Below are 57,671 nucleotides of genomic sequence, written 5' to 3'. Positions count from 1 at the left end.
GCAATCCAAACAGCGTCAGAAACTAAGATTGCCTCAATTGATAAGAACGCTAAATTGTCAGACGATGAAAAAGCAGCAGCGAAATCTGAAGTAGCGAAAGCCGCCATCGCAGCTGTAAAAGCTATCAATGAAGCGAAAGATCAAGATGGTGTAGACGGTGCTCAAACTACAGGAGTTAAAGCAATTGAAGCAGTAACTCCAGTAGGCAAAGAGAAAGCACTAGAAGCCATCCAAACAGCGTCAGAAGCTAAGATTGCCTCAATTGATAAGAATGCTAAATTGTCAGATGATGAAAAAGCAGCAGCGAAAGCCGAAGTAGCGCAAGCCGCTATCGCAGCCGTTAACGCTATCAATGAAGCGAAAGATCAAGAAGGCGTAGATGCCGCTCAAACTACAGGAGTTAAAGCAATTGAAGCAGTAACTCCAGTAGGTAAAGAGAAAGCCCTAGAAGCCATCCAAACAGCGTCAGAAGCTAAGATTGCCTCAATTGATAAGAATGCTAAATTATCCGACGATAAAAAAGCCGCAGCGAAAGCCGAAGTAGCGCAAGCAGCTATCGCAGCCGTAAATGCTATTAATGAGGCGAAAGATCAAGAAGGCGTAGATGGCGCTCAAACTGCAGGAGTTAAAGCAATTGAAGCAGTAACTCCAGTAGGTAAAGAGAAAGCACTAGAAGCCATCCAAACAGCGTCAGAAGCTAAGATTGCCTCAATTGATAAGAATGCTAAATTGTCAGATGATGAAAAAGCAGCAGCGAAAGCCGAAGTAGCGAAAGCCGCTATCGCAGCCGTAAATGCTATTAATGAGGCGAAAGATCAAGAAGGCGTAGATGGCGCTCAAACTGCAGGAGTTAAAGCAATTGAAGCAGTAACTCCAGTAGGTAAAGAGAAAGCACTAGAAGCCATCCAAACAGCGTCAGAAGCTAAGATTGCCTCAATTGATAAGAACGCTAAATTATCCGACGATGAAAAAGCCGCAGCGAAAGCCGAAGTAGCGCAAGCAGCCCTCGCAGCCGTTAATGCTATCAATGAAGCGAAAGATCAAGATGGTGTAGATGCCGCTCAAACTGCAGGAGTTAAAGCAATTGAAGCAGTAACTCCAGTAGGTAAAGAGAAAGCACTAGAAGCCATCCAAACAGCGTCAGAAGCTAAGATTGCCTCAATTGATAAGAATGCTAAATTATCCGACGATGAAAAAGCCGCAGCGAAAGCCGAAGTAGCGCAAGCAGCTATCGCAGCCGTAAATGCTATCAATGAAGCGAAAGATCAAGATGGTGTAGATGCCGCTCAAACTACAGGAGTTAAAGCAATTGAAGCAGTAACTCCAGTAGGCAAAGAGAAAGCACTAGAAGCCATCCAAACAGCGTCAGAAACTAAGATTGCCTCAATTGATAAGAATGCTAAATTATCCGACGATGAAAAAGCCGCAGCGAAAGCCGAAGTAGCGCAAGCAGCTATCGCAGCCGTAAATGCTATCAATGAAGCGAAAGATCAAGATGGTGTAGATGCCGCTCAAACTACAGGAGTTAAAGCAATTGAAGCAGTAAATCCAGTAGGTACAAGCAGTACAAATAGCGCAGGAAACGGTATTACACCACCAACTGTAGAAGTCCCAGCTTATACAGAACCAGTAGGCACAAGTAGTACAGATGGTGAAGGTAATGTTATTATTCCACCAACAGCAGAAGTTCCAGCCTATACAGATCCAGTAGGCACAAGTAGCACGGATGGCTCAGGCAATGTCATTACTCCACCAACTGTAGAGATTCCAGCCTACACAGATCCAGTAGGAACAAGCAGTGCAGATGGCTCAGGCAATGTCATTACTCCACCAACTGTAGAGATTCCAGCCTACACAGATCCAGTAGGAACAAGCAGTGCAGATGGCTCAGGCAATGTCATTACGCCACCAACATTAGAAGTGCCAGCCTACACAGATCCAGTAGGTACCAGCAGTACAGATGGCGATGGTAACGTTATTACCCCACCAACTGTCGAAGTGCCAGCGTATACAGATCCAGTAGGCACCAGCAGTACAGATGGCGAAGGTAATGTCATTACGCCACCGACTGTCGAAGTTCCAGCTTACACAGATCCAGTAGGTACAAGTAATACAGATGGCGATGGTAACGTTATTACCCCACCGACTGTCGAAGTGCCAGCGTATACAGATCCAGTAGGCACAAGTAGTACGGATGGCGCAGGCAACGTTATTACACCACCAACAGCAGAAGTCCCAGCCTATACAGAACCAGTAGGCACAAGCAGTACAGCTGGTGACGGCAACGTAGTTACGCCACCAACAGCAGAAGTCCCAGCCTATACAGGTAGTGTGAATGGTATTTCAGAAGAAATGCCAGCTCAGCCACATAAGGACGGCAGTGCTAATGAAATGTCAGATGGAACTCCAGTATCTGAAACTACAATAAATAAAGATCGACAACTTCCAAATACTGGTACAGCAGACTCTACAGTAGCTATGGTAGCAGCTGCAGCAAGTGCAGTACTTGGACTTGGTCTTGCAGGCCGTCGTCGTAAAGAAGACGAAGAAGCATAATTTATATATGAGTTAATCTAATCTTTTAGTAAAATCTGTATTTGATTTTATAGCTTATATAGAATTCCTTAAAAAATCTCCTAGTAGTCCATTGATTACTAGGAGATTATTTGTTAATTATGGCATAGTAAAATGAAACGGGAATAGTACGAAATAAATTCTTAATTATTGATAGAAATTTAATTTTATAGTAGATTGAAATTACTATAGTATATAACTTCTGCTAAAGTATTTCTAGAAATTAATTTGATTTCCCTAATAAATTTGTTCATATCTTATTTCAACTCACTATAATTCCCCAATCAATTCGCCTATACTTTATTTCGATTTACTATACTTTTCTTCTATAATTAAAAATACAATTATTAATTTTTTCGAATAATATAGAAAAGGAGGGAAATCATGTTTGTTGCGAGAGATGCTAGGGGACAGTTGGTAAATGTGTTAGAGAATAAGCTTGAGAAGCAAGCATACACCTGCCCAGCTTGTGGAGGTCAGCTCCGTTTGCGTCAAGGATCAAGTGTCCGAACCCATTTTGCCCACAAATCCTTAAAAGACTGTGAGTATTCCTCTGAAAATGAAAGTCCAGAACATCTGGCAAATAAAGAATCCCTTTATCACTGGTTGAAAAAAGAGGCAGAGGTACAATTAGAATACCCGTTTCCAGAGCTTAAACAGATTGCGGATGTATTTGTAAATGGTAATCTAGCTTTAGAAGTCCAGTGTAGTCCCTTACCACAAAAACTTCTTAAGGAGCGTAGTGAGGGTTATCGTAGTCAAGGTTACCAAGTACTGTGGTTGCTGGGACAAAAACTTTGGCTCAAGGAGCGATTGACTCGTCTACAAGAAGGTTTTCTTTATTTCAGTCAAAATATGGGCTTTTATGTTTGGGAAATAGACAAGGAAAAACAGCTTTTAAGACTCAAATACCTGATTCACCAAGATCTCCGAGGTAAACTCCATTATCAGATTAAGGAATTTCCCTATGGACAAGATAGTCTACTGGAGATATTACGTCTCCCCTATAAGAAACAAAAAATATCTCATTTTACAGTTTTTCAAGATAAGGATATCTGTCGCTATATCCGACAACAACTGTATTATCAAAATCCCATTTGGATGAAAGAACAAGCAGAAGCCTATCAAAAGGGAGAGAATATCCTGACTTATGAGCTAAAAGCATGGTATCCCCAAATTAGACCACTAGTGGGCAAATTTTTCCAGATTGAACAAGACTTGAATAGCTATTATCAGCATTTTTACACCTATTATCAAGAAAATCCTCAAAATGATTGGCAAAAGCTTTATCCACCAGCCTTTTATCAGCAATATTTCTTGAAAAATATGGTAGAATAGAAAGGATGGAGGAATCTAATGGTATTACAAAGAAATGAAATAAATGAAAAAGATACATGGGATCTATCAACGATCTATCCAACTGATCAGGCTTGGGAAGAAGCCTTAAAAGATTTAACAGAACAATTGGAGACAGTAGCCCAGTATGAAGGCCATCTCCTAGATAGTGCGGATAGCCTACTCGAAATCACTGAATTTTCTCTTGAGATGGAACGCCAGATGGAGAAGCTTTACGTTTATGCTCATATGAAGAACGATCAGGACACGCGTGAAGCCAAGTACCAAGAGTACTATGCCAAGGCCATGACTCTCTATAGCCAGCTAGACCAAGCCTTTTCATTCTATGAGCCTGAATTTATGGAAATTAGCGAAAAGCAGTATGCTGACTTTTTAGAAGCTCAACCAAAATTGCAGGTTTATCAACACTATTTTGACAAGCTTTTACAAGGCAAGGATCACGTTCTTTCACAACGCGAAGAAGAATTATTGGCTGGCGCTGGAGAAATCTTTGGTTCGGCAAGTGAAACCTTCGCTATCTTGGACAATGCGGATATTGTTTTCCCTTATGTTCTTGACGATGATGGTAAGGAAGTGCAGCTCTCTCATGGAACTTACACACGTTTGATGGAGTCTAAAAATCGTGAGGTGCGCCGTGGTGCCTATCAAGCCCTTTATGCGACTTACGAACAATTCCAACATACTTATGCCAAAACCTTGCAAACCAATGTTAAGGTGCAAAACTACCGAGCAAAAGTTCGCAACTATAAGAGTGCTCGTCATGCAGCCCTAGCGGCGAATTTTGTTCCAGAGAGTGTTTATGACAATTTGGTAGCAGCAGTTCGCAAGCATTTGCCCCTCTTGCATCGTTACCTTGAGCTTCGTTCAAAGATTTTGGGGATTTCAGACCTCAAGATGTACGATGTCTACACACCGCTTTCATCTGTTGAATACAGTTTTACCTACCAAGAAGCCTTGAAAAAGGCAGAAGATGCCTTGGCAGTCTTGGGTGAGGATTACTTGAGCCGTGTTAAACGTGCCTTCAGTGAGCGTTGGATTGATGTTTACGAAAATCAAGGCAAGCGTTCAGGTGCCTATTCTGGTGGTTCTTACGATACCAATGCCTTTATGCTCCTCAACTGGCAGGACAATCTAGACAATCTTTTTACACTTGTTCATGAAACAGGACACAGTATGCATTCAAGCTATACGCGTGAAACTCAGCCTTATGTTTACGGAGATTATTCTATCTTCTTGGCTGAAATTGCCTCAACTACCAATGAAAATATCTTGACGGAGAAATTATTGGAAGAAGTGGAAGACGACGCAACGCGCTTTGCTATTCTCAATAACTTCCTAGATGGTTTCCGTGGAACAGTTTTCCGCCAAACTCAATTTGCCGAGTTTGAACACGCTATTCACCAAGCGGATCAAAATGGGGAAGTCTTGACAAGCGATTTCCTAAATAAACTCTACGCAAACTTGAACCAAGAGTATTATGGTTTGAGTAAGGAAGACAATCCTGAAATCCAATACGAGTGGGCCCGCATCCCACACTTCTACTATAACTATTATGTATATCAATATTCAACAGGCTTTGCGGCCGCCTCAGCCCTGGCTGAAAAAATTGTCCATGGTAGTCAAGAAGACCGTGAGCGCTATATCGACTACCTCAAGGCAGGTAAATCTGACTATCCACTTAATGTCATGAGAAAAGCTGGTGTTGATATGGAGAAGGAAGACTATCTCAACGATGCCTTTGCAGTCTTTGAACGTCGTTTGAATGAGTTTGAAGCCCTTGTTGAAAAATTGGGATTGGCATAAGATGGTTGAATCGTATAGTAAAAATGCTAACCATAACATGCGTCGTCCTGTTGTCAAAGAAGAAATTGTTGACTTGATGCGCCAGCGTCAAAAGCAAATCACAGGATCCCTGAAAGAATTGGAAGACTTTGCTCGTAAGGAAAATATTCCCATCATCCCCCATGAAACGGTAGCTTATTTCCGTTTTCTCATGGAAACTATGCAACCTAAAAATATTCTGGAAATTGGGACGGCTATCGGTTTTTCAGCTCTCTTGATGTCAGAACATGCGCCAGATGCCAAAATTACAACCATTGACCGCAATCCAGAAATGATTGGTTTTGCCAAGGAAAATTTTGCCCAGTTTGACAGTCGTAAGCAAATCACGCTTTTAGAAGGAGATGCGGTAGATGTCTTATCTACCTTGACAGAGTCTTATGATTTTGTCTTTATGGATTCTGCTAAGTCTAAATACATCGCCTTTCTGCCAGAGATCCTCAAACACTTGGAAGTTGGTGGAGTGGTTGTCTTGGATGATATTTTCCAAGGTGGTGATGTTGCCAAGGATATCATGGAAGTTCGTCGAGGTCAGCGAACCATTTACAGAGGACTTCAAAGACTGTTTGATGCAACCTTAGACAATCCAGGACTCACAGCAACATTAGTACCTCTGGGGGACGGAATTCTCATGCTTCGTAAAAATGTAGCAGATGTTCAACTGCCTGAAAGCGAATGATTTTCAGAAAAATTTAAGAAAATATAGTAAAATAGATAGGGTAACACTTATCTCAAAGGAGTAGACATGAAGAAAAAACTATTGGCAGGTGCCATTACACTATTATCAGTAGCAACTTTAGCAGCTTGTTCGAAAGGTTCAGAAGGAGCAGACCTTATCAGCATGAAAGGAGATGTTATCACTGAACATCAGTTTTATGAGCAAGTGAAAAGTAATCCTTCAGCCCAACAAGTCTTGTTGAACTTGACCATCCAAAAAGTATTTGAGAAACAATACGGTTCAGAAGTAGATGAAAAAGAAGTCAACGACACTATTGCAGAAGAAGAAAAACAATATGGTGAGAACTACCAACGTGTCTTGTCACAAGCAGGAATGACCCTTGAAACACGTAAAGCTCAAATTCGTACAAGTAAATTAGTTGAGTTGGCAGTTAAAAAAGCAGCAGAAGCTGAATTGACAGATGATGCTTATAAGAAGGCCTTTGACGAGTACACTCCAGATGTAACGGCTCAAATCATCCGTTTGGACAATGAAGACAAGGCCAAAGAAATTCTTGAAAAAGCCAAAGCTAGTGATGCAGACTTTGCTCAATTAGCCAAAGATAATTCAACAGATGAGAAAACGAAAGCGAATGGTGGAGAAATCACCTTTGATTCTGCTTCAACAGAAGTACCAGAACAAGTTAAAAAAGCTGCTTTTGCTTTAGATGTAAATGGTGTTTCTGATGTCATCACAGCCACTGGCACACAAGCCTACAGCAGCCAATATTACATTGTAAAAGTCACTAAGAAAACAGAAAAATCATCTAATATCGATAACTACAAAGAAAAATTAAAAACTGTTATCTTGACTCAAAAACAAAATGATTCAACATTTGTTCAAAGTATTATCGGAAAAGAATTGCAAGCAGCCAATATCAAGGTTAAAGACCAAGCCTTCCAAAATATCTTTACCCAATATATCGGTGGTGGAGATTCAAGCTCAAGCAGTTCATCAAAAGAATAAAACAGAAAAGGGCCAAGTGCTCTTTTTCTTATGACAAAAATGGTCTATCTGATGGATAAGAGTTTTTTTCTTTCGGAAAAAATGGTATAATAGCAATCAAAACTAGAAAACAAACGGAATTTGGGAAGCAATTGTGTTGTTCTCATTAGATTGGTGATACTATGAAGATTAGTAAGAGGCACCTATTAAACTATTCTATTCTAGTTCCTTACTTACTGTTATCTATTTTGGGCTTGATTGTGGTTTATTCGACAACCAGTGCTATTTTAATTCAAGAAGGCCAAAGTGCACTGCAATTGGTCCGAAGTCAGGGACTATTTTGGATATTTAGTTTGGTACTGATTGCCTTGATATATAAGTTGAAACTGAATTTTTTAAGAAACGAACGTCTTTTATTTATCGTTATGTTCGTTGAGCTGATTCTATTAGCTTTGGCTCGTTTGATTGGTATTCCGGTCAATGGAGCCTATGGCTGGATTTCAGTAGGACCTTTGACTATTCAGCCAGCCGAATATTTGAAAATTATTATTATTTGGTATTTAGCAAACAGATTTTCTAAACAACAAGAGGATATCGCTATTTATGACTTCCAAGTTTTGACACAAAATCAGTGGCTTCCTCGTGCTTTTAATGATTGGCGTTTTGTCCTCTTTGTACTGATTGGCAGCCTTGCTATTTTCCCAGATTTGGGGAATGCTACTATTCTAGCATTGGTAGCTTTGATTATGTATACAGTTAGTGGAATCGCTTATAGATGGTTTCTTGCTTTTTTTGGAATTTTAGTTGGAATTTCTGCCTTATCCTTATCACTTATTTCTTTTATAGGAGTTGATAAGTTTTCAAAAGTTCCAGTATTTGGATATGTAGCCAAGCGTTTCAGTGCTTATTTTAATCCCTTTGCTGATTTGGCAGGAGCAGGCCACCAACTTGCAAATTCCTACTTTGCCATGGTCAATGGTGGTTGGTTTGGTCTAGGTTTAGGAAATTCAATCGAAAAACGTGGCTATCTACCAGAAGCCCATACAGACTTTGTATTTTCAATTGTCATTGAAGAGTTTGGATTTGTGGGTGCCAGCTTGATTTTAGCACTTGTCTTTTTCCTCATTTTGCGAATTATCCTAGTAGGAATTCGTGCTAAGAATCCCTTTAATTCCATGATGGCGATTGGAGTTGGGGGGATGATGTTGGTACAGGTCTTTGTTAATATCGGTGGAATTTCTGGTATTATTCCTTCAACAGGGGTTACCTTCCCCTTCTTATCGCAAGGAGGGAACAGTCTCCTAGTCTTATCTGTAGCCATCGCCTTTGTCTTAAATATTGATGCAAGTGAAAAACGTGCCCAATTGTATGAGGAGTTAGAAGCTCACTCATCAAACTATATGTAGAGCTGATAGTGGAAAGGATTGCCTATGTCTCTTCAAAAATTAGAAAACTATAGTAATAAAGCTGTCGTGCAAGAAGAAGTATTGATTTTAACAGAATTGTTAGAAGATATTACTAAAAATATGCTTGCTCCAGAAACTTTTGAAAAAATCATGCAGTTGAAGGAATTATCAACTCAAGAAGATTATCAAGGCTTGAACCAATTGGTTACTAGCCTTACAAATGATGAAATGGCTTATATTTCACGCTATTTCTCTATCTTGCCTCTCTTGATTAATATTTCAGAAGACGTGGATTTGGCCTATGAAATCAACCATCAAAATAATATAGATCAAGATTATCTTGGTAAATTATCAGCAACGATTAAAATGGTTGCAGAAAAAGAAAATGCGGTTGAAATTTTAGAACATTTGAATGTTGTCCCTGTTTTGACAGCCCATCCAACACAAGTGCAACGTAAGAGTATGCTGGATTTGACTAACCATATCCACACCCTCTTGCGTAAGTACCGTGATGTGAAATTAGGCTTGATTAATAAGGAAAAATGGCATAATGATCTCCGTCGTTACATTGAGATTATCATGCAGACAGACATGATTCGTGAAAAGAAATTGAAAGTTACCAATGAAATCACGAATGTTATGGAATACTACAATAGTTCATTCCTGAAAGCTGTTCCTCATTTGACTGCTGAGTACAAGCGCCTGGCTAAAAAACATGGCTTGGAGTTGAAACATCCTAAACCAATTACCATGGGAATGTGGATTGGTGGAGACCGTGATGGGAATCCCTTTGTTACAGCAGATACCTTGAAACAATCTGCCATGACTCAGTGTGAAGTCATCATGAACTACTATGATGAAAAGATTTACCAGCTCTATCGTGAATTCTCCCTCTCAACTAGTATTGTCAATGTGAGCAAGCAAGTCAGAGAAATGGCTCGTCAGTCTAAGGATAACTCGATTTATCGTGAAAAAGAGCTATACCGCCGTGCCTTGTTTGATATTCAATCAAAAATCCAAGCAACAAAAACTTATCTCATTGAAGATAAGGAAGTTGGAGCTCGCTATGAAACAGCCAATGATTTTTATAAGGATTTAATTACCATCCGTGATTCCCTCTTGGAAAATAAGGGTGAAGCACTGATTTCTGGTGATTTTGTTGAGCTGATTCAGGCAGTTGAAATTTTTGGTTTCTATTTGGCATCTATTGACATGCGTCAAGATTCTAGTGTTCATGAAGCCTGTGTAGCTGAACTCTTGAAATCAGCAGGAATTCATTCGCATTATAGTGAACTAAGTGAAGAAGAAAAATGCCAGCTTCTTTTGAAAGAATTGGAGGAAGATCCACGTATTCTTTCTGCCACTCATGTTGAAAAATCAGAGTTACTTGAAAAAGAATTGGCCATCTTTAAAGCTGCTCGTAAGTTGAAAGATAAGTTGGGGGATGATGTTATTCGTCAGACTATCATTTCACATGCAACCAGTGTATCTGACATGCTGGAATTAGCTATCTTGCTAAAAGAAGTAGGCTTAGTGGATAAAGAAAGAGCTCGTGTCCAAATTGTTCCTCTCTTTGAAACAATCGAGGACTTGGACCACTCAGAAGAAACCATGAGAGAATACCTTTCTCTTGGTCTGGCTAAGAAATGGATTGCTTCACGTAATAATTATCAAGAAATCATGCTTGGTTATTCGGATAGTAATAAAGATGGTGGTTACTTATCATCATGTTGGACCCTTTACAAGGCTCAACAACAATTGACTGCTATTGGAGATGAATTTGGCGTTAAGGTAACCTTCTTCCATGGTCGTGGTGGGACTGTCGGTCGTGGTGGTGGACCAACCTATGAAGCTATCACCTCCCAACCGCTTAAGTCTATCAAGGATCGTATCCGTTTGACGGAGCAGGGGGAAGTAATTGGGAATAAATACGGTAACAAAGACGCAGCTTACTATAACCTTGAAATGCTAGTATCTGCAGCCATTAACCGTATGATTACTCAGAAGAAGAGTGATACCAATACATCCAATCGTTACGAAGCCATTATGGATCAAGTGGTGGACCGTAGTTACGATATTTACCGTGATTTGGTTTTTGGTAATGACCATTTCTATGATTATTTCTTTGAGTCAAGTCCAATTAAGGCTATTTCAAGCTTTAATATCGGTTCACGTCCAGCCGCTCGTAAGACAATCACTGAAATTGGTGGTTTGCGTGCCATTCCATGGGTGTTCTCATGGTCGCAAAGTCGTGTTATGTTCCCTGGCTGGTATGGAGTTGGTTCAAGCTTCAAAGAATTCATCGATAAAAATCCAGAGAATATCGCTATCCTACGAGATATGTACCAAAATTGGCCATTTTTCCAATCGCTTCTTTCAAATGTTGATATGGTCTTGTCAAAATCAAATATGAACATTGCTTTTGAATATGCCAAACTGTGTGAGGATGAAGAAGTAAAAGCAATCTATGAGACTATTTTAAATGAATGGCAAGTTACCAAGGAAGTTATCTTGGCTATCGAAGGTTACGATGAACTCTTGGCTGAAAATCCATATCTAAAAGCAAGTTTGGATTATCGTATGCCTTACTTTAATATTCTTAACTACATCCAGTTGGAGTTGATTAAACGTCAACGCCGAGGAGAATTATCAAGCGATCAAGAAAAATTAATCCATACAACCATCAACGGAATTGCGACAGGTCTTCGTAATTCAGGCTGATACCTATCAAACTTCCTCTTTTCTATAGGGGAAGTTTTTGGATATTTCAAAAAAATGCCAAAAGAGTCTTGACAAGTAATTGAAAAATGATATAATTTAACCATTCAGAAAAGTAATCATACAAACTTTTTAGAGAGTCTGTGGTAGCTGAAAACAGATAAGTGATGATGATGAAAATTGGGCTGGATGTTATTTAGAATTTGAAATCATAAAAATTCGGTGAGCACACCTTACAGTGCATCTCGTTATTGCGAGACAGAGCGATAGGGAAATTCCCTATAATTGAGGTGGTACCGCGCATCGACGTCCTCACACAAGTTTTTGTGTGAGGACTTTTTTGATGGAGGTTAGTATGGAAAGAAAACGATGGCGTCGCTTGTTTGTATAAGTGAAGTATTTTAAAGGAAATAAAAAGGAGAAATAGAATGAAAAATAAACGTTTAATTGGAATTATCGCTGCATTAGCAGTCTTAGTAGCAGGAAGCTTGATTTACTCTTCAATGAATAAACCAGAAGCTAAGAATGAAAAGAAAGTTGCCAAAGTTGGTGTCCTTCAGTTTGTGAGCCATCCATCTCTTGACTTGATTTATAAAGGGATTCAAGATGGACTTGCAGAAGAAGGTTATAAAGATGACCAGTTGAAGATTGACTTTATGAACTCAGAAGGTGACCAAAGTAAGGTTGCGACAATGAGTAAACAATTGGTTGCAAACGATAATGACTTGGTAGTTGGTATCGCAACACCAGCTGCTCAAGGTCTGGCTAGTGCAACAAAAGACCTACCTGTTATCATGGCTGCTATTACAGACCCAATCGGTGCGAACTTGGTTAAAGATTTGAAAAAACCAGGTGGCAATATTACAGGGGTATCTGACCACAATCCAGCTCAACAACAAGTTGAACTCATCAAGGCTCTGACACCAAATGTGAAAACTATCGGAGCTCTTTACTCAAGCAGCGAAGACAATTCAAAAACACAGGTAGAAGAATTTAAGGCTTATGCTGAAAAAGCAGGTTTGACAGTAGAAACATTTGCAGTTCCTTCAACAAATGAAATTGCTTCAACAGTTAACGTTATGACTAGCAAGGTTGATGCTATCTGGGTTCCAATTGATAACACTATTGCTTCAGCCTTCTCAACTGTTGTATCAAGCAACCAATCAGCTAAAAAACCAATATACCCAAGTGCAACTGCCATGGTAGAAGCAGGTGGTTTGGCATCCGTTGTAGTTGACCAACATGATCTTGGTGTGGCAACTGGCAAAATGATTGCTCAAGTTTTGAAAGGTGCAAAACCAGCTGATACACCAGTCAATGTCTTTTCAACTGGTAAATCAGTTATCAATAAAAAATTGGCACAAGAGTTAGGTATTACTATTCCTGAGTCTGTTCTCAAAGAAGCAGGACAAGTGATTGAATAATCTAAAATGGAGGAGTTGGGGACATCTCCTCCAATTTTTTACAATAGAAATCATATAGAAAAGGTTAAGAAACAGATGATATTATCTATTATTTCTCAAGGATTTGTCTGGGCTATTTTAGGTCTGGGAATCTTTATGACATTTAGGATTTTAAACTTTCCAGATATGACAACAGAAGGTTCCTTCCCTCTTGGGGGAGCTGTTGCTGTCACTTTGATAACGAAAGGTGTGAATCCTTTTTTAGCAACTCTTATTGCTGTTGGAGCAGGTTGTTTGGCTGGTATGGCAGCAGGACTTCTTTATACAAAAGGGAAGATCCCAACCTTACTCTCAGGGATTTTGGTGATGACTTCCTGTCACTCTATCATGCTCTTGATTATGGGACGCGCCAATTTAGGATTGCTTGGAACCAAGCAAATTCAAGATGCCTTGCCTTTTGATTCAGGTTTGAACCAACTCTTGACAGGTCTTATCTTTGTGAGTATTGTTATTGCTCTCATGCTCTTTTTCTTGGACACTAAACTCGGACAAGCTTACATTGCTACAGGTGACAATCCTGATATGGCTAGAAGTTTCGGGATTCATACTGGACGCATGGAGCTCATGGGCTTGGTCTTATCAAATGGTGTGATTGCCCTTGCAGGAGCTCTCATTGCCCAGCAAGAAGGGTATGCCGATGTATCTCGAGGAATCGGGGTTATCGTTGTGGGGCTTGCAAGTTTGATTATTGGAGAAGTTATCTTCAAGAGTTTGAGCTTGGCAGAACGTCTGGTTACCATCGTTGTAGGTTCTATCGCTTATCAATTCTTAGTGTGGGCAGTTATTGCGCTTGGCTTTAATACAAGTTACCTTCGTTTGTACAGCGCCGTGATTTTAGCAGTCTGCCTCATGATTCCAACATTTAAGCAAACCATCTTGAAAGGAGCCAAGTTAAGCAAATGACAGCCATTGTAGAATTAAAAAATGCAACCAAAGTCGTTAAAAATGGCTTTGATGAAGAAAAGATTATTTTAAATGATGTTTCCTTAGAAATTTTTGAACAGGATTTTATCACGATTTTAGGTGGAAATGGTGCTGGGAAATCAACCCTCTTTAACACTATTGCAGGAACTTTGTCATTAACCAGTGGAACTATTCGTATTTTGGGTGAAGATGTTACCAAGTTTTCACCAGAGAAGCGGGCTAAGTATCTGTCTCGAGTCTTCCAAGATCCCAAGATGGGGACAGCTCCTCGTATGACGGTGGCTGAAAATCTTTTGATTGCCAAGTTTCGTGGTGAAAAGCGTGGACTGTTTCCGAGACGTCTGGCTAGCTATAAGGATGAATTTCAGGCAACCATTGAAAAAGTAGGGAATGGTCTTGAGAAACACTTGAATACGCCAATTGAGTTCTTATCAGGTGGGCAAAGACAGGCTTTGAGTCTCTTGATGGCAACCTTGAAGCGTCCTGAATTACTCTTGTTAGACGAGCATACTGCAGCCCTTGATCCAAAGACCAGTGTGGCCTTGATGGAATTGACAGATGAATTTGTCAAGAAAGATCAGTTGACAGCTCTTATGATTACCCACCATATGGAAGATGCTCTTAAGTATGGCAATCGCTTGATTGTCATGAAAGAAGGACGGGTTATCCAAGATTTGAAACAAGAAGAAAAAGCAAAAATGAAAATCTCTGATTATTATCAACTCTTTGAATAAAGTAGGGAAAATGAGTGAAATGGTTTACTTTTTTTCTGAAATAAAGTATACTATATAAAGTAAACTATGATAACATGGAGGTATTGTGTATGGTTGACAAACAAGTCATTGAAGAAATCAAAAACAATGCCAACATTGTGGAAGTCATAGGAGATGTGATTTCTTTACAAAAGGCAGGACGGAACTATCTAGGGCTCTGTCCTTTTCATGGTGAAAAAACACCTTCTTTCAACGTTGTAGAGGACAAGCAGTTTTATCACTGTTTTGGTTGTGGTCGCTCGGGTGATGTCTTTAAGTTCATCGAGGAGTACCAAGGGGTTCCCTTTATGGAGGCTGTCCAAATCTTAGGTCAGCGTGTTGGGATAGAGGTGGAAAAACCGCTTTATAGTGAGCAGAGGCCAGCCTCGCCTCACCAAGCTCTTTATGATATGCACGAAGATGCTGCCAAATTTTATCATGCTATTCTCATGACAACAACCATGGGGGAGGAGGCCAGAAACTACCTTTATCAGCGTGGTTTGACAGATGAAGTGCTCAAACATTTTCGGATTGGTTTAGCACCTCCAGAACGAAACTATCTCTACCAGCGTTTGTCTGGTCAGTATCGTGAAGAGGATTTCCTAGATTCAGGGCTATTTTACCTCTCAGATGCTAATCAATTTGTAGACACCTTTCACAATCGCATCATGTTTCCCCTGACAAATGATCAGGGAAAGGTTATTGCCTTCTCAGGTCGTATCTGGCAGAAAACGGATTCACAAACTTCTAAGTATAAAAATAGCCGATCAACTGCAATTTTTAACAAAAGTTACGAATTATATCATATGGATAGGGCAAAAAAATCTTCTGGAAAAGCCAGTGAGATTTACCTGATGGAAGGATTCATGGATGTCATTGCAGCCTATCGGGCTGGAATCGAAAACGCTGTCGCATCTATGGGAACAGCCTTGAGTCGAGAGCATGTTGAGCATCTGAAAAGGTTAACCAAGAAGTTGGTTCTGGTATACGATGGCGATAAGGCTGGGCAAGCTGCGACATTGAAAGCACTGGATGAAATTGGTGATATACCTGTGCAAATTGTCAGCATGCCTGATAACTTGGATCCAGATGAGTATCTACAAAAAAATGGTCCAGAAGACTTGGCCTATCTATTAACGAAAACTCGTATTAGTCCGATTGAGTTTTACATTCACCAGTACAAACCTGAAAATAGTGAAAATTTGCAGGCTCAGATTGAGTTTATTGAAAAAATAGCTCCCTTGATTGTTCAAGAAAAATCTATTACTGCTCAAAACAGCTATATACATATTTTAGCTGACAGTCTGGCGTCCTTTGATTATGCCCAGATTGAGCAGATTGTTAATGAGAGTCGTCAGGCACAAAGGCAGAATCGCATGGAAGGTATTTCCAGACCGACGTCAATCACTATGCCTGTCACCAAGCAGTTATCAGCTATTATGAGAGCAGAAGCTCATCTACTTTATCGAATGATGGAATCTCCTCTTGTTTTGAACGATTACCGTTTAAGGGAAGACTTTGCATTTGACACACCTGAATTTCAGGTCTTATATGACTTGCTTGGCCAGTATGGAAATCTTCCTCCGGAAGTTTTAGCAGAACAGACAGATGAAGTTGAAAGAGCTTGGTACCAAGTCTTAGCTCAGGATTTGCCTGCTGAGATGTCACCTCAGGAACTTAGTGAAGTAGAAATGACTCGAAACAAGGCTCTCTTGAATCAGGACAATATGAGAATCAAAAAGAAGGTGCAGGAAGCGAGCCATGTAGGAGATACAGACACAGCCCTAGAAGAATTGGAACGTTTAATTTCCCAAAAGAGAAGAATGGAGTAATAATGGCAACAAAACAAAAAGAAGTAACAACATTTGATGTACAAGTAGCAGAATTTATCCGTAATCATAAACAAAAAGGGACAGCAACTGATGATGAAATTAATGCAAGTCTGGTGATTCCTTTTACCTTGGATGCTGATGGGATTGAGGATCTCTTGCAACGGATTCAGGATGCAGGGATTTCTATCACAGATAACGAAGGAAATCCAAGTGCACGTGTTCTTAGCACTGAAGAAGAACCAGAACTTAGCGATGAGGATTTGATTGGTTCAACTTCTGCTAAGGTCAATGACCCTGTCCGTATGTACTTGAAAGAGATTGGTGTCGTTCCTCTCTTGACCAATGAAGAGGAAAAAGAATTGGCACTGGCTGTTGAAGCTGGCGATATCGAAGCCAAACAACGTCTTGCGGAAGCCAACCTTCGTTTGGTGGTTTCTATTGCCAAACGCTATGTTGGTCGTGGTATGCAGTTTCTTGACTTGATTCAAGAAGGGAACATGGGCTTGATGAAGGCGGTTGACAAGTTTGACTATTCTAAAGGGTTCAAGTTTTCAACTTATGCAACTTGGTGGATTCGTCAGGCCATCACTCGTGCTATTGCGGATCAAGCTCGTACCATCCGTATCCCAGTCCACATGGTTGAAACCATCAATAAATTGGTTCGTGAACAGCGTAACCTCCTTCAAGAATTGGGTCAAGACCCAACACCAGAGCAAATCGCTGAACGTATGGATATGACTCCTGACAAAGTGCGTGAAATCTTGAAGATTGCCCAAGAACCAGTATCTCTTGAAACACCAATCGGTGAAGAAGATGATAGCCATCTTGGAGACTTTATTGAAGATGAAGTGATTGAAAATCCAGTGGACTATACGACTCGTATCGTCTTACGTGAGCAGTTGGATGAGGTCTTGGATACTCTTACAGATCGTGAAGAAAATGTCCTACGTCTACGTTTTGGACTAGATGATGGTAAAATGCGTACCCTTGAAGATGTGGGTAAAGTCTTTAACGTGACTCGCGAGCGTATCCGTCAGATTGAAGCTAAGGCTTTGAGAAAACTACGTCAACCAAGTCGCAGCAAACCGCTTCGTGATTTTATTGAAGACTAAGAGTGAGGATAAATATGGCTTATACAGAAGAGCAAATTGAAAACATCAAAACACGAATTTTATTAGCCTTGGAAGAAGTCATCGACCCTGAGTTGGGAATCGATATTGTAAATCTTGGTTTAATTTATGAGATTCGTTTTGACGGTGACACAGGGCAAACAGAGATTGATATGACTTTGACAACTATGGGTTGTCCCCTAGCTGACCTTTTGACAGACCAGATTTATGATGCCATGACAGAGGTGCCAGAAGTAACGGATACTGAGGTCAAATTAGTATGGTATCCAGCCTGGACCGTTGAAAAAATGAGTCGCTATGCACGCATTGCCCTAGGCATTAAGTAAACATATAAAAGCATGTGAGAGACAGTTGGAAAAGTGAGGAAATTTCCCCCTCTTTTCCTCCAGTCTCTCCTTTCTTTTGCTGATTTTATTCAAAGAAAATGATATAATAGTAGTTATGGAAAAAAAGAAATTACGCATCAATATGTTGAGTTCAAGTGAGAAAGTAGCAGGACAAGGAGTTTCAGGTGCTTACCGTGAATTAGTTCGTCTTCTTCACCGTGATGCCAAGGATCAATTGATTGTTACAGAAAATCTTCCAATCGAGGCAGATGTGACTCACTTTCATACGATTGATTTCCCCTACTATTTATCAACATTCCAAAAGAAACGCTCAGGGAGAAAAATTGGCTATGTGCATTTCTTGCCTGATACACTTGAGGGGAGTTTGAAAATTCCATTTTTCTTAAAGGGAATTGTCAAACGTTATGTATTTTCTTTTTACAACCGGATGGAGCACTTGGTTGTGGTCAATCCTATGTTTATTGAGGATTTGGTGGCAGCTGGTATTCCACGTGAAAAAGTGACCTATATTCCTAACTTTGTCAACAAGGAAAAATGGCATCCTCTACCACAAGAAGAGATAGTCAGACTGCGAACAGAGCTAGGTCTTAGTGATAATCAGTTTATCGTAGTAGGTGCTGGTCAAGTTCAGAAACGTAAAGGGATTGATGACTTTATCCGTCTGGCTGAGGAATTGCCTCAGATTACCTTTATCTGGGCTGGTGGTTTCTCTTTTGGTGGTATGACAGATGGTTATGAACGCTATAAGAAAATTATGGACAATCCCCCTCAAAATTTAATGTTTCCAGGTATTGTATCGCCAGAGCGTATGCGTGAATTGTATGCCCTTGCGGACCTTTTCTTGTTACCTAGTTACAATGAGCTCTTTCCTATGACTATTTTAGAGGCGGCTAGTTGCGAGGCTCCTATTATGTTGCGTGATTTGGATCTCTATAAGGTGATTTTAGAGGGAAATTATCGGGCGACAGCAGATAGAGAAGAGATGAAAGAGGCTATTTTAGAATATCAAGCAAATCCTGCTGCCTTAAAAGACCTCAAAGAAAAAGCTAAGAATATTTCTAGAGAGTATTCTGAAGAGCATCTGTTACAAATCTGGTTGGACTTTTATGAGAAACAAGCCACTTTAGGGAGAAAATAAAAAGTGAGGTAATCTATGCGAATTGGTTTATTTACAGATACCTATTTTCCTCAGGTTTCTGGTGTTGCGACCAGTATTCGAACTCTGAAAACAGAACTTGAAAAGCAGGGACATATTGTTTTTATCTTTACGACGACGGATAAGGATGTCAATCGCTATGAAGATTGGCAAATTATCCGTATTCCAAGTGTTCCCTTCTTTGCTTTTAAGGATCGCCGCTTTGCCTACCGAGGATTTAGCAAGGCGCTTGAAATTGCCAAACAGTATCAACTGGATGTTATCCATACTCAGACAGAATTTTCTCTTGGCTTGTTGGGGATTTGGATTGCGCGTGAATTGGAAATTCCCGTCATTCATACCTATCACACCCAGTATGAAGACTATGTCCATTATATTGCCAAGGGGATGTTGATTCGTCCTAGTATGGTCAAGTATCTGGTTAGAGGTTTCTTGCATGATGTGGATGGGGTTATTTGCCCGAGTGAGATTGTCCGTGACTTGCTATCTGACTATAAGGTCAAGGTTGAAAAGCGGGTCATTCCAACTGGAATTGAATTAGCTAAGTTTGATCGTCCGGAAATCAAGCAGGAAAATTTGACAGAACTGCGTAGTAAACTAGGGATTCAAGATGATGAAAAGATGTTGCTTAGCCTTTCCAGAATTTCCTATGAAAAAAATATTCAAGCAGTATTAGCAGCCTTTGCAGAAGTTCTGAGAGAGGAAGACAAGGTGAAACTGGTGATAGCTGGGGATGGGCCTTATCTGGATGATCTTAAAGAGCAAGCCCAGAAACTAGAGATTCAAGACTCGGTCATCTTTACAGGGATGATTGCTCCTAGTGAGACAGCTCTTTATTATAAGGCGGCGGATTTCTTCATCTCGGCATCGACAAGTGAAACCCAAGGCTTGACCTACTTGGAAAGTTTGGCTAGTGGGACACCTGTCATTGCACATGGAAATCCTTATCTGGACAATCTTATCAGTGATAAAATGTTTGGAACCTTGTACTATGGAGAACATGATTTGGCTGGTGCTATTTTGGAAGCCCTGATTGCAACACCAGACATGAATGAGCATACTTTATCAGAGAAATTGTATGAGATTTCAGCTGAGAACTTTGGGAAACGAGTACATGAGTTTTATCTGGATGCTATTATTTCAAATAATTTCGAGAAAGATTTAGCTAAAGATGATACTGTTAGTCAGCGTATCTTTAAGACAGTTTTGTATCTTCCACAGCAGGTGGTTGCTGTGCCCGTAAAAGGCTCTAGACGAATGCTGAAGGCTTCAAAAACACAGTTGATCAGCATAAGAGATTATTGGAAAGACCATGAAGAATAGAAAGAGGAACAGAATGAAAAAACAATTAATGAGAAGCGGTCGTGATAAAAAGATTGCTGGTGTTTGTGCTGGGGTAACCCATTATTTTGATATGGATCCTACTATTGTTCGCGTAATATGGGGTGTTCTTGCTTTTGGTTATGGAGCAGGAGTTGTAGCTTATATCATTTTATGGATTATTGCGCCAGAAGCAAGTGACTATTGAAAACTAGCTAAATTCATGCTAAGATAATAGAAAATAGAATGTAACGAAGGAGAGAAAAATGGCATTTGGAGATAATGGAAATCGTAAAAAAACTATGTTTGAGAAAATAACCTTGTTTATCGTACTTATCATGCTAGTAGCAAGTTTATTGGGAATTTTTGCAACTGCAATTGGTGCCCTCAGTAATCTATAAAATAGATTCAAGAAAATTTAGTGACTGGGATTTCCCAGCCCTTTTTTAAAGTGAGAAGAAAAAATGAGTATGTTTTTAGATACAGCTAAGATTAAGGTCAAGGCTGGTAATGGTGGCGATGGTATGGTTGCCTTTCGCCGTGAAAAATATGTCCCTAATGGCGGTCCTTGGGGCGGTGATGGTGGTCGTGGAGGCAATGTCGTCTTCGTTGTAGATGAAGGTCTACGTACCCTCATGGATTTCCGCTACAATCGTCATTTTAAGGCTGATTCTGGTGAAAAAGGAATGACCAAAGGAATGCATGGTCGTGGTGCAGAAGACCTCAGAGTTCGAGTACCACAAGGTACGACTGTTCGTGATGCGGAGACAGGCAAGGTCTTGACAGATTTGATTGAACACGGTCAAGAATTTATTGTAGCTCACGGTGGTCGTGGTGGACGTGGAAATATTCGCTTTGCGACTCCAAAAAATCCTGCACCGGAAATCTCTGAAAATGGAGAACCAGGTCAGGAACGTGAGTTACAATTGGAACTAAAAATCTTAGCAGATGTTGGTTTAGTTGGATTCCCATCTGTAGGGAAATCAACACTTTTAAGTGTTATCACATCTGCTAAACCTAAAATTGGTGCCTACCACTTTACCACTATTGTGCCAAATTTAGGAATGGTTCGTACCCAATCGGGTGAATCTTTTGCAGTAGCTGATCTACCAGGATTGATTGAAGGTGCTAGTCAAGGTGTTGGTTTGGGAACTCAGTTCCTCCGTCATATTGAGCGTACACGTGTCATCCTTCACATCATTGATATGTCAGCTAGCGAAGGTCGTGATCCTTATGAGGATTATCTGGCCATTAACAAGGAGTTGGAGTCATATAATCTTCGTCTCATGGAGCGTCCACAGATTATTGTAGCTAATAAGATGGATATGCCTGAGAGTCAGGAAAATCTTGTAGAATTCAAGAAGAAATTAGCTACAAACTATGATGAATTTGAAGAGTTACCAGCAATCTTCCCAATTTCTGGTTTGACTAAGCAAGGTCTGGCAACGCTATTGGATGCTACAGCTGAATTGTTAGACAAAACACCAGAATTCTTGCTCTACGACGAGTCCGATATGGAAGAAGAAGCTTACTATGGATTTGACGAGGAAGAGAAAGCCTTTGAAATTAGCCGTGATGACGATGCGACATGGGTACTTTCTGGTGAAAAACTAATGAAACTCTTTAATATGACCAACTTTGATCGTGACGAATCAGTCATGAAATTTGCCCGTCAGCTTCGTGGTATGGGGGTTGATGAAGCCCTTCGTACGCGTGGTGCTAAGGATGGGGACTTGGTCCGCATTGGCAAATTTGAGTTTGAATTTGTAGACTAGGAGACTAGTATGGGAGATAAACCGATATCTTTCCGAGATGTGGATGGCAATTTTGTTTCCGCCGCAGACGTTTGGAATGAAAAGAAATTGGAAGAACTATTTAATCGTCTCAATCCAAATCGTTCTTTGAGATTGGCACGAACTAAAAAAGACAATCCATCTTAAATACGTAAGATAAAACTCCAATTATCAGTCAAGTTAACTGTAAAAAATAGAATCTAAGATCGAGAAAGGGCAAAATTTGTCCTTTTTTTACTTATAAATTATAGTGTATTGAAATAGAATATGAACAAATTGATTAGGGAATTCAAATCAAATCTCTAACAAGGCTTTAGAAGTTGTGTTGTTTTATTCTAGATTCAAAAAACTACACTTTTTCTGTTAAAAAAGAATTTTTTTACAATAATGGTTGGTTATTTAGTTTATTTATGCTATAATAGGAACAATTATTTTTAGGAGGTGCAGCATGTCTTATTTGTTTGAGATATTACCGAGTTTATTGAGCGGTGCAAGCATGACTTTACAGGTGTTTGCACTGGTCTTTATTTTTTCTATTCCCTTGGGCGTTTTGATTGCCTTTGCCTTGCAAGTCCACTGGAATCCCCTCCATTATCTGATTAATATTTATATCTGGATTATGCGAGGCACACCCTTGCTCTTGCAATTAATCTTTATCTATTATGTGCTGCCAAGTATTGGGATTCGTTTGGACCGTCTTCCTGCGGCCATCATTGCCTTTGTTCTCAATTATGCGGCTTACTTTGCTGAAATCTTCCGTGGTGGGATTGATACTATCCCTAAAGGTCAATATGAGGCTGCTAAGGTCTTGAAGTTCAGTCCCTTTGCCACAGTTCGCTATATTATCTTGCCTCAGGTGACCAAGATTGTTCTTCCAAGTGTATTTAATGAGGTTATGAGTCTAGTCAAGGATACTTCTCTGGTTTATGCTCTAGGCATTTCAGATCTTATCTTGGCTAGTCGAACAGCTGCAAATCGTGATGCTAGTCTGGTTCCAATGTTCTTGGCAGGAGCCATTTACTTGATTTTGATTGGTATTGTGACCATTCTTGCCAAAAAAGTTGAGAAGAAGTACAGTTACTATAGATAGGAGGATGCCATGTTAGAATTACGAAATATCAATAAAGTCTTTGGTGAAAAGCAAATTTTATCTAATTTCAGTCTAAAAATTCCTGAAAAGCAAATCCTGGCTATCGTTGGGCCTTCTGGTGGAGGTAAGACAACTCTCTTACGTATGCTTGCGGGTCTTGAAACCATTGATTCAGGTCAAATTTTTTATAATGGAGAACCTTTAGAATTGGATGAACTGGAGAAACGAAATCTACTAGGATTTGTATTCCAAGATTTTCAACTTTTCCCTCATTTATCAGTTCTAGACAATTTGACCTTATCTTCTGTGAAAAACATGGGAATGAAGCAGGATGAGGCTGAGCAGAAGGCGCGAGGGCTTTTGGAACAGTTAGGACTAGCAGGGCACACAGATGCCTATCCTTTCTCATTATCTGGTGGGCAAAAGCAGCGGGTGGCCTTGGCGCGTGCTATGATGATTGACCCAGAAATCATTGGCTACGATGAACCAACTTCTGCTCTAGATCCAGAATTGCGCTTGGAAGTGGAAAAACTGATCTTGCAAAATAGGGAACTTGGGATGACGCAGATTGTGGTTACCCACGATTTACAATTCGCTGAAAATATCGCAGATCAGATTCTTAAGGTTGAGCCCAAGTAGGAGGTGCCGATGACTAATAAGAAAATTGCTTTAGTATTAGTTTCTCTCCTGATTCTCTTTTTAACGGCCTGTACTCAGAAGGTTAGTGATCCAAAGCAGGATAACTGGGATAAGTATCAAGAGCAGGGAACCATTACTATTGGTTTTGACAATACCTTTGTACCCATGGGTTTTGAAGAAAAGAATGGCCAATATACAGGCTTTGATATTGACTTAGCACAAGCAGTTTCTGAAAAATTAGGTTTCAAGGTTCAATTTCAGCCAATCGACTGGGATATGAAGGAGACAGAACTGCAAAATGGAACCATAGATGCCATCTGGAATGGCTATTCTGCCACTGATGAACGCCGAGAGAAGGTTGCCTTTAGCATTCCATATATGGAAAATCAGCAAGTTTTGGTTACGAAAAAAAGCCAGCAGATTCATTCAGTAGAGGATATGAAGGATAAGACCTTGGGTGCCCAAGCTGGGTCCTCTGGTTATCTTGACTTTGAGGCCCGGCCAGATTTACTGAAAAATCGTGTTAAAGACCAGAATGCCAATCAATACCAGAGTTTCAATGAAGCCTTGATTGATTTGAAAAATGATCGGATTGATGCCTTGTTGATTGACCGAGTGTATGCTAATTACTATCTTCAGTCTGAGGGGATATTAAATGACTATAATGTCTTTTCAGCTGGATTTGAAAGTGAATCTTTTGCTGTCGGTGTAAGACCTGCAGATAAAAAATTATTCCAAGCTTTAAACCAAGCTCTTGTTCAACTTTATAAAGAAGGTAAGTTCCAAGAAATCAGCGAAAAATGGTTTGGAGAAGATGTAGCAACCAAAGAAGTGAAAAGTAGAGATTGAGTTTTTACTCAGTCTCTTTTTGCATCAAAAAATCCTCTGGCAAGTACCAGAGGATAAGAGCTTATACTAAATGAAAATCAAAGAGCAAACTAGGAAGCTAGCCGCAGGCTGTACTTGAGTACGGTAAGGCAACGCTGACGTGGTTTGAATTTGATTTTCGAAGAGTATTATTTCATTGTTGGGAAGAGCAATACATCACGGATAGTGGTTGTATCAGTGAGGAGCATGCAGAGACGGTCGATACCGATACCCAAACCACCTGTTGGTGGCATACCGTATTCAAGGGCTTCGATATAGTCGTAGTCGATACCTGTCGCTTCATCGTCACCAAGCTCTTTGGCTTTAGCTTGGGCTTCAAAACGGCTAAGTTGATCGATTGGGTCGTTGAGTTCAGTAAAGGCATTACCGTACTCCTTAGTCATGATGAAGAGTTCGAAACGGTCAGTAAAGCGCTCATCTTCAGGATTTTTCTTAGCAAGTGGAGATACAGCTACTGGATGTCCATAGACAAAGGTTGGTTGGATTAAAGTTTCTTCAACAAACTCTTCAAAGAAGGCGTTGATAATGTGGCCAACTTCAGTGTAGTGTTTTTCAACAGGGACTTTCTTCTCAGCAGCGATAGCTTTGGCTTCTTCAAAAGTCATGTCTTTCCAGAAATCGACACCTGTAATTTCCTTGATAGCATCCACCATATGAACACGTTTAAATGGTTCATTGATTTTGATTTCAGTACCTTGATAGTTAACTGGACCATCGCCTTTAACTGATTTAGCAGCGTGTTGGATAATACCTTCAGTCAAGTCCATGATATCTTGGAAGTCTGCATAAGCTTGGTAAACTTCGATAGAAGTAAACTCAGGGTTATGAGTAGCATCCATTCCTTCGTTACGGAAGATACGGCCGATTTCATAGACACGCTCCATACCACCAACGATAAGGCGTTTTAAGTGAAGCTCAGTCGCGATACGAAGCACCATGTCAATGTTTTGAGCGTTGTGGTGAGTGATAAACGGACGAGCAGCAGCACCACCAGCTTCGTTATGAAGAACAGGTGTTTCCACTTCAAGGAATCCTTTTTGATCAAGGTAACGACGGATTTCAGAGATGATTTTTGAACGAGTAACAAAGCGTTCAAAGCTTTCACGGTTTGAAATCAAATCAAGGTAACGTTTACGGTAAATAGTTTCAACGTCTGTTAAACCGTGGAATTTCTCTGGAAGCGGACGAAGGGCTTTGGACAAGTGAGTGATATGTGTAGCCTTGATAGAGAGTTCTCCCATATCTGTACGCATCACTTCGCCTTCGACACCAAGGAAGTCTCCTAAGTCAGCCTTTTTAAAGATTTCGTAGTTTTCTTCACCGACAGCATCTTTACGAACGTAGATTTGAATCTGGCCTTCGCGGTCTTGAAGGTGGGCAAAACCTACTTTACCTTTACCACGTTTGGTTACCAAGCGTCCTGCGATAGTAGCTGTTTCGTTTTTATCATGTAATTGTTCTTTATCGAGATCAGCATATTTATCTTTTAATTCTTGTGAATTTGCAGTGCGTTCAAAGCGTTTTCCGAAAGGATCGATTCCTTGTTCACGGAGCGCAGCCATTTTTTCACGGCGAACGATCTGCTGGTCATTTAGTTCTTCCATATGTTCTGTTGACATGGGATCCTCCTAGTTTTACTCAAAATTGAATACGATGAGTCATTTTTTGCGATACTCCCATTTTATCATAAATATCCAAGAAATTCACGGATAATCTTTAAAAACTAAAAAGAACTTGACACTAAAATCAAGTTCTTTATTGATAAGAGGTATCATTCCACGTATCAAGAGTGAATTTTTCAAAATCATGGGTTTCTAAAATTGTTAGGCTGGCATTTGCTAGACCGCCATCTTTACGAAGAAGTGGCTCTTTATAACCTAGAAGAGTACGAAGACTGGCAGTAAGATTGGCGCCGTGACCGACAATTAGAATACGCTCAGCTGGACTATCTTTGAGTGATTTGATAAATTGGATGGTTCGTTGCGTGGTGCTATAAAGGGATTCAGCTCCGAACATTTGAGTGTCAAATTTAGCAAGATTAGATCGGAAAGCTTTGATTTGTTGCGGATAAATAGCTTCCAAGGTTGCAATTTTCAAACCTTCCAACTTACCCAGCTGCCATTCACGAAGATTAGGAACACTTTCTAAAGGACAGGGAGTCTGGAGTTGACTTTGGATAATCTCAGCAGATTTGATTGCTCGAGGTAAATCACTTGAATAAATTTGTTCAAAAGGAATCTCCTTGAGATACTGGCCAAGTTTTTTGAGGATGTCAATGGATTCAGGAAGTAGGGGAGAATCTCCACTAGCACCTTGAAAGCGTCCTTCCTGATTCCAGACTGTACGACCGTGGCGGACAAAGTAGAGTTTCATTACTTGCTGTCCTCCAAGATATCTTCAAAGTCAGCCTTTACAAAGCTAGCCAAGTCTTGTGGTGCGACGATAATGCTGTGACCAACTTCCCCAGCAGAGACAATCATTTGATCCAAGTCTAGGGCGATCTTATCGATAAAAATGGGGTAATTGTGTTTCTGACGAATGCCGACAGGATTATTGGCTCCATGAATATAACCTGTTGTTTTTTCCAAGTCTTTTTGAGGAATCATGCTCACTTTTTTATTGCCAGAAATTTTAGCTAGTTTCTTTTCAGACAAGTGTTGAGTGATGGGAACAATTCCGATAATCGGTCCTGTCTTATCTCCTAAAAGAGCCAAGGTTTTGAAAATCTGATCTCGTTCATAACCTTGCGGAAGTTCTCCTTCCAGAGCATTGATTTGAATTCCCTGATGTGAGATACCTGCTTTAGACAGGATTTGTTCCACCAATGTTTTTTTGATTTTAACTTTTTTTGCCATTATTTATACTTATCCTCCAATTGGCTCATCCAAATACCAAGCCAGATTCCCAAGGCAAAGAAGAAGGCGATGATGACATACCCAACAAGTGAAAGGCCTGTGTATTGGATGCTTTCAGCGTTTCCTGCATTTGGAATCAAGATCAAAAGGGTACTTGATAGGACGATCCCGATGATGAAATGATAGACGCGAGAGTGGTAGTTATTTAAGGCATAATCCATCAATTTTGAAAAAATGATGAGAGTTGCACCTGCTCCGATTCCAATCGGGAAGAAGGTTCCTAAGAGGTCAAAGGTTTTAAAACCAGTCAACATAGGAGCATAGAGTCCCAAAATCAAAAGTAGATTTGATGGACTGAGACCAGGAACCAATACTCCAAGAGCCAGTAGTGCACCTGCTAAAACAAAATTAAGAAAGCTGGCGCTTAAGGTTCCAACGACAAAATTTAAGGCATAGAGACCTAGTCCAGAAATGATAAAGGTGGCCCAGAACCAAGCTAAATCAATCTTGTCTCGGTCAGATTCTCGAGTTGATTCTTTTAGTAGGCTAGGAACAGTACCAATGATGGCCCCTGCAAAGCTCCATAAGACAAAGACCTGATAATTTTCAAGCAGGTATTCAATCGGATAAGAAAATAAGCCGATTCCCAGAAGCATACCGATGGCAACTGGAATAAAGTACAAAACATTTTCTTTGAAGTCTTTAAAGGGGTGGGCCAGAAAGCCAATCATTCGTTCATAAATCCCTAAGATTGCTGCTAGAACTCCTCCGGAAATTCCCGGTAGGATAAAACCAAGAGCAATCACAATCCCTTTAATAAGGCGTGCTAACCATGAGAGCATATTTTTCCTCCAACTATTTCTATTTCAAAAAATCCTTACTATATTGTATCACAATCAAACACAAAAGAAAAAGCAAATGATAAACAAATGCTTTTAAGGTTTTAAAAAGAGTTTTCTAAAAGTTTCTTCTTTGTTTTTTAAGGAAGAGATGACGTTGATATCCAAATCGTGATTAAAGCCAGCAATTTTTCCTTTAGAAGTCTACTGGTGGATGTCGTAATCTAAATCAGTTTTTGGAGTTGCCTCGTAGAATCCTGAGTCAGAACCATAGGACGGAATCCAAATAGAAGAAAATTTTGTAGTGTCAATACTGTGTTCTTCCATGAAATAGACACCAATGTAGATTCCGATATTTTTAGCACCTAGCGATTCTAGTTTTGCACGAAAGGCTTCAACACCTTCGTTCATATTAGACATGGTTTTTTCTTCCACGTCTAGCCAATAGTAACTAGGGCTGTATGGTGAAGATGCGTTATAGAATACTTCAGCGGCTTTTTCCATTTCTTGGACATTTTTTCCAGCTAAATAAGCATAGACACCAACTGGGACATTTCGTTTTTGAAACTCCGTGATATGGGTTTTAAAGGCCTTATCTACCCCATTAACAAAGGCAGCATCGTTCTCTTTGGACGTTTGAGCGCCACTATGGACGCGAACAATAGCTCCAGAAATGTTTTGGGACAGAGTATCGTAATTAATTTCCTCAGGACGCTGCCAACCAGAAACATCAATTACCGGTTTATCTATATTGTGTAGCGCTTGTGTTTCTACTTGCGCGATATTTGACTTTGTTTTTACAGGATGGTCCTCAAAACGAGGGCGATTCAGGATTAAAATGAAAATCATAATCCCAAAAAAACCAAATAAAATAAGCGGATTAATTTTCTTTCTCATATCTCATAATTTTACCTTAAAAATGAAAAAAAATCAAAAAAAATATTCAAAAAATGGGTCAAGAAAGGACTTTAGAGCATTTTTTCATTCAAGAGCGCGGAATGATTTGAAATATGGTATAATAAAAGGGAATTTCTAGAGAAAAGAGAAGATTATGTCAAATTATGCCATTATTTTAGCAGCGGGTAAAGGGACTCGCATGAAATCTGATTTGCCAAAAGTTTTGCACAAGGTTGCGGGCATTTCCATGTTGGAACATGTTTTCCGTAGTGTGGGAGCTATCCAACCTGAAAAGACAGTAACAGTTGTCGGACACAAGGCAGAATTGGTTGAGCAGGTCTTGGCTGGACAGACAGAATTTGTGACTCAATCTGAACAGTTAGGAACGGGTCATGCAGTTATGATGACAGAGCCTATTTTAGAAGGTTTATCAGGTCACACCTTGGTCATCGCAGGAGATACTCCTTTAATCACAGGTGAAAGCTTGAAAAACTTGATTGATTTCCACATCAATCATAAAAATGTGGCTACTATCTTGACTGCTGAAACAGATACTCCTTTCGGCTATGGACGAATTGTTCGTAATGATAATGCTGAAGTTCTTCGCATTGTTGAGCAGAAGGATGCTACAGATTTTGAAAAGCAAATCAAGGAAATCAACACTGGAACATACGTCTTTGACAACGAGCGTTTATTCGAGGCTTTGAAAAATATTAATACCAATAACGCTCAAGGTGAATATTATATTACAGATGTCATTGGCATTTTCCGTGAAGCTGGTGAAAAAGTTGGCGCTTATACTTTGAAAGATTTTGATGAGAGTCTTGGTGTAAATGACCGTGTAGCTCTTGCGACTGCTGAGTCGGTTATGCGTCGTCGCATCAATCATCAGCACATGGTCAATGGTGTTAGCTTTGTCAATCCAGAAGCAACTTATATCGATATTGATGTCGAGATCGCTCCTGAAGTTCAAATTGAAGCCAATGTTATCTTGAAGGGGCAAACGAAAATTGGTGCTGAGACTGTTTTGACAAATGGAACGTATGTAGTGGATAGCACTATCGGAGCAGGAGCTGTTATTACCAACTCTATGATTGAGGAAAGCAGTGTTGCAGACGGTGTGACAGTCGGTCCTTATGCCCACATTCGTCCAGGTTCAAGCCTAGCTGCCCAAGTTCATATTGGAAACTTTGTTGAGGTGAAAGGTTCTTCAATAGGTGAGAATACCAAGGCTGGTCATTTGACGTATATCGGAAACTGTGAAGTAGGTAGCAACGTTAATTTTGGTGCAGGAACCATTACAGTCAACTATGACGGCAAAAACAAATACAAGACAGTTATTGGCAACAATGTTTTTGTTGGTTCAAATTCAACCATTATTGCGCCAGTAGAACTTGGTGACAATTCCCTCGTTGGAGCTGGTTCAACTATTACTAAAGATGTTCCAGCGGATGCTATTGCTATTGGTCGTGGTCGTCAGGTCAACAAAGACGAATATGCAACACGCCTTCCTCATCATCCTAAGAATCAGTAGGAGCCTATCATGGAATTTGAAGAAAAAACGCTTAGCCGAAAAGAAATCTATCAAGGACCAATATTTAAACTGGTTCAAGATCAGGTTGAATTACCAGAAGGCAAAGGAGTTGCCCAACGGGATTTGATTTTCCATAACGGAGCTGTCTGTGTTTTAGCAGTAACGGATGAGAAAAAACTTATCTTGGTCAAGCAGTATCGCAAAGCTATCGAGGCTGTCTCTTACGAAATTCCAGCTGGAAAACTGGAAGTAGGAGAAAATACTGACCCTGTTGCAGCAGCTCTGCGTGAACTGGAGGAAGAAACATCCTATACAGGGAAATTAGAACTCTTGTACGATTTTTATTCAGCTATTGGCTTTTGTAATGAGAAGTTAAAACTATACCTAGCCAGCGATTTGACAAAGGTGGAAAATCCGCGTCCGCAGGATGAGGATGAAACCTTGGAAGTCCTTGAAGTGAGCCTAGAAGAAGCTAAGGAATTAATCCAATCAGGTCATATTTGTGATGCCAAGACAATTATGGCTGTTCAATATTGGGAATTGCACAAAAAATAGAGGAGGTTAGTATGGGTAAACCTTTATTAACGGATGAAATGATTGAAAGAGCTAATAGAGGCGAAAAAATTTCGGGTCCTCCTTTACTAGATGATGAGGAAACCAAGATTTTACCAACCTCTTCTTCCTATTTTGGTTATGCCAATCCAAAGGATCATGGTTTTAGCCAGGAAACCTTGAAGATTCAGGTCGAACCGTCTATTCATAAAAGCCGTCGCATTGAAAATACCAAGAGAAATATCTTCAATTCTAAATTGAATAAAATCTTATTTGCAGTCATCTTTCTCTTGATTTTGCTTGTCTTAGCAATGAAACTTTTGTAATAGAAAAGGAATTGAAATGAAAATAGGAATTATAGCTGCTATGCCAGAAGAACTGGCTTATCTGGTCCAGCATTTAGACAATGCCCAAGAGCAAATTGTTTTGGGGAATACCTATCATACAGGAACCATTGCTTCGCATGAAGTCGTTCTCGTAGAGAGTGGAATTGGTAAAGTCATGTCTGCTATGAGTGTGGCGATTTTGGCTGATCATTTCCAAGTGGATGCTTTGATTAACACAGGATCTGCTGGGGCAGTAGCAGAGGGTATTTCTGTTGGAGATGTTGTGATTGCTGACAAATTAGCCTATCATGACGTGGATGTTACAGCTTTTGGATATGCTTATGGACAAATGGCGCAACAACCGCTTTATTTCGAATCAGATAAAACTTTTGTTGCTAAAATCCAAGAAAGTTTATCTCGATTGGACCAAAAATGGCATCTTGGATTGATTGCTACAGGAGATAGTTTTGTTGCAGGAAATGATAAGATAGAAGCGATTAAGTCCCATTTCCCAGATGTTTTGGCTGTTGAGATGGAGGGGGCAGCTATTGCTCAGGCAGCGCATGCCCTTAATCTTCCAGTCTTAGTCATCCGAGCTATGAGTGATAATGCCAACCATGAAGCAAACATCTCTTTTGATGAGTTTATTATCGAAGCTGGACGTCGCTCTGCCCAAGTCTTATTAGCCTTTTTGAAGGCTTTAGATTAAGCGAAAATTTGACAGTTTTTCTAGCTTATGATAAGATTTAAGTAAAGAAAAGCTAGAAAACGTTTCAGAGGATATTATGAGTATTGAAATGACCGTCAGTGAGATTGCAGAGGTCTTAGGATTATCTCGCCAAGCAATCAATAACCGTGTCAAAGAATTACCAGAAGAAGACACAGATAAAAATGACAAAGGGGTAACAGTAGTTACTAGAAGCGGCTTGATTAAGCTAGAAGAAATCTATAAAAAAACGATTTTTGAAGATGAGCCTGTCAGTGAAGATGTCAAGCAACGTGAACTGATGGAGATTCTAGTTGATGAGAAGAATGCAGAAATTCTCCGTCTTTATGAACAATTAAAAGCCAAGGATCGTCAGCTATCAGAAAAAGATGAGCAGATGCGCATCAAAGACCGTCAGATTGCTGAGAAAGACAAACAACTAGATCAGCAGCAACAATTGACTCTTCAAGCCATGAAGGATCAAGAAAATCTCAAGCTAGAGCTGGACCAAGCAAAAGAAGAAGTCCAATCCACTAAGAAAGGCTTTTTTGCTCGTTTATTTGGAGGATAATCAAGGAGCTGTTTAGGTTAAATGCTAACCTGATGGCTTCTTTTGTTTCTAAATAGTATAGTTGCTCAAATAGAATAAGAAGAGAGATAGTAGAAGAGAGGTATAGAATGGAACGATTAGAAGAGTACATTGCTTTTGACTTAGAATTTAATCAGCACGAAGGACAAACACACTTGATTCAAGTATCGGCAGTGCATTTTAGAGATGGACAGGAAATCGATGCCTATGATTCCTATGTTCATATCAATGTACCTCTAAAAAGCTTTATCAATGGTTTGACTGGGATTACGGCTGAGACCTTAAAAGATGCTCCTCCAGTGGAGGAAGTCATAAAAGAATTCCAAGAATTTGTGGGTTCTTTACCGATGGTAGGATACAATGCTGCTAAAAGTGATTTGCCTATTCTAGAAGAACATGGTTTAGACTACAGCCAGCAGTACAAGGTAGATCTGTATGATGAAGCTTTTGAACGTCGGAGTTCGGATTTACACGGTATTTCTAATCTCAAGTTGCAAACTGTTGCTTCATTTCTTGGATTTCAAGGTCAGTCTCATAATAGTTTAGAGGATGCACGGATGACAGCGCGTGTTTACGAGTCCTTCCTAGAGTCGGATCAAGCTAGAGAATTGTTAGAGACAGAAAGTAGTCTTTCAAACAATCCTTTTGGAGGCTTGGACTTGTCTCAATTATTTGACTAGGAGTGCCTATGAAACCTGAAAAACCTAAAAATCTAGGTTTTAAGCAGATATACTTTAATCTAGATAAAATACTTTTTCTATTTTTCTTGACTTTCATGATGATTGAGTTTGTCTGGTTACCATCAAATTCTTGGATTGCTGGACTTTTGCTCCGTCAGACAGGTTATCTCTTTCTATCCTACAACAATATTTTTGCCATTATAACGGGTTCTCCCTTTGTTAGTCTTGCTTTATTTATTCTGGTAATCGTTAATTTACTGATCGCCTATTACCAGATAGGACTTCTCTTTATTGGTGCTCGGCATTTATTATGTCATGAAAAGAGGACCTTGCTGGAGTACAGTCGCAAGGTCTTTCGACAAAGTTTCTTGTTTATGAAGCAAGTCACGCTTGCCAAGATAACCTTTATCTTCTTTTATGTCATGATGCTCTTTCCAGTGATTCGAAAGATTTTAAAGATTTACTACTTAAATAAAATTGTCATTCCGGACTTTATCGTTGATTATGTGGAAGACAAGTATTGGCTAGTAGGTATAGTGGTTACTATTCTAGCTTTACTTCTATTTTATATTTCAGTGCGTTTCATGTTTGCCCTACCTCAGCTTTTATTTGAGAAGAAGACAGTCAAAGAAGCAGTCAGATACAGTCTAGAGAAGACAAGAAAGCACTCCTGGTTTTATATTTGGAACTTGCTTTGGATTGTCGTCAAAACCTACCTATTTTTCATTCTTTTATTGATTCCAATATTAGCAAGTCAGGCACTGATGGATGGTCTGACACATAAGGAATCTCTTGTTCTGGGAATTATCAATTTTGTCTTGATTAAGAATTTTCATTATATAGCCTTGACTTACTTTCTTATTAAGTTTGTTTCCTTCTTAACGGGAGAAGAACTAGAAATTACACCAAGGAGAAAGAAAGACCACTGGATGAGATGGGGAGTGATGGGCTGTGCTTGTATCTTTTTCGCTCTTGAGGGTTATGTTTATTTAGAAGCTCCAGTAGCCAATAAACCTTTAATCATTTCTCACAGGGGAGTATCTAATAAGAATGGTGTGCAAAATACCGTCCAATCACTAGAAAAAACCGCTCAGTTATCTCCAGATTTCGTTGAGACAGATGTTCAGGAAACAAAAGATGGCCAGTTTGTCATGATGCATGATGCCAATATCAAGAATCTGACAGGAGTTAATGCCAATCCACAGGATCTAACTTTGAAAGAATTAACCAAACTTGATATTTCAGAAAATGGTTATCATAGCAAGGTGTCCAGTTTTGATGACTATCTCAATAAAGCCAATGAATTGCATCAAAAACTCCTCATTGAAATTAAAACCAGTCGAAAAGATAGTCCAGATATGATGAAACGATTTATGGAAAAATATGGAACGGTTCTTAAGCAGAATGGTCACCAAATGCAATCTTTAGACTACCATGTGATTGATCAGGTTCTAGCCTACGATTCTCAAATTCCAGTCTATTTCATCCTACCTTATAATAGTATCTTCCCAAGAACCAAGGCTACAGGTTATACCATGGAGTATTCAACTTTAGATGAAAATTTTGTCAACAAGCTTTGGAATACGGATCAGAAATTGTACGTTTGGACTATCAATAGTTCAGAGTCCTTTGATAAATCCGTTCATTTGGGAGCTGATGGCATGATAACGGATGACTTGGAAATGATTCAAGATCAAGTTACCATTGCCCAAGAAGACCCAGAGTATACTGAATTGCTTTTCAAACAGGCCATGGAATTCTTTAATTTTTAGTAAGCAAAAAACCACCTCTAAAATAGCAAAAAAACGAGCATTGTATCAGTTGGATATGCTCGTTTTATTATGCCATGGTTTATAATTGATACTCAATGAAAATCAAAGAGCAAACTAGGAAACTAGCCGCAAGCTATACTTGAGTACGGTAAGGCGATGCTGACGTGGTTTGAAGAGATTCTCGAAGAGTATGAAATAAGAATAAAACAGGAAGTAATGCCTATGAAGTGGTTGAACTAGGTTATTTATGTTAGATGTAAAAGGCTTACTAATTTCTGCATGAAGAAGAATTTCGAATATAAGGTGAATGAAAAATGGATCTTGCCCCCCTTGGGGCAGATGAGAGAGTATTGTTGGCGCGTGCAAAGTTTATGTTAGAGACAAATAAGTTATCACAACATAGCTAGGTTTCAATTTTATGAGTATGAATCTCATAAAATTGGTCAAGAAACTACCCTCTAAAACATCAATTATACAAAGAGAGACTGTGTAGTTTTATTTTTGAGTTAATTTTTTCTTAAATCAAGTGCTTACTGAGGATTGCTTTTATTTTCTGAAGTTGGAGTATTGGGTTGTTTTTCATTTTCAGTGGTAGCTTTACTTGGAGCAGGAGTAGTAGAGTCCTGAGTTGCTGTTTTCTGCTCTTCTTTTTTCTCTTCCTTGACACTAGATTGTGGTGTTTCTTCTTGCGGTGTTTTTTCTTGAGAAGTGTTATTTTCTTTATTGGGACGAGTGTTTTCCTGAGGGGCTTCCTTTTGAATTTCTTTGACAATTGTTGTCGTCTGGCTTGTCGTAGGTTCTTTTTTAGTATTTTTGTTATTATCCAAGGCGTTCATGATAGTGATACTTGCGGTAATCAAGCCAAGGATACTACCAATAGTAGCAACGGTTTTTTGAAAGACTGTAAAGCCTTTTTTGATGTGTTCTGTTTTTGGTTTTGAAGTTCTACGATAATTAGACATGCATTCTCTCCTTTAATTAAAATTTATTATACCGCATTTCTTTAAAAAAATCTTAAAAAAAGAGGAATTGCCTATTCTTGTCGCAGGCTCCGTTTCATGATACAATAGAAAGAGTGATTTTAGAAAGCGTGAGAAAACATGATTTACTTTGATAATTCAGCGACGACCAAGCCCTATCATGAAGCCATTGAAACCTATATGCAGGTGGCTTCAAAAATTTTAGGAAATCCATCTAGTCTCCATCGTTTGGGAGACCAGGCAACACGAATCTTAGATGCTTCCCGCCAACAGATTGCAGATTTAATCGGTAAGAAAAGCGATGAAATCTTTTTTACCTCTGGTGGGACAGAAGGAGATAATTGGGTCATCAAGGGTGTGGCCTGTGAAAAAGCCAAGTTTGGCAAGCACATCATCGTATCAGCCATTGAACATCCAGCAGTCAAAGAGTCAGCCCTCTGGTTGAAAAGTCAAGGATTTGAAGTGGATTTTGCTCCAGTTGATGAGAAAGGATTTGTGGATGTTGAGGCTCTAGGAGCTTTGATACGACCTGATACAATCCTAATTTCTGTCATGGCTGTAAACAATGAAATCGGCTCGATTCAACCTATTCAAGCTATTTCAGAACTCTTGGCAGACAAGCCGACTATTTCCTTCCACGTTGATGCGGTTCAGGCGCTTGCCAAGATTCCAACTGAAAAGTATCTGACAGAACGAGTGGATTTTGCGACTTTCTCTGGTCACAAGTTCCACGGAGTCCGAGGTGTTGGTTTTGTCTATATAAAGTCTGGCAAGAAGATTACGCCTCTTTTAACAGGTGGTGGTCAGGAGCGTGATTATCGTTCGACAACTGAAAATGTAGCAGGGATTGCAGCGACAGCCAAGGCCCTCCGTTTGTCTATGGAAAAGCTGGACATCTTTACTAGTAAGACAGGACAGATGAAGGCAGTGATTCGCCAAGCTCTTCTGGACTATCCAGACATTTTTGTCTTTTCAGATGAGGAAGACTTTGCCCCTCATATTCTGACTTTTGGAATCAAAGGTGTTCGTGGTGAAGTTATCGTTCACGCCTTTGAAGACTATGATATTTTCATCTCAACGACCTCTGCTTGTTCATCCAAGGCAGGGAAACCTGCAGGTACCTTGATTGCTATGGGAGTGGACAAGGATAAGGCCCAGTCAGCTGTGCGTTTAAGCCTTGACCTAGAAAATGATATGAGTCAGGTCGAGCAGTTTTTGACCAAGCTAAAATTAATTTATAATCAAACTAGAAAAGTAAGATAGGAGCATTTATGCAGTATTCAGAAATTATGATTCGCTATGGAGAATTGTCAACCAAACACAAAAATCGTATGCGTTTCATCAATAAACTTCGTAATAATATTTCAGACGTTTTGTCTATCTATCCCCAAGTTAAGGTAACCGCAGATCGCGACCGTGCCCACGCTTACCTGAATGGAGCTGATTATACCGCAGTAGCAGAATCGCTCAAACAAGTATTTGGAATTCAAAACTTTTCTCCCGTTTATAAAGTCGAAAAGTCTGTGGAAGTTCTTAAGTCTGCTGTCCAAGAGATTATGAAAGAAACCTATAAGGAAGGGATGACCTTTAAAATCACTGGTAAGCGTAGCGACCACACCTTTGAACTTGATAGTCGTGAACTCAATCAAACTCTTGGTAGTGCTGTTTTCAAGGCTATTCCAAACGTGAAAGCTCAGATGAAAAATCCAGATATTAATCTTCAGGTTGAGATTCGTGAGGAAGCAGCTTATATTTCCTATGAAACCTTTCGTGGAGCAGGAGGATTACCTGTGGGAAGTTCTGGTAAAGGCATGCTCATGTTGTCAGGAGGAATTGATTCACCTGTGGCGGGTTATCTAGCTCTTAAACGAGGGGTAGATATTGAGGCAGTTCACTTTGCCAGTCCACCTTACACCAGTCCTGGTGCTCTTAAAAAAGCCCAGGACTTGACCCGTAAATTAACCAAGTTTGGGGGCAATATCCAGTTTATCGAAGTTCCTTTCACAGAGATTCAAGAGGAAATCAAGGCTAAAGCACCAGAAGCCTACCTCATGACCTTGACACGCCGTTTTATGATGCGGATTACCGATCGTATTCGTGAGGTACGAAATGGTTTGGTTATCATCAATGGGGAAAGTCTTGGTCAAGTAGCTAGCCAGACCTTGGAAAGCATGCAGACTATCAACGCTGTGACCAGCACTCCAGTCATTCGTCCTGTGGTTACTATGGATAAGTTGGAAATCATTGATATTGCCCAAGCAATCGATACCTTTGATATTTCTATCCAGCCTTTTGAAGACTGCTGTACGATTTTTGCACCTGACCGTCCTAAGACCAATCCTAAGATTAAAAATGCAGAGCAGTATGAAAAACGGATGGATGTTAAGGGCTTAGTTGAGCGAGCAGTGGCAGGGATTATGATTACTGAGATTACACCTCAAACTGAAAAAGATGAAGTCGATGACTTGATTGACAATCTCCTCTAATCAGAAAATCCAAAAGAATGTAGAAAAATAAATGAAAAAGTTAGTTTTTAATCCAAAAATGGAAGCAAAACTGACTTTTTTTCTATTTTTATGATATAATGAGATAAAATTTTGAATATAGAGAGTTTTCTGACAATGAATCAATCCTACTTTTATTTAAAAATGAAAGAACACAAACTCAAGGTTCCTTATACTGGTAAGGAGCGCCGTGTGCGTGTTCTTCTTCCTAAAGATTATGAAAAAGACACGGATCGTTCCTATCCTGTGGTTTACTTTCATGACGGGCAAAATGTCTTTTATAGTAAAGAATCCTTTATTGGTCACTCATGGAAGATTATCCCAGCAATTAAGCGTAATCCTGATATCAGTCGCATGATTGTCGTTGCTATTGATAATGATGGTATGGGGCGGATGAATGAGTATGCGGCTTGGAAGTTCCAAGAATCTCCTATTCCGGGGCAGCAGTTTGGCGGTAAAGGTGTGGAGTATGCCGAGTTTGTTATGGATGTGGTAAAGCCATTTATCGATGAGACTTACCGTACTAAAGCTGATCGCCAGCATACGGCTATGATTGGCTCGTCACTAGGAGGCAATATTACCCAGTTTATCGGACTAGAATACCAAGACCAAATTGGTTGTCTAGGTGTCTTTTCATCTGCAAACTGGCTCCACCAAGAAGCCTTTAACCGTTATATCGAGCGTCAAAATTTATTGCCTGACCAGCGTATTTTTATCTATGTAGGAACAGAAGAAGCAGATGATACGGACAAAACCCTGATGGCTGGCAATATCAAACAAGCCTATATCGACTCGTCGCTTCGCTATTACCATGATTTGATAGCAGGGGGAGTTCATCTGGATAATCTTGTCTTGAAAGTTCAGTCTGGTGCTATTCATAGTGAAATCCCTTGGTCGGAAAATTTACCAGATTGTCTCCGTTTTTTTGCAGAGAAATGGTAAGTTAGAAAAGGAGAAAGCAAATGCATATTGAAAACCTTAGTCACTGGAGTGGTCATCTCAACCGTGAAATGTACCTCAACCGTTATGGACATGCTGGGATTCCAGTTGTGGTTTTTGCTTCATCAGGTGGCAGTCACAATGAATACTATGATTTTGGCATGATTGAGGCTTGTGCTTCTTTTATCGAGGAAGGCCGTGTCCAGTTCTTTACCCTATCCAGTGTAGATAGTGAGAGCTGGTTGGCCACTTGGAAAAATAGTCATGACCAAGCAGAGATGCACCGTGCCTACGAGCGCTATGTGATTGAGGAGGCTATTCCTTTTATCAAGCACAAGACAGGTTGGTTTGATGGCATGATGACGACAGGTTGCTCGATGGGAGCCTACCATGCTGTCAATTTCTTCCTCCAGCATCCAGATGTCTTTACAAAGGTGATTGCCCTCAGTGGTGTTTACGACGCACGTTTCTTTGTCGGCGATTATTACAATGATGATGCTATTTATCAAAACTCGCCAGTAGATTATATTTGGAATCAGAACGACAGCTGGTTTATTGACCGTTACCGTCAGGCAGAGATTGTGCTTTGTACGGGGCTTGGTGTTTGGGAACAAGACGGTCTACCGTCTTTCTACAAGCTCAAAGAAGCCTTTGACCAGAAACAAATCCCAGCCTGGTTTGCTGAATGGGGACACGATGTCGCCCACGACTGGGAATGGTGGCGCAAACAAATGCCTTATTTCCTTGGAAATCTCTATTTATAAAAGGAGTTACCTATGAATTACCTTGTTATTTCTCCCTACTATCCGCAAAATTTTCAACAGTTTACCATTGAGCTAGCCAATAAAGGAATTACCGTCTTGGGGATTGGTCAGGAACCTTACGAGCAATTGGATGAACCTTTACGCAATAGCCTGACCGAGTATTTCCGTGTAGATAACCTTGAGAACATAGATGAAGTCAAACGTGCAGCTGCTTTTCTCTTTTATAAACATGGCCCAATTGATCGCATCGAGTCTCATAATGAATACTGGCTTGAGCTGGATGCAACACTCAGAGAACAATTCAATGTCTTTGGTGCTAAACCAGAGGATCTCAAAAAGACGAAATTTAAGTCTGAAATGAAGAAACTCTTCAAAAAAGCAGGTGTCCCTGTGGTACCTGGAGCTGTTATCAAGACGGAAGCAGATGTTGATCAAGCTGTGAAAGAAATCGGCCTTCCAATGATTGCCAAACCTGATAATGGAGTGGGCGCAGCGGCCACCTTCAAGCTTGAGACAGAGGACGATATCAATCACTTCAAGGCTGAGTGGGACCATTCAACTATTTATTTCTTTGAGAAATTTGTCACCTCTAGTGAAATCTGTACCTTTGATGGTCTTGTGGACAAGGATGGTAAAATCGTCTTTTCAACGACCTTTGACTACGCCTATACACCACTTGATCTCATGATTTACAAGATGGACAATTCCTACTATGTGCTCAAGGATATGGATCCTAAACTGCGCAAATATGGTGAAGCGATTGTTAAGGAATTTGGTATGAAAGAACGTTTCTTCCATATCGAGTTTTTCCGTGAAGGGGATGATTATATTGCCATCGAGTACAATAACCGCCCTGCAGGTGGTTTCACCATTGATGTTTATAACTTTGCCCATTCCTTGGACCTCTATCGTGGCTATGCAGCTATAGTCGCAGGAGAAGAGTTCCCAGCGTCAGATTTTGAACCTCAGTTTTGTTTAGCTACATCACGTCGTGCAAATGCTCACTATGTTTATTCTGAGGAGGACTTGCTTGCTAAATATGGCCAGCAGTTCAAGGTTAAAAAAATCATGCCAGCGGCCTTTGCGGAACTTCAAGGAGATTACCTGTATATGTTGACAACTCCGAGTCGACAAGAAATGGAGCAAATGATTGCAGATTTCGGACAACGTCAGGCTTAAGGGACTATAGGGTTAAGGAAAATGACTTTCTTAATCCTTTTGTTTTTTATGAGAAACACAGCAGATTGAAACAAGAATAGGACGAAACAGCCTCGTAAAGAGGCTGGGACAAAAAGATTTTGATTTTAGGAATTCTTTATTATAAATTTTTAAAATCGATAGATTAGGAAAAAAAGCGAACAAGACAAAATTCTGAATGTCAGATAACTCATTTTGTTCGCTTTTTATATTTAAGGTTAGACTTTTGTCCCAAACTCTTTTGAGGTGCTTTTTGATATGAGCCCAGGTTTTCTCAGTAAGATTGTACTCAGGTGAGTGGGGAGGAATAAGAAATAAAGCTACTTTTTCTGGGGCTTGTTCATAGTAGGTATGATTCTTTTTTTTCGAGTGTAGCCCATAGCTTTGAGAGCATAGTGGATTGAAATAAGATATGAACAAAGTGATTGAGAAAGTCAATTTTTTCTAGAAATGTTTCAGCAACCGTAATGTACTACTCCAGATTCAATACGCTATAGTTGGATGACAGCCAAATTTAGAAGCTATTTCAGTCAAATAAGCGTCTGGATTCTCAGTAAGATAGTTTTTAAGTCTATCTCTATCAACTTTTCTTGGTTTTGTTCCTTTTACTTGATGGTTTAGATTACTTATTTTCTCTTTTAGATAATGGGATTGCGTGAGATTTGGATAACGTGTGATACTTCTGTTATACTACCTGTTCGCTTACAATAGGCGAGAACTTTTTTTACGTAAATCGATTGAATATGGCATAAGATGACTGCACAACATTGTGTACTATCTTTAGTTCATTTTGTCATATCTCTGTCGAAACAGATTACTAATATTAATGCACGGGCTCTATGTATGTCAAAAACAAGTTCAGTTATTGAACAGATTGCATCAAACGATATAGAAGAATAATTTAAGTTTTTTATGTAATTTTTATATAGGATTCATTACGACAGATACCTTAGATTCTTTTTATTGAAGAAATTTTCTGAAAATTACAAAATATGCTTGCTATTTTAGAAAAATAGTGTAGAATAAAAGAAATAGGTTTTTAGAATAAGGAGTGGAATATGACAGTAACGATTGATTGGGAAAATCTCGGTTTTTCCTATATGAAATTACCTTATCGCTATATTGCTCATTTTAAAAATGGACAATGGAATCAAGGAGAGCTTACAGAGGATGCAACTTTGCATATTTCAGAGTCTTCTCCAAGTCTCCACTACGGACAACAAGCATTTGAAGGATTGAAAGCTTATCGTACTAAGGATGGTAGTATTCAACTTTTCCGTCCTGATGAAAATGCTAAACGCCTGCAACGTACTTGTGATCGTCTCTTGATGCCACAAGTTCCGACAGACATGTTTGTAGAAGCTTGTAAGGCAGTTGTCCGCGCCAATGAAGAATATGTACCACCATATGGAACAGGTGGAACCCTTTATCTTCGTCCACTTTTGATTGGTGTCGGAGATATTATTGGGGTTAAACCAGCAGAAGAGTACATTTTCATCATCTTTGCTATGCCAGTTGGAAATTACTTTAAAGGCGGTTTGGTTCCAACCAACTTCTTAATTCAGGATGAATACGACCGTGCCGCTCCAAATGGTACAGGTGCGGCTAAGGTTGGTGGAAACTATGCTGCCAGTCTCTTGCCAGGGAAATTGGCTAAATCTTGCCATTTCTCAGATGTTATTTACCTAGATCCATCAACACATACAAAGATTGAAGAAGTTGGATCAGCTAACTTCTTTGGAATTACAGCTGACAATGAATTTGTAACACCATTGAGTCCATCTATCTTGCCATCTATTACTAAGTATTCTTTGCTTTATTTGGCAGAACACCGCTTGGGCTTAACTCCTATTGAGGGGGATGTCCCAATTGATAACCTGGATCGTTTTGTAGAGGCAGGTGCTTGTGGTACAGCAGCGGTTATTTCTCCAATTGGAGGTATTCAACATGGTGATGATTTCCATGTATTCTATAGTGAAACAGAAGTAGGTCCTGTGACTCGTAAACTTTATGATGAATTGACAGGAATTCAGTTTGGTGATATTGAAGCGCCAGAAGGTTGGATTGTAAAAGTAGATTAAAATAAACTAAAGGAGATTTTTTATGAAATCGAAAAAGTGGCTCTTAACAGCAGGAGTAGTCCTGAGTACAACAGCTTTTTTAGTAGCTTGTGGAAAAGCTGATAAAGAAGCAGATGCACCGACAACATTTTCTTATGTCTATGCAGTGGATCCAGCATCTTTGGACTACAGTATAGCGACTCGGACATCGACGACAGACGTTATTGGAAATGTTATTGATGGTTTGATGGAAAATGACAAATACGGAAATGTTGTTCCTTCTTTGGCTGAAGATTGGTCTGTGTCCAAAGATGGTTTGACTTATACCTATAAACTTCGTAAAGGAGTTAAATGGTATACTTCCGAGGGTGAAGAATACGCAGAAGTAACAGCCCATGACTTTGTAACAGGATTGAAACACGTAGCTGACGGTAAGTCAGACGGTGTCTCTCTCATCCAAAATTCTATCAAGGGCTTGGATGCCTACATGACTGGTGAGACTAATGATTTCTCTACAGTTGGTGTCAAGGCCTTGGATGATTACACAGTCGAGTATACCCTAAACAAACCAGAAAGCTTCTGGAATTCTAAAGTTACAACAGCGACGATGTTGCCTGTAAATGAAGAGTTTTTGAAGGCATCAGGTAAAGATTATGGAGCAGTTACTCCAGCAGGGATTCTCTATAATGGTCCTTATTTCTTGAAGACTTTGACTTCTAAATCGTTGATCGAATATGAGAAAAATCCAAATTACTGGGATAAAGAAAATGTAAAAATCGAGAAGATTAAATTGACTTACTACGATGGTTCTGATCAGGAATCGTTGATTCGTAGCTTCTCTTCTGGTGCTTATACGACAGCTCGTCTCTTCCCAAGTAGTTCAAACTTTGCTTCAACTTTGGAACAATACGGAGATAAAATCACTTATAGCCCACAGGACTCAAGTAGTTATTACTTCACCTTTAACGTAAATCGTCAGTCATATAATAAAACTGCGAAAACAAGTGAAGAACAAAAGACTTCTACAAAAGAAGCTATGCTTAATAAGGACTTCCGTCAGGCTATTAACTTTGCCTTCAACCGTCATTCTTATGCTGCCCAGCTAAATGGTGAAGACGGTGCGGATAAGATTATTCGTAACAGTTTAGTTCCAGATAACTTTGTGCAAGCAGGTGGTAAAAACTTTGGTCAAATCGCTCAAGTAGAGTTGGTGAACTATGGTGAGCAATGGAAAGGTGTTGAGCTAGTTGACGGTAAGGATTCTATCTACAATCCTGACAAGGCTAAAGCTGCTTTCGAAAAAGCTAAGAAAGATTTGGAATCTAAAGGGGTAAGCTTCCCAATTCATTTGGATGTCCCAGTTGAACAGACAGATACCATCGCCGTTCAACAAAGCAACTCTTTCAAACAGTCAATCGAATCAACTCTTGGTGCCGAAAATGTTGTCATCGACGTTCTTCAAATGACAGATAATGAAAAGGAAACAATCACTTCACAAGCGCGTGTTCCTTCCCAAAAAGACTATGATTTGAATAGTACAGGATGGGCTCCAAGTTATCAAGACCCAGCATCTTATTTAACTATCATGGATCCTAAATCAGGTTCTGCTATGAAACACCTAGGTATCACTAAAGGAAAAGACAAGGATGTCGTAGCTAAGATTGGTTTGGACCAGTATAAGAAATTATTGGATGATGCAGATTCAGAAACTACCAATCTTGAAGAACGCTATGAAAAATATGCCAAGGCTCAAGCTTGGTTGACAGATAGTTCATTATTGATGCCAACAGCTTCATCTGGTGGTTCTCCAGTTGTAAGTAATGTCGTGCCATTCTCAAAACCATACTCACAAGTTGGTATTAAGGGTGACCCATATATCTTTAAAGGAATGAAATTGCAAAAAGATATTGTTACGACAAAAGAATATGAAGAAGCACTGAAAAAATGGCAAAAAGAAAAATTGGAATCAAACGGTAAGTACCAAAAAGAACTAGAAAAACACATTAAATAAAGCAGAAAACTCTATATCAGACTCAGAATGATATAGAGTTTTTTCTTGCTAGTTTTGGGATTTTCTTGTAAAATAGAAAAAGTAAAGAGAGGTATGAAATGAGCAAGAAAGATAAAAAAATCGAAATTCAAGTAGCAGATGCTAAAGTTAATGTAGGAAAAGACAGTTTTGAAGGTTATACCTTGACCATTGGTAAAAAAGTTATCGGAGAAATTGCCGAATTAGATGGACAATTTGCCATCATAAAGAATGGGAATGTCGATAGTTTTTATAAAAAATTGGAAAAAGCTGTGGAAATTTTGATTGAAAATTATAATTTAGCAAAATAAGTATTGTTTTTTTGAAATTTTCATGATATAATAGTCCATGTTGATTGTAGGAGAGATAGCGAAGAGGCTAAACGCGGCGGACTGTAAATCCGCTCCTTCGGGTTCGGGGGTTCGAATCCCTCTCTCTCCATTTCATCAATGGGGTATAGCCAAGCGGTAAGGCAAGGGACTTTGACTCCCTCATGCGTTGGTTCGAATCCAGCTACCCCAGTTCTTAGGTAATAATCAAGATAAAAAGCAAAATATCTTAGGGTATTTTATTTTTATAATTGAAAGACGTGAACGATATAAACATGTCCTTGCGGGTGCTTAGGAAAAAAATTATAAGTATGTCAAGTTTAAGAAAAACTTGATTGTTGGAGGATTTTTTAGATGAACGAATTTGAAGATTTGCTAAATAGCGTTAGCCAAGTTGAGACTGGTGATGTTGTTAGTGCTGAAGTATTGACAGTTGATGCGACTCAAGCTAACGTTGCAATCTCTGGAACTGGTGTTGAAGGTGTCTTGACTCTTCGCGAATTGACAAACGATCGCGATGCAGATATCAATGACTTTGTTAAAGTAGGAGAAGTATTGGATGTTCTTGTACTTCGTCAAGTAGTTGGTAAAGATACTGATACAGTTACATACCTTGTATCTAAAAAACGCCTTGAAGCTCGCAAAGCATGGGACAAACTTGTTGGTCGCGAAGAAGAAGTTGTTACTGTTAAAGGAACTCGTGCCGTTAAAGGTGGACTTTCAGTAGAATTTGAAGGTGTTCGTGGATTTATCCCAGCTTCAATGTTGGATACTCGTTTCGTACGTAACACTGAGCGTTTTGTAGGTCAAGAATTTGATGCTAAAATCAAAGAAGTTGACGCTAAAGAAAACCGCTTCATCCTTTCACGTCGTGAAGTTGTTGAAGCAGCTACAGCAGCAGCTCGCGCTGAAGTATTCGGTAAATTGGCTGTTGGTGATGTAGTAACTGGTAAAGTTGCACGTATCACAAGCTTCGGTGCTTTCATCGACCTTGGTGGTGTTGACGGATTGGTTCACTTGACTGAATTGTCACATGAACGTAACGTATCACCAAAATCAGTTGTAACTGTTGGTGAAGAAATTGAAGTGAAAATCCTTGATCTTAACGAAGAAGAAGGACGTGTATCACTTTCACTTAAAGCAACAACACCTGGACCATGGGATGGCGTTGAGCAAAAATTGGCTAAAGGTGATGTAGTAGAAGGAACAGTTAAACGTTTGACTGACTTCGGTGCATTTGTTGAAGTATTGCCAGGTATTGATGGACTTGTTCACGTATCACAAATTTCACACAAACGTATTGAAAATCCAAAAGAAGCTCTTAAAGTTGGTCAAGAAGTTAAAGTTAAAGTTCTTGAAGTTAACGCAGATGCAGAGCGCGTATCACTTTCTATCAAAGCTCTTGAAGAGCGTCCAGCTCAAGAAGAAGGACAAAAAGAAGAAAAACGTGCTGCTCGTCCACGTCGTCCAAAACGTCAAGAAAAACGTGATTTCGAACTTCCAGAAACACAAACAGGATTCTCAATGGCTGACTTGTTCGGTGATATCGAACTTTAATCAAATTGAAAATTCACAAAGTCCTTTGTTTTCTAAACAAGGGATTTTTCTTTTGTCTGTAAGGCTTTTTTGATATAATAGTTCTATGTTAGAATCAGAAAAACAATCACGTTATCAAATGTTAAATGAAGAGCTCTCTTTTTTATTGGAAGGTGAAAGTAATGTTTTGGCTAATCTTTCCAACGCCAGTGCTCTTTTAAAATCACGTTTTCCTAATACTGTATTTGCAGGCTTTTATTTGTTCGATGGAGAGGAATTGATTTTAGGTCCCTTCCAAGGTGGTGTTTCCTGCATCCGTATTGCGCTAGGCAAGGGTGTTTGTGGTGAGGCAGCTCACTTTCAGGAAACTGTTCTGGTTGGAGATGTGACGACCTATCCTAACTATATTTCTTGTGATAGTAGTGCTAAAAGTGAAATTGTTGTGCCGATGATAAAGAATGGTCAATTGCTTGGAGTTCTGGATCTTGATTCTTCAGAGGTTGATGATTATGATGCTATGGATCGAGATTATTTGGAACAATTTGTCGCTATTTTGCTTGAAAAGACAGAATGGGACTTTACAATGTTTGGGGAGAAAGCCTAATGTATCAAGCACTTTATCGAAAATATAGAAGTCAAAACTTTTCCCAGTTGGTTGGACAGGAAGTTGTGGCCAAGACTCTTAAACAAGCAGTGGAACAAGAGAAAATAAGTCATGCCTATCTTTTTTCAGGTCCTCGTGGAACGGGAAAGACCAGTGTAGCTAAGATTTTTGCCAAAGCTATGAACTGTCCCAATCAAGTGGGTGGTGAGCCTTGCAATAACTGCTATATTTGTCAGGCAGTGACAGATGGTAGTTTAGAAGATGTCATTGAAATGGATGCGGCCTCTAATAATGGGGTAGATGAAATTCGTGAAATTCGTGATAAATCTACCTACGCCCCTAGCCTTGCCCGTTATAAGGTTTATATCATAGATGAGGTTCACATGCTATCTACAGGGGCTTTTAATGCCCTCCTAAAGACTCTGGAAGAGCCAACACAGAATGTGGTCTTTATTTTGGCCACTACTGAATTGCACAAGATTCCTGCCACTATTCTATCTCGTGTACAACGTTTTGAATTTAAATCAATTAAGACACAGGATATTAAGGAACATATCCACTATATCTTAGAAAAAGAAAATATCAGTTCTGAACCAGAGGCTGTGGAAATCATTGCTAGACGGGCTGAAGGTGGGATGCGGGATGCCTTGTCAATTTTGGATCAAGCCCTGAGTTTGACACAGGGAAATGAGTTGACGACTGCCATCTCTGAAGAAATTACAGGAACTATTAGTCTGTCAGCCTTGGATGATTATGTGGCTGCCTTATCTCAGCAGGATGTTCCCAAAGCCTTAGCTTGCTTAAATCTTCTCTTTGAGAATGGTAAGAGCATGACTCGTTTTGTGACCGACCTTTTGCACTATTTAAGAGATTTGTTAATTGTTCAAACAGGGGGAGAAAACACTCATCATAGTCCAGTCTTTGTGGAGAATTTGGCAATTCATCAAGAAAATTTGTTTGAAATGATTCGTTTGGCGACAGTTAGTTTAGCAGATATTAAGTCTAGTTTGCAACCCAAGATTTATGCTGAGATGATGACCATCCGTTTGGCGGAGATTAAGCCCGAACCAGCTCTTTCAGGGGCGGTTGAACATGAAATTGCTGCACTGAGACAGGAAATTGCACGTCTCAAACAAGAACTTGCAAATGTGGGAACTGTAGCTAAGCCAACAAATCCAGTTCCTAGTCGTCCAGCAGCAGGCAAGACCGTCTATCGTGTGGATCGCAATAAAGTTCAATCTATCTTACAAGAGGCCGTCGAAAATCCTGATTTAGCGCGTCAAAATCTGATTCGCTTGCAGAATGCCTGGGGAGAGGTGATTGAAAGTCTAGGTGGACCTGATAAGGCTCTGTTAGTTGGATCTCAACCGGTTGCGGCCAATGAACACCACGCTATTCTTGCTTTTGAGTCTAACTTCAATGCTGGTCAAACCATGAAACGAGACAATCTTAACACCATGTTTGGCAACATCCTCAGTCAGGCAGCAGGTTTTTCACCCGAGATTTTAGCTATTTCCATGGAGGAATGGAAAGAAGTTCGCGCAGCCTTTTCAGCTAAAGCTAAATCTTCTCAAGCTGAAAAAGAAGCAGAAGAAAGTCTGATACCAGAAGGATTTGAATTTTTGGCTGATAAAGTGAAGGTAGAGGAAGACTAAAGAAAGATTTCATGATACAATAAGTTTATGAATAGACAACAATTTATTATCATAGCGCTGTTTACAGCTGCTGAGACCTATTTTTTCAATGAAGCCTGGATGACTGGTCGCTATATTATGGCAGCCTTTTGGGCCATTTTGCTCTTTAGAAATTTTCGAGTTAGTTATTTGATGGGCAAGATTGTAGATGTCATTGACCAACATTTAAAAGGAAAAGACTAATCCTCAGCTTCTAGACAAAATCAAAGCCTTTTAGGCTTTTTTTTGTTATACTATAAAAGTATATTTATTGACCTTTTACCGTATTTTCTAGGGAAATTAAGTATGTTTCTAGTAAGTACTGCAAAGGCCTTGAAAAAGAAAGGAACTATCATGTCAGTATTAGAGATCAAAGATCTTCACGTTGAGATTGAAGGAAAAGAAATTTTAAAAGGGGTTAACCTGACCCTGAAAACAGGCGAAATCGCCGCTATCATGGGGCCAAATGGTACTGGTAAATCGACTCTTTCTGCCGCTATCATGGGAAATCCTAACTATGAGGTTACTAAAGGTGAAGTCTTGTTTGATGGCGTAAATATCCTTGAGTTGGAAGTGGACGAGCGTGCGCGTATGGGACTTTTCCTTGCAATGCAATACCCGTCAGAAATTCCTGGAATTACCAACGCTGAGTTTCTTCGTGCCGCTATGAATGCGGGGAAAGAAGACGATGAGAAGATTTCAGTTCGCGAGTTCATCACTAAGCTAGACGAAAAAATGGAATTGCTTAACATGAAAGAAGAAATGGCAGAGCGTTACCTCAACGAAGGTTTCTCTGGTGGTGAGAAAAAACGTAATGAAATTCTTCAACTCTTGATGTTGGAACCAACATTTGCACTTTTGGACGAGATTGACTCTGGTCTTGATATTGACGCTCTTAAAGTTGTGTCTAAAGGTGTCAATGCCATGCGTGGTGAAGGTTTTGGTGCTATGATCATCACTCACTACCAACGTCTTTTGAACTACATCACACCTGATGTGGTACACGTGATGATGGAAGGGCGTGTTGTCCTTTCTGGTGGTCCAGAATTGGCTGCGCGTTTGGAACGTGAAGGATACGCAAAACTAGCTGAAGAACTTGGCTACGACTACAAGGAAGAATTGTAATTCCCTCGTATCTTTTAGGAGAAGTAAATGACTAAAGAAAATATTCAACTTTTTTCAGAAATGCACGCTGAACCAAGCTGGTTGGCTGATCTCCGTCAAAAAGCTTTTGACAAGATTGAGACTTTGGAATTACCAGTTATTGAGCGTGTCAAATTCCACCGTTGGAATCTGGGTGATGGAACGATTAGAGAAAGTGAGCCATCAGCAAATGTTCCAGATTTCACTGCACTAGATAACCACTTGAAGTTGGTACAAGTAGGAACTCAAACTGTTTTTGAGCAAATTCCAGTTGAGTTGGCTCAACAGGGTGTTGTCTTTACAGACTTCCATTCAGCTTTAGAAGAAATTCCAGAACTCGTAGAAGAATTCTTCATGTCATCTGTCAAGTATGACGATGACAAGTTGGCAGCCTACCATACAGCTTATTTCAACAGTGGTGCTGTTCTCTACATTCCTGATAATGTTGAGATTAAAAAGCCAATCGAAGGTATTTTCTACCAAGACAGCGATAGCGATGTGCCGTTTAACAAACATATTATGATTATCGCTGGTAAAAACTCTAAGATTAGCTATTTGGAACGTTTGGAATCTCGTGGTGAGGGTAGTGCCAAAGCAACTGCCAATATCACTGTAGAAGTCATTGCTCGTTCTGGTGCTCAAGTGAAATTTGCTGCAATTGATCGTCTTGGTGAGAATGTCACTGCCTACATTAGCCGCCGAGGTAAATTGGGCAACGATGCAAGTATTGACTGGGCTATCGGTGTCATGAACGAAGGAAATGTTGTCGCTGACTTTGATAGTGACCTACTTGGAAATGGTAGCCATGCAGACCTCAAGGTCGTAGCTCTTTCAAGTGGTCGTCAGGTGCAAGGGATTGATACTCGAGTAACTAACTATGGTTGCAACTCTATCGGTAATATCCTGCAACATGGAGTAATTCTTGAAAAAGCAACTTTGACCTTCAATGGTATTGGCCACATCATCAAGGGTGCTAAGGGAGCAGATGCCCAACAAGAAAGCCGTGTTCTCATGCTTTCAGACCAAGCACGTTCCGATGCCAACCCAATTCTTTTAATTGATGAAAATGATGTTACTGCAGGGCATGCAGCGTCTATCGGACAAGTGGATCCAGAAGATATGTACTACCTTATGAGCCGTGGACTTGACAAAGCCACTGCAGAACGTTTGGTTGTTCGTGGTTTCCTTGGATCCGTTATCGTTGAGATCCCTGTCAAGGAAGTTCGTGATGAAATGATTGCGACGATCGAAGAAAAATTGTCAAAACGCTAAGGGGAAGCCTATGTTAGATGCAGAAGCTATTCGCAAGGATTTTCCAATTTTAGACCAGATTGTCAACGATGAACCATTGGTCTATTTGGACAATGCTGCGACGACACAAAAACCACTAGCAGTTCTGGAGACGATTAACCGCTACTATGAACAGGATAATGCCAATGTTCACCGTGGAGTTCATACCTTGGCAGAAAGGGCGACAGCTTCTTATGAGGCGGTTCGTGAAACAATTCGTAAATTTATCAATGCAGGCTCTACAAAGGAAGTTCTCTTTACCAGAGGAACGACAACCAGTCTTAACTGGGTGGCGCGCTTTGCAGAGGAAGTCTTGACTGAGGGAGACCAGGTCTTGATTTCTATCATGGAACACCATTCCAATATCATTCCATGGCAAGAAGCCTGTCGCAAGACTGGGGCAGAGCTTGTCTATGTCTATCTCAAGGACGGGGCTCTAGATATGGATGATTTGCGAGCTAAATTGACTGATAGAGTCAAGTTTGTTTCGTTAGCTCACGCTTCAAATGTTCTTGGTGTGGTTAATCCAATCAAAGAAATCACTCAATTGGCCCACCAAGTTGGAGCTATCATGGTGGTGGATGGCGCTCAATCTACACCTCATATGAAGATTGATATTCAGGACTTGGATGTGGACTTCTTTGCCTTTTCAGGTCATAAGATGGCTGGTCCAACTGGTATTGGTGTTCTTTACGGCAAAGAAAAGTATCTAGAACAAATGTCACCTCTTGAATTCGGCGGTGAAATGATTGATTTCGTCTATGAGCAGTCTGCTAGCTGGAAGGAATTACCTTGGAAATTTGAGGCTGGAACTCCTAACATGGCAGGTGCGATTGGCCTTGCAGCTGCCGTGGATTATCTTGAAAACATTGGTATGGATGCCATTGAATCTCATGAACAAGAATTAATCGCCTATGTCTATCCAAAACTGCAAGCTATTGAAGGATTGACTATTTATGGTTCGCAGGACTTGGCTCAACGCTCGGGTGTCATTGCTTTTAACCTAGGGGGCCTTCATCCTCACGACCTTGCGACTGCTTTGGATTATGAAGGAGTGGCTGTTCGTGCGGGTCACCACTGTGCGCAGCCTTTGCTCCAATATTTGGAAGTTTCAGCAACAGCTCGTGCGAGTTTTTATATCTACAATACCAAGGCAGATTGCGACAAGCTAGTCGATGCCTTACAAAAGACAAAGGAGTTTTTCAATGGCACTTTCTAAACTAGATAGCCTTTATATGGCAGTGGTAGCAGACCATTCGAAAAATCCACATCACCAAGGGAAGTTAGAAGACGCTGAACAAATCAGTCTCAACAATCCGACCTGTGGAGATGTTATCAATCTCTCCGTCAAGTTTGATGCAGATGACCGCTTGGAGGATATCGCTTTTCTAAACTCAGGCTGTACCATCTCGACTGCCTCTGCGAGCATGATGACAGATGCAGTTTTGGGAAAGACCAAACAAGAAATCTTAGAACTTGCGACTATTTTTTCTGAAATGGTTCAAGGGCAAAAAGATGGCAGACAAGATAGTCTTGGCGATGCTGCTTTCTTGTCAGGCGTTGCCAAATTTCCTCAACGAATCAAGTGTGCAACTCTAGCTTGGAATGCCCTTAAGAAAACAATTGAAAATCAAGAAAATAAGTAAGGCAAGTTTCTTTTGTCTTATGAATCAGTAGAAATGAAGAATGAAAGAAAGGATATTATGGCTGAAGAAAGAGTAGAACCAAAACCAATTGACCTTGGTGAATATAAATTTGGTTTCCATGATGATGTAGAGCCTGTCCTATCGACAGGAAAAGGATTGAATGAAGATGTCATTCGTGAACTATCAGCTGCTAAGGGAGAACCTGAGTGGATGTTAGAATTCCGTTTGAAGTCTTATGAAACCTTCAAAAAAATGCCCATGCAAACTTGGGGAGCAGACTTATCAGAGATTGACTTTGATGACTTGATTTATTACCAAAAACCATCTGATAAACCAGCTCGTTCATGGGATGACGTTCCTGAAAAAATTAAAGAAACCTTTGAACGTATCGGGATTCCTGAAGCTGAGCGTGCTTATCTAGCTGGTGCCTCTGCCCAGTACGAGTCAGAAGTGGTTTACCACAATATGAAAGAAGAGTTCCAAAAATTGGGGATTATCTTTACAGATACAGATTCTGCCCTCAAGGAATACCCAGACTTGTTTAAACAGTACTTTGCTAAGTTGGTACCACCAACAGATAATAAGTTGGCTGCCCTCAATTCGGCAGTATGGTCAGGTGGAACCTTTATCTATGTACCAAAAGGTGTGAAAGTGGATATTCCACTTCAAACTTACTTCCGAATCAATAACGAAAATACTGGTCAGTTTGAACGTACCTTGATTATCGTTGATGAGGGAGCAAGTGTCCACTACGTAGAAGGATGTACAGCGCCAACTTATTCAAGTAACAGCTTGCACGCCGCCATCGTAGAAATCTTTGCCTTGGATGGAGCTTATATGCGTTATACAACCATCCAAAACTGGTCTGATAACGTTTATAACTTGGTTACTAAGCGTGCTAAAGCTCAAAAAGATGCGACTGTTGAGTGGATTGATGGGAACTTGGGTGCCAAAACGACTATGAAATACCCATCTGTTTACCTAGATGGAGAAGGGGCGCGTGGGACTATGCTTTCTATTGCCTTTGCCAATGCAGGGCAACACCAAGACACGGGTGCTAAGATGATCCACAATGCTCCACATACTAGCTCGTCTATTGTGTCTAAATCCATCGCTAAAGGCGGAGGAAAGGTTGACTACCGTGGACAGGTCACCTTTAACAAGAACTCTAAGAAATCTGTTTCCCACATTGAATGTGATACCATTATCATGGATGACTTGTCAGCATCAGATACTATTCCATTTAATGAAATTCATAACTCGCAAGTTGCTTTGGAACACGAAGCTAAGGTCTCTAAGATTTCAGAAGAACAACTCTATTACCTCATGAGCCGTGGTTTATCAGAGTCTGAGGCAACTGAGATGATTGTCATGGGATTTGTAGAGCCTTTCACAAAAGAGCTTCCAATGGAATATGCCGTTGAGCTTAACCGCTTGATTAGCTACGAAATGGAAGGATCAGTTGGGTAAAATTTGATTTTAGATTTACCCAAAATCAAGAACTTTGAAGATGAACTTGTAACAAAAAGAGACTGAGAAAAAATATTTTAAGAACAGAAAACGCATGATATCAGGTGCCCCAAAAACTTGATATTATGCGTTTTCTCATGAAATATAGCGGAATGAATCTATAATAGTACACCTCGGTTGCTAAAATATTTCTAGAAATTAATTTGATTTTCGAAGAGTATTACTAATCGGTTTGTTCATATCTTACTTCAATTTAATATAGAGTTTTTCTAAACGCTTTTGACTTTTGATATATTGTTGTGAGGACGAAGTAATACAATATATAAAGTAGTCAGTTCAAGGCAGGATATAATGTCTAAGGGGCTACTAATAGCAAGTATGTTCTTTATTTTGATATTTTTCTTAATCCAACAGACACTTGCACTTTGAAACCCGTTCTCTAATCAATTCAAACCCTATACTTATTCAAATATATTGTGGCGGATGTAGGTTATGGTAGCGAATAAAACTATGTTTTTATTTGTGAATGATGAAAGATACTTCTTATTCCCTATACCATGCATCAGAAGGAATTGACATAAAAGAATCAGACTAGCACAGATAACCTAATGAATTGGTAATATCTTGAAAACAAAGATTAGTTTATAAGATTTGGAACCGTTTTCTGTCATAATCTTTCAGGAAAGTAGTTGCTAAAAGATGTAAAAATTGATAGAATAATGATTGTCTAAAAAATTTTAAGGAGAATCTATCAAATGGATTTCACATGGGCAATTAAATATGCCACTGAATTTTTGGCCACTGCTCTTTTGATCGTTCTTGGAAATGGTGCAGTTGCCAACGTTGAACTTAAAGGTACGAAAGGTCACCAAAGTGGCTGGATCGTTATCGCTGTTGGTTACGGTATGGGGGTTATGATTCCTGCCTTGATGTTTGGTAACGTATCTGGAAACCACATCAACCCAGCCTTCACTCTTGGACTTGCAGTCAGCGGTCTATTCCCTTGGGCACAAGTTGCGCCTTATATCGTCGCACAAGTTTTGGGTGCTATTTTTGGCCAAGCCTTGGTTGTGGTAACACACCGCCCATACTACTTGAAAACTGAAAATCCAAACAACATCTTGGGTACTTTCTCAACAATTTCAAGTTTGGATAATGGTTCAAAAGAATCACGCTTTGCAGCAACTGTTAATGGTTTTGTAAACGAGTTTGTTGGTTCATTTGTCCTTTTCTTTGCAGCGCTTGGTTTAACTAAACACTTCTTTGGTGCTGAACTAGTGTCAAAAGCGCAAGCGGCTATCAATTCTCAAGTTGCTCAAGCAACTACTCAAGGTCAAACAATTCCTCAAGAACAAGTAACAGCAGCACTTGAACAAGCTAAAGAACAAGTAGCTCCATTTATGACATCAGGTCTTGGAATTGCTCATTTGGCACTTGGTTTCCTCGTTATGGCCTTGGTAACATCACTTGGTGGACCTACAGGACCTGCCTTGAATCCAGCCCGTGACTTTGGTCCACGTCTCCTTCATGCTTTCCTTCCAAAATCAGTTCTTGGTGAGCACAAAGGTGATTCAAAATGGTGGTATTCTTGGGTACCAGTAGTAGCACCTATCGCAGCAGCAATTGCAGCAGTAGCTGTTTTCAAATTCCTTTACCTATAAGAAATTGAGTTCTTTATCCATTGTAATGGATTGAAGCAAAGATAAGATCTAGAAAGGGCAAATTTTGTCCTTTCTTTTTTTATGTGACTATTAGTCCGTCTCGCTCCGTTAGGTGCGAGACAAAAAAACCACCCGCTATGCGGGTGCGCGTCGAAGGTTATACCCAAAAAACTCCAAACGCGATACAATAAAGGTGTTCAAGCCAA

52 protein-coding genes, 2 tRNA genes, 3 pseudogenes and 1 other annotated feature (1 of these 58 running past the window's edge) are annotated in these 57,671 nt (G+C 39.9%); of the genes and pseudogenes, 50 read left to right on the top strand and 7 right to left on the bottom strand.

From position 1 onward, the window contains the following. From FJR77_RS10195 to FJR77_RS01805, 22 genes are all read left to right on the top strand, one after another. Positions 1 to 2,556 carry part of the coding region annotated (locus FJR77_RS10195; protein ID WP_216629098.1) for a DUF1542 domain-containing protein on the top strand (this coding region is incomplete at its 5' end). The annotated region extends 1,711 nt beyond the left edge of the window, so 2,556 of the 4,267 annotated nt are shown. A gap of 402 nt (positions 2,557 to 2,958) precedes the next feature. Further along, the gene (locus FJR77_RS01905) at positions 2,959 to 3,912 is read left to right on the top strand and encodes a competence protein CoiA (protein WP_140834477.1); all 954 of its coding nucleotides are present in this window, start codon (positions 2,959 to 2,961) and stop codon (positions 3,910 to 3,912) included. 18 nt (positions 3,913 to 3,930) lie between these two features. After that, positions 3,931 to 5,733, top strand: coding sequence for an oligoendopeptidase F (gene pepF, locus FJR77_RS01900; RefSeq protein ID WP_000244150.1), 1,803 nt, complete (start codon positions 3,931 to 3,933; stop codon positions 5,731 to 5,733). 1 nt (position 5,734) lies between these two features. After that, complete coding sequence (locus tag FJR77_RS01895) at positions 5,735 to 6,448, top strand: O-methyltransferase (protein ID WP_140834479.1); 714 nt, start codon at positions 5,735 to 5,737, stop codon at positions 6,446 to 6,448. Between the two features lie 66 nt (positions 6,449 to 6,514). Further along, positions 6,515 to 7,453, top strand: a complete 939-nt coding sequence (gene prsA, locus FJR77_RS01890) for a peptidylprolyl isomerase PrsA (protein WP_000727948.1) — start codon at positions 6,515 to 6,517, stop codon at positions 7,451 to 7,453. Positions 7,454 to 7,614: 161 nt separating this feature from the next. Then, a complete protein-coding gene (gene ftsW / locus FJR77_RS01885; RefSeq protein WP_140834481.1) occupies positions 7,615 to 8,838 on the top strand; it encodes a cell division peptidoglycan polymerase FtsW in 1,224 nt (407 codons plus the stop codon). Between the two features lie 24 nt (positions 8,839 to 8,862). After that, positions 8,863 to 11,559, top strand: coding sequence for a phosphoenolpyruvate carboxylase (gene ppc / locus FJR77_RS01880; RefSeq protein ID WP_140834483.1), 2,697 nt, complete (start codon positions 8,863 to 8,865; stop codon positions 11,557 to 11,559). A 96-nt stretch (positions 11,560 to 11,655) separates the two neighbouring features. After that, positions 11,656 to 11,873, top strand: a binding site (T-box leader). A 111-nt stretch (positions 11,874 to 11,984) separates the two neighbouring features. Continuing rightward, positions 11,985 to 12,980 carry a tryptophan ABC transporter substrate-binding protein gene (trpX, locus tag FJR77_RS01875; protein ID WP_084929849.1) on the top strand — a complete coding sequence of 332 codons (996 nt, stop codon included), beginning with the start codon at positions 11,985 to 11,987 and terminating at the stop codon, positions 12,978 to 12,980. 75 nt (positions 12,981 to 13,055) lie between these two features. Continuing rightward, positions 13,056 to 13,922, top strand: coding sequence for an ABC transporter permease (locus FJR77_RS01870; protein WP_140834485.1), 867 nt, complete (start codon positions 13,056 to 13,058; stop codon positions 13,920 to 13,922). Next, positions 13,919 to 14,677: an ABC transporter ATP-binding protein gene (locus FJR77_RS01865; RefSeq protein WP_033680485.1), complete on the top strand. Its 759-nt coding sequence runs from the start codon at positions 13,919 to 13,921 to the stop codon at positions 14,675 to 14,677. The genes FJR77_RS01870 and FJR77_RS01865 overlap by 4 nt, the downstream gene beginning before the upstream one ends. An 89-nt stretch (positions 14,678 to 14,766) precedes the next feature. Continuing rightward, complete coding sequence (gene dnaG, locus FJR77_RS01860) at positions 14,767 to 16,527, top strand: DNA primase (RefSeq protein WP_140834487.1); 1,761 nt, start codon at positions 14,767 to 14,769, stop codon at positions 16,525 to 16,527. 2 nt (positions 16,528 to 16,529) lie between these two features. After that, positions 16,530 to 17,639: an RNA polymerase sigma factor RpoD gene (gene rpoD, locus FJR77_RS01855; RefSeq protein ID WP_000201903.1), complete on the top strand. Its 1,110-nt coding sequence runs from the start codon at positions 16,530 to 16,532 to the stop codon at positions 17,637 to 17,639. 14 nt (positions 17,640 to 17,653) lie between these two features. Continuing rightward, positions 17,654 to 17,983 carry a metal-sulfur cluster assembly factor gene (locus tag FJR77_RS01850; protein ID WP_140834489.1) on the top strand — a complete coding sequence of 110 codons (330 nt, stop codon included), beginning with the start codon at positions 17,654 to 17,656 and terminating at the stop codon, positions 17,981 to 17,983. Positions 17,984 to 18,098: 115 nt separating this feature from the next. Next, positions 18,099 to 19,142 carry an alpha-galactosylglucosyldiacylglycerol synthase gene (cpoA, locus tag FJR77_RS01845; protein ID WP_181146631.1) on the top strand — a complete coding sequence of 348 codons (1,044 nt, stop codon included), beginning with the start codon at positions 18,099 to 18,101 and terminating at the stop codon, positions 19,140 to 19,142. Positions 19,143 to 19,157: 15 nt separating this feature from the next. Continuing rightward, a complete protein-coding gene (locus FJR77_RS01840; RefSeq protein ID WP_140834491.1) occupies positions 19,158 to 20,483 on the top strand; it encodes a glycosyltransferase family 4 protein in 1,326 nt (441 codons plus the stop codon). Between the two features lie 28 nt (positions 20,484 to 20,511). Then, positions 20,512 to 20,688, top strand: a complete 177-nt coding sequence (locus FJR77_RS01835) for a PspC domain-containing protein (protein ID WP_140834529.1) — start codon at positions 20,512 to 20,514, stop codon at positions 20,686 to 20,688. A gap of 58 nt (positions 20,689 to 20,746) precedes the next feature. Continuing rightward, positions 20,747 to 20,881 (top strand): DUF4044 domain-containing protein, encoded by a 135-nt coding sequence (locus FJR77_RS01830; RefSeq protein ID WP_000863862.1) that lies wholly within the window; start codon positions 20,747 to 20,749, stop codon positions 20,879 to 20,881. 63 nt (positions 20,882 to 20,944) lie between these two features. Further along, positions 20,945 to 22,255, top strand: coding sequence for a GTPase ObgE (gene obgE / locus FJR77_RS01825; RefSeq protein ID WP_125451266.1), 1,311 nt, complete (start codon positions 20,945 to 20,947; stop codon positions 22,253 to 22,255). Positions 22,256 to 22,264: 9 nt separating this feature from the next. Then, a complete protein-coding gene (locus FJR77_RS01820) occupies positions 22,265 to 22,420 on the top strand; it encodes a hypothetical protein (protein ID WP_140834493.1) in 156 nt (51 codons plus the stop codon). A gap of 301 nt (positions 22,421 to 22,721) precedes the next feature. Next, positions 22,722 to 23,363, top strand: coding sequence for an amino acid ABC transporter permease (locus FJR77_RS01815; protein ID WP_140834495.1), 642 nt, complete (start codon positions 22,722 to 22,724; stop codon positions 23,361 to 23,363). A 9-nt stretch (positions 23,364 to 23,372) separates the two neighbouring features. Further along, positions 23,373 to 24,002: an amino acid ABC transporter ATP-binding protein gene (locus FJR77_RS01810; protein WP_140834497.1), complete on the top strand. Its 630-nt coding sequence runs from the start codon at positions 23,373 to 23,375 to the stop codon at positions 24,000 to 24,002. Between the two features lie 9 nt (positions 24,003 to 24,011). Further along, entirely contained in the window at positions 24,012 to 24,851 is an 840-nt protein-coding gene (locus tag FJR77_RS01805; RefSeq protein ID WP_140834499.1) for an amino acid ABC transporter substrate-binding protein, read from the top strand. A 167-nt stretch (positions 24,852 to 25,018) separates the two neighbouring features. Here the strand turns inward: FJR77_RS01805 and lysS are convergent, their stop codons facing one another. The 5 genes and pseudogenes from lysS to FJR77_RS01775 form a co-directional block, all read right to left on the bottom strand. Next, positions 25,019 to 26,509 (bottom strand): lysine--tRNA ligase, encoded by a 1,491-nt coding sequence (gene lysS, locus FJR77_RS01795; protein ID WP_000102449.1) that lies wholly within the window; start codon positions 26,507 to 26,509, stop codon positions 25,019 to 25,021. A gap of 136 nt (positions 26,510 to 26,645) precedes the next feature. Beyond that, a complete protein-coding gene (locus tag FJR77_RS01790; protein WP_140834501.1) occupies positions 26,646 to 27,263 on the bottom strand; it encodes a histidine phosphatase family protein in 618 nt (205 codons plus the stop codon). Next, positions 27,263 to 27,745, bottom strand: a complete 483-nt coding sequence (locus tag FJR77_RS01785) for an aminoacyl-tRNA deacylase (protein ID WP_140834504.1) — start codon at positions 27,743 to 27,745, stop codon at positions 27,263 to 27,265. Before FJR77_RS01785 ends, FJR77_RS01790 begins: the two co-directional genes overlap by 1 nt. Then, on the bottom strand, positions 27,745 to 28,587 hold the full coding sequence (locus FJR77_RS01780) for a DUF368 domain-containing protein (RefSeq protein WP_023937375.1): 843 nt from the start codon (positions 28,585 to 28,587) through the stop codon (positions 27,745 to 27,747). The genes FJR77_RS01785 and FJR77_RS01780 overlap by 1 nt, the downstream gene beginning before the upstream one ends. 93 nt (positions 28,588 to 28,680) lie before the next feature. Next, positions 28,681 to 29,481, bottom strand: a pseudogene (locus FJR77_RS01775) (glycoside hydrolase family 25 protein). A 154-nt stretch (positions 29,482 to 29,635) separates the two neighbouring features. Between FJR77_RS01775 and glmU the strand changes: the two are divergent. From glmU to FJR77_RS01740, 7 genes are all read left to right on the top strand, one after another. Further along, entirely contained in the window at positions 29,636 to 31,015 is a 1,380-nt protein-coding gene (glmU, locus tag FJR77_RS01770; RefSeq protein WP_140834508.1) for a bifunctional UDP-N-acetylglucosamine diphosphorylase/glucosamine-1-phosphate N-acetyltransferase GlmU, read from the top strand. Between the two features lie 9 nt (positions 31,016 to 31,024). Continuing rightward, positions 31,025 to 31,570, top strand: a complete 546-nt coding sequence (locus FJR77_RS01765) for an NUDIX hydrolase (RefSeq protein WP_061759823.1) — start codon at positions 31,025 to 31,027, stop codon at positions 31,568 to 31,570. Between the two features lie 11 nt (positions 31,571 to 31,581). Next, positions 31,582 to 31,893 (top strand): cell wall synthase accessory phosphoprotein MacP, encoded by a 312-nt coding sequence (gene macP, locus FJR77_RS01760; protein WP_061759824.1) that lies wholly within the window; start codon positions 31,582 to 31,584, stop codon positions 31,891 to 31,893. A 16-nt stretch (positions 31,894 to 31,909) separates the two neighbouring features. Beyond that, complete coding sequence (locus FJR77_RS01755; RefSeq protein ID WP_061759825.1) at positions 31,910 to 32,602, top strand: 5'-methylthioadenosine/adenosylhomocysteine nucleosidase; 693 nt, start codon at positions 31,910 to 31,912, stop codon at positions 32,600 to 32,602. Positions 32,603 to 32,678: 76 nt separating this feature from the next. Beyond that, positions 32,679 to 33,170 carry a chromosome segregation protein RocS gene (gene rocS, locus FJR77_RS01750; RefSeq protein WP_000021242.1) on the top strand — a complete coding sequence of 164 codons (492 nt, stop codon included), beginning with the start codon at positions 32,679 to 32,681 and terminating at the stop codon, positions 33,168 to 33,170. 107 nt (positions 33,171 to 33,277) lie between these two features. Further along, positions 33,278 to 33,868, top strand: coding sequence for a 3'-5' exonuclease (locus FJR77_RS01745; RefSeq protein ID WP_061759826.1), 591 nt, complete (start codon positions 33,278 to 33,280; stop codon positions 33,866 to 33,868). Between the two features lie 8 nt (positions 33,869 to 33,876). After that, positions 33,877 to 35,640: a glycerophosphoryl diester phosphodiesterase membrane domain-containing protein gene (locus FJR77_RS01740; protein ID WP_140834509.1), complete on the top strand. Its 1,764-nt coding sequence runs from the start codon at positions 33,877 to 33,879 to the stop codon at positions 35,638 to 35,640. Positions 35,641 to 36,170: 530 nt separating this feature from the next. Here FJR77_RS01740 and FJR77_RS01735 read toward each other — a convergent pair. Next, positions 36,171 to 36,602 (bottom strand): DUF6556 family protein, encoded by a 432-nt coding sequence (locus FJR77_RS01735; RefSeq protein WP_140834511.1) that lies wholly within the window; start codon positions 36,600 to 36,602, stop codon positions 36,171 to 36,173. A 138-nt stretch (positions 36,603 to 36,740) separates the two neighbouring features. Between FJR77_RS01735 and FJR77_RS01730 the strand changes: the two genes are divergently transcribed. The 5 genes from FJR77_RS01730 to FJR77_RS01710 all read left to right on the top strand — a co-directional run bounded on the left by FJR77_RS01730 (position 36,741) and on the right by FJR77_RS01710 (position 42,006). Continuing rightward, positions 36,741 to 37,883, top strand: a complete 1,143-nt coding sequence (locus FJR77_RS01730) for a cysteine desulfurase family protein (protein WP_140834512.1) — start codon at positions 36,741 to 36,743, stop codon at positions 37,881 to 37,883. 8 nt (positions 37,884 to 37,891) lie between these two features. Then, positions 37,892 to 39,106 (top strand): tRNA uracil 4-sulfurtransferase ThiI, encoded by a 1,215-nt coding sequence (gene thiI, locus FJR77_RS01725; protein ID WP_140834513.1) that lies wholly within the window; start codon positions 37,892 to 37,894, stop codon positions 39,104 to 39,106. A 135-nt stretch (positions 39,107 to 39,241) separates the two neighbouring features. Next, complete coding sequence (locus tag FJR77_RS01720; RefSeq protein ID WP_140834515.1) at positions 39,242 to 40,066, top strand: alpha/beta hydrolase; 825 nt, start codon at positions 39,242 to 39,244, stop codon at positions 40,064 to 40,066. A gap of 20 nt (positions 40,067 to 40,086) precedes the next feature. Next, positions 40,087 to 40,827 carry an esterase family protein gene (locus FJR77_RS01715; protein WP_140834517.1) on the top strand — a complete coding sequence of 247 codons (741 nt, stop codon included), beginning with the start codon at positions 40,087 to 40,089 and terminating at the stop codon, positions 40,825 to 40,827. 12 nt (positions 40,828 to 40,839) lie between these two features. Next, on the top strand, positions 40,840 to 42,006 hold the full coding sequence (locus FJR77_RS01710; protein WP_125451283.1) for an ATP-grasp domain-containing protein: 1,167 nt from the start codon (positions 40,840 to 40,842) through the stop codon (positions 42,004 to 42,006). Positions 42,007 to 42,333: 327 nt separating this feature from the next. On the opposite strand, the pseudogene FJR77_RS01705 reads toward FJR77_RS01710, so the two are convergent. Continuing rightward, a pseudogene (locus tag FJR77_RS01705) lies at positions 42,334 to 42,774 on the bottom strand (IS630 transposase-related protein); the annotation flags it as partial. A gap of 308 nt (positions 42,775 to 43,082) precedes the next feature. On the opposite strand from FJR77_RS01705, the gene FJR77_RS01700 reads away from it, so the two are divergent. The 16 genes and pseudogenes from FJR77_RS01700 (at position 43,083) to gla (ending at position 57,465) form a co-directional block, all read left to right on the top strand. Beyond that, positions 43,083 to 44,105, top strand: coding sequence for a branched-chain amino acid aminotransferase (locus tag FJR77_RS01700; protein WP_000219001.1), 1,023 nt, complete (start codon positions 43,083 to 43,085; stop codon positions 44,103 to 44,105). Between the two features lie 22 nt (positions 44,106 to 44,127). Further along, positions 44,128 to 46,095, top strand: coding sequence for a peptide ABC transporter substrate-binding protein (locus FJR77_RS01695; RefSeq protein ID WP_140834518.1), 1,968 nt, complete (start codon positions 44,128 to 44,130; stop codon positions 46,093 to 46,095). 98 nt (positions 46,096 to 46,193) lie between these two features. After that, the gene (locus FJR77_RS01690; protein ID WP_000037113.1) at positions 46,194 to 46,424 is read left to right on the top strand and encodes a DUF2969 domain-containing protein; all 231 of its coding nucleotides are present in this window, start codon (positions 46,194 to 46,196) and stop codon (positions 46,422 to 46,424) included. Positions 46,425 to 46,473: 49 nt separating this feature from the next. Beyond that, a tRNA-Tyr gene (locus FJR77_RS01685) sits at positions 46,474 to 46,554 on the top strand. 9 nt (positions 46,555 to 46,563) lie between these two features. Then, positions 46,564 to 46,635: transfer RNA gene (locus FJR77_RS01680), tRNA-Gln, on the top strand. 161 nt (positions 46,636 to 46,796) lie between these two features. Further along, complete coding sequence (gene rpsA, locus FJR77_RS01675; protein WP_001001630.1) at positions 46,797 to 47,999, top strand: 30S ribosomal protein S1; 1,203 nt, start codon at positions 46,797 to 46,799, stop codon at positions 47,997 to 47,999. An 85-nt stretch (positions 48,000 to 48,084) separates the two neighbouring features. Further along, positions 48,085 to 48,582: a GAF domain-containing protein gene (locus tag FJR77_RS01670; RefSeq protein WP_140834519.1), complete on the top strand. Its 498-nt coding sequence runs from the start codon at positions 48,085 to 48,087 to the stop codon at positions 48,580 to 48,582. Next, on the top strand, positions 48,582 to 50,237 hold the full coding sequence (dnaX, locus tag FJR77_RS01665) for a DNA polymerase III subunit gamma/tau (RefSeq protein ID WP_140834521.1): 1,656 nt from the start codon (positions 48,582 to 48,584) through the stop codon (positions 50,235 to 50,237). The genes FJR77_RS01670 and dnaX overlap by 1 nt, the downstream gene beginning before the upstream one ends. A 27-nt stretch (positions 50,238 to 50,264) precedes the next feature. Further along, positions 50,265 to 50,459 (top strand): DUF3272 domain-containing protein, encoded by a 195-nt coding sequence (locus FJR77_RS01660; protein WP_001081602.1) that lies wholly within the window; start codon positions 50,265 to 50,267, stop codon positions 50,457 to 50,459. 150 nt (positions 50,460 to 50,609) lie between these two features. Beyond that, a complete protein-coding gene (gene sufC, locus FJR77_RS01655; RefSeq protein ID WP_000114489.1) occupies positions 50,610 to 51,380 on the top strand; it encodes a Fe-S cluster assembly ATPase SufC in 771 nt (256 codons plus the stop codon). 27 nt (positions 51,381 to 51,407) lie between these two features. Further along, entirely contained in the window at positions 51,408 to 52,670 is a 1,263-nt protein-coding gene (gene sufD / locus FJR77_RS01650) for a Fe-S cluster assembly protein SufD (protein WP_140834522.1), read from the top strand. 10 nt (positions 52,671 to 52,680) lie between these two features. Further along, entirely contained in the window at positions 52,681 to 53,907 is a 1,227-nt protein-coding gene (locus FJR77_RS01645) for a cysteine desulfurase (protein WP_140834524.1), read from the top strand. Continuing rightward, complete coding sequence (sufU, locus tag FJR77_RS01640; RefSeq protein ID WP_140834526.1) at positions 53,894 to 54,334, top strand: Fe-S cluster assembly sulfur transfer protein SufU; 441 nt, start codon at positions 53,894 to 53,896, stop codon at positions 54,332 to 54,334. The genes FJR77_RS01645 and sufU overlap by 14 nt, the downstream gene beginning before the upstream one ends. A gap of 57 nt (positions 54,335 to 54,391) precedes the next feature. Further along, the gene (gene sufB / locus FJR77_RS01635) at positions 54,392 to 55,804 is read left to right on the top strand and encodes a Fe-S cluster assembly protein SufB (RefSeq protein WP_000797050.1); all 1,413 of its coding nucleotides are present in this window, start codon (positions 54,392 to 54,394) and stop codon (positions 55,802 to 55,804) included. 326 nt (positions 55,805 to 56,130) lie between these two features. Further along, positions 56,131 to 56,382: pseudogene (locus FJR77_RS10250) on the top strand (IS5/IS1182 family transposase); the annotation flags it as partial. Positions 56,383 to 56,559: 177 nt separating this feature from the next. Next, a complete protein-coding gene (gene gla, locus FJR77_RS01630; RefSeq protein WP_000348098.1) occupies positions 56,560 to 57,465 on the top strand; it encodes an aquaglyceroporin Gla in 906 nt (301 codons plus the stop codon). Positions 57,466 to 57,671 lie beyond the last annotated feature (206 nt).

Origin of the sequence: Streptococcus shenyangsis (assembly GCF_006385785.1) — a bacterium.
GTDB classification, from domain to species: domain Bacteria; phylum Bacillota; class Bacilli; order Lactobacillales; family Streptococcaceae; genus Streptococcus; species Streptococcus shenyangsis.
The sequence above is the reverse complement of the archived record's forward strand: the minus strand, read 5'-3'. Positions and strand labels throughout refer to the sequence as shown.

Excerpts from the sequence above, each read along its gene's own strand:
- FJR77_RS01905 (WP_140834477.1), top strand. The coding sequence starts at position 2,959 with ATGTTTGTTGCGAGAGATGCTAGGGGACAGTTGGTAAATGTGTTAGAG.
- pepF (WP_000244150.1), top strand. The coding sequence starts at position 3,931 with ATGGTATTACAAAGAAATGAAATAAATGAAAAAGATACATGGGATCTA.
- FJR77_RS01895 (WP_140834479.1), top strand. The coding sequence starts at position 5,735 with ATGGTTGAATCGTATAGTAAAAATGCTAACCATAACATGCGTCGTCCT.
- prsA (WP_000727948.1), top strand. The coding sequence starts at position 6,515 with ATGAAGAAAAAACTATTGGCAGGTGCCATTACACTATTATCAGTAGCA.
- ftsW (WP_140834481.1), top strand. The coding sequence starts at position 7,615 with ATGAAGATTAGTAAGAGGCACCTATTAAACTATTCTATTCTAGTTCCT.
- ppc (WP_140834483.1), top strand. The coding sequence starts at position 8,863 with ATGTCTCTTCAAAAATTAGAAAACTATAGTAATAAAGCTGTCGTGCAA.
- trpX (WP_084929849.1), top strand. The coding sequence starts at position 11,985 with ATGAAAAATAAACGTTTAATTGGAATTATCGCTGCATTAGCAGTCTTA.
- FJR77_RS01870 (WP_140834485.1), top strand. The coding sequence starts at position 13,056 with ATGATATTATCTATTATTTCTCAAGGATTTGTCTGGGCTATTTTAGGT.
- FJR77_RS01865 (WP_033680485.1), top strand. The coding sequence starts at position 13,919 with ATGACAGCCATTGTAGAATTAAAAAATGCAACCAAAGTCGTTAAAAAT.
- dnaG (WP_140834487.1), top strand. The coding sequence starts at position 14,767 with ATGGTTGACAAACAAGTCATTGAAGAAATCAAAAACAATGCCAACATT.
- rpoD (WP_000201903.1), top strand. The coding sequence starts at position 16,530 with ATGGCAACAAAACAAAAAGAAGTAACAACATTTGATGTACAAGTAGCA.
- FJR77_RS01850 (WP_140834489.1), top strand. The coding sequence starts at position 17,654 with ATGGCTTATACAGAAGAGCAAATTGAAAACATCAAAACACGAATTTTA.
- cpoA (WP_181146631.1), top strand. The coding sequence starts at position 18,099 with ATGGAAAAAAAGAAATTACGCATCAATATGTTGAGTTCAAGTGAGAAA.
- FJR77_RS01840 (WP_140834491.1), top strand. The coding sequence starts at position 19,158 with ATGCGAATTGGTTTATTTACAGATACCTATTTTCCTCAGGTTTCTGGT.
- FJR77_RS01835 (WP_140834529.1), top strand. The coding sequence starts at position 20,512 with ATGAGAAGCGGTCGTGATAAAAAGATTGCTGGTGTTTGTGCTGGGGTA.
- FJR77_RS01830 (WP_000863862.1), top strand. The coding sequence starts at position 20,747 with ATGGCATTTGGAGATAATGGAAATCGTAAAAAAACTATGTTTGAGAAA.
- obgE (WP_125451266.1), top strand. The coding sequence starts at position 20,945 with ATGAGTATGTTTTTAGATACAGCTAAGATTAAGGTCAAGGCTGGTAAT.
- FJR77_RS01820 (WP_140834493.1), top strand. The coding sequence starts at position 22,265 with ATGGGAGATAAACCGATATCTTTCCGAGATGTGGATGGCAATTTTGTT.
- FJR77_RS01815 (WP_140834495.1), top strand. The coding sequence starts at position 22,722 with ATGTCTTATTTGTTTGAGATATTACCGAGTTTATTGAGCGGTGCAAGC.
- FJR77_RS01810 (WP_140834497.1), top strand. The coding sequence starts at position 23,373 with ATGTTAGAATTACGAAATATCAATAAAGTCTTTGGTGAAAAGCAAATT.
- FJR77_RS01805 (WP_140834499.1), top strand. The coding sequence starts at position 24,012 with ATGACTAATAAGAAAATTGCTTTAGTATTAGTTTCTCTCCTGATTCTC.
- lysS (WP_000102449.1), bottom strand. The coding sequence starts at position 26,509 with ATGTCAACAGAACATATGGAAGAACTAAATGACCAGCAGATCGTTCGC.
- FJR77_RS01790 (WP_140834501.1), bottom strand. The coding sequence starts at position 27,263 with ATGAAACTCTACTTTGTCCGCCACGGTCGTACAGTCTGGAATCAGGAA.
- FJR77_RS01785 (WP_140834504.1), bottom strand. The coding sequence starts at position 27,745 with ATGGCAAAAAAAGTTAAAATCAAAAAAACATTGGTGGAACAAATCCTG.
- FJR77_RS01780 (WP_023937375.1), bottom strand. The coding sequence starts at position 28,587 with ATGCTCTCATGGTTAGCACGCCTTATTAAAGGGATTGTGATTGCTCTT.
- glmU (WP_140834508.1), top strand. The coding sequence starts at position 29,636 with ATGTCAAATTATGCCATTATTTTAGCAGCGGGTAAAGGGACTCGCATG.
- FJR77_RS01765 (WP_061759823.1), top strand. The coding sequence starts at position 31,025 with ATGGAATTTGAAGAAAAAACGCTTAGCCGAAAAGAAATCTATCAAGGA.
- macP (WP_061759824.1), top strand. The coding sequence starts at position 31,582 with ATGGGTAAACCTTTATTAACGGATGAAATGATTGAAAGAGCTAATAGA.
- FJR77_RS01755 (WP_061759825.1), top strand. The coding sequence starts at position 31,910 with ATGAAAATAGGAATTATAGCTGCTATGCCAGAAGAACTGGCTTATCTG.
- rocS (WP_000021242.1), top strand. The coding sequence starts at position 32,679 with ATGAGTATTGAAATGACCGTCAGTGAGATTGCAGAGGTCTTAGGATTA.
- FJR77_RS01745 (WP_061759826.1), top strand. The coding sequence starts at position 33,278 with ATGGAACGATTAGAAGAGTACATTGCTTTTGACTTAGAATTTAATCAG.
- FJR77_RS01740 (WP_140834509.1), top strand. The coding sequence starts at position 33,877 with ATGAAACCTGAAAAACCTAAAAATCTAGGTTTTAAGCAGATATACTTT.
- FJR77_RS01735 (WP_140834511.1), bottom strand. The coding sequence starts at position 36,602 with ATGTCTAATTATCGTAGAACTTCAAAACCAAAAACAGAACACATCAAA.
- FJR77_RS01730 (WP_140834512.1), top strand. The coding sequence starts at position 36,741 with ATGATTTACTTTGATAATTCAGCGACGACCAAGCCCTATCATGAAGCC.
- thiI (WP_140834513.1), top strand. The coding sequence starts at position 37,892 with ATGCAGTATTCAGAAATTATGATTCGCTATGGAGAATTGTCAACCAAA.
- FJR77_RS01720 (WP_140834515.1), top strand. The coding sequence starts at position 39,242 with ATGAATCAATCCTACTTTTATTTAAAAATGAAAGAACACAAACTCAAG.
- FJR77_RS01715 (WP_140834517.1), top strand. The coding sequence starts at position 40,087 with ATGCATATTGAAAACCTTAGTCACTGGAGTGGTCATCTCAACCGTGAA.
- FJR77_RS01710 (WP_125451283.1), top strand. The coding sequence starts at position 40,840 with ATGAATTACCTTGTTATTTCTCCCTACTATCCGCAAAATTTTCAACAG.
- FJR77_RS01700 (WP_000219001.1), top strand. The coding sequence starts at position 43,083 with ATGACAGTAACGATTGATTGGGAAAATCTCGGTTTTTCCTATATGAAA.
- FJR77_RS01695 (WP_140834518.1), top strand. The coding sequence starts at position 44,128 with ATGAAATCGAAAAAGTGGCTCTTAACAGCAGGAGTAGTCCTGAGTACA.
- FJR77_RS01690 (WP_000037113.1), top strand. The coding sequence starts at position 46,194 with ATGAGCAAGAAAGATAAAAAAATCGAAATTCAAGTAGCAGATGCTAAA.
- rpsA (WP_001001630.1), top strand. The coding sequence starts at position 46,797 with ATGAACGAATTTGAAGATTTGCTAAATAGCGTTAGCCAAGTTGAGACT.
- FJR77_RS01670 (WP_140834519.1), top strand. The coding sequence starts at position 48,085 with ATGTTAGAATCAGAAAAACAATCACGTTATCAAATGTTAAATGAAGAG.
- dnaX (WP_140834521.1), top strand. The coding sequence starts at position 48,582 with ATGTATCAAGCACTTTATCGAAAATATAGAAGTCAAAACTTTTCCCAG.
- FJR77_RS01660 (WP_001081602.1), top strand. The coding sequence starts at position 50,265 with ATGAATAGACAACAATTTATTATCATAGCGCTGTTTACAGCTGCTGAG.
- sufC (WP_000114489.1), top strand. The coding sequence starts at position 50,610 with ATGTCAGTATTAGAGATCAAAGATCTTCACGTTGAGATTGAAGGAAAA.
- sufD (WP_140834522.1), top strand. The coding sequence starts at position 51,408 with ATGACTAAAGAAAATATTCAACTTTTTTCAGAAATGCACGCTGAACCA.
- FJR77_RS01645 (WP_140834524.1), top strand. The coding sequence starts at position 52,681 with ATGTTAGATGCAGAAGCTATTCGCAAGGATTTTCCAATTTTAGACCAG.
- sufU (WP_140834526.1), top strand. The coding sequence starts at position 53,894 with ATGGCACTTTCTAAACTAGATAGCCTTTATATGGCAGTGGTAGCAGAC.
- sufB (WP_000797050.1), top strand. The coding sequence starts at position 54,392 with ATGGCTGAAGAAAGAGTAGAACCAAAACCAATTGACCTTGGTGAATAT.
- gla (WP_000348098.1), top strand. The coding sequence starts at position 56,560 with ATGGATTTCACATGGGCAATTAAATATGCCACTGAATTTTTGGCCACT.